The following is a 57101-nucleotide window of genomic DNA, read 5'->3' on the forward strand; positions in this document are numbered from 1 at the left end:
CTTTGGTGACCTCATTTTCCAGCAAGGCATTCGCCAGCATGCGCTTGAGGCGCGCGTTTTCAGCCTCCAACTCCTTCAGACGCTTGGCGTCAGATACATTCATTCCGCCAAATTTGCTGCGCCACAGGTAGAAGCTTGCTTCCGAGAAGCCATGCAGCCGGCACAGCTCCTTCACCGGCAGACCTGCCTCCGCTTCACGCAGGAACCCAATGATCTGCTCTTCTGTATACCGTTTTTTCATGCCCAATCTCCCTCACCACTAGGATTGGACTCTAGACCAGCGTGCTACTCAAATCCGGGGGGACGTCGCACCATACCCGGATTGCGCAGCAAGTCTGGGCCCGACAGAAGCAAAGAAAGCAAGCCATGGAGCAGGTGCTGTCCGACCCTCTGGGGCTCATTGAGGGCCATATGGAGCGACATAGACAGATTGCTGCCTATGAAGCTGCGGGACGCCACTTCGATGCTGGAGCGTTGCGAGTAAGAACCGGGCTGGAAGTGGGAGCAGTTTTTGTAGGGGGGGCGATAAAAGGGGTTGGAGGGCTGAGGAAAACTGATATATTCGAGAGCGGTACTGGGCGAGCTGCAGGTGGAGAGTTTGCTAAGGATGCTCCATATGTGATTCGTTACAACCCAAAAATGCCTGGACGGCCTGATCCACAGTTTTCTGTCGATTCACTAGTATTCAAAAATCCAATTGGTTATAACTCACATGGATTCCCGCGTGATGCAGGAGAGTTCTGATGGCATTGGATTGATAAAAATCCAGCGTCGATTAGCCAGGGCAATAAGTATTTTATTGAAAATTATAATCGATTCAAAGTTTCACCACGAATTGATAAAGCATGGATTGACGCTTTTCCAGAGCATGGGGGATTTATGGGTGATGTGTTGATTCACCATCACGTAAATTTTGGGCAATATACAATTCCAGTTCCAGGGAAAACGCATATTGGCTCTGGTGGCCTGTGGCATATGTGGGAGGGAATGAAATGGCTTTGTTGACAGTTGAAGAAATCAGGAAAGGCCTAGATCAGGAATTTATCCCGCTTGAACCTATGGTAGCAGGACTTCGTTTAATTGATGGGGGGGTTTCAGAGGATGTGTTGGGTATTTTTGAAAATGAAAATAAAATTTCTTTTCCGGATAATTTTAGATGCTTGATAAAAAAAATTGATTTTGGGAACCTTACGATTGGTCCGGTTGTTTTTTGCAATGGTGGTGATTATCTGAAGGAACTTTTTCAGCTTAATGTTGAAATGGCGTGGTGGGGGAGAGGGGGGCGGCCTAAAGATTTATTTGTTATTGCCAATTCGGACCCTTACGTTATTATATTAAATATAAAAACAGGGAACATTTTGGCGGCAGATTTTGAGCTTGGCTGGCAGTGTGCGAAAAAAATAGCCAGTAATTTTGATTTTTACTTGAGAGGTGTCGGTACCACGATGCTACGCCGTAATGAAGTGGGCAATAGATGCGCTTTTGCTAAAACTATCATGAAGGATGTTGGTGGAGCAGATTTGACATACTGGTCTCAACTGGCTGGATAATTTTTTATGAGCGTGCCAGCTTCAAATTGAAAAAGCTGCCAGTCGTCGAAATTTATGGAGGATCAGGTAGTCTAGCACTCTGTGTGTGGGCTGTTCGCCAGCGGTGCTTGGCCACAGCGTCGGCAAGGGCCTGCATGCCGCAGGACTCCGGCAGTCGTTGCTGAGCGGCACCCTCAAGAGCATGGCCTCGGGCGGAGCCCAGTCCCTTGTCCATGGTGTGCGGCCGAACTGGGGCCGGATCGCGGCGGAATCGTTCGGCAACAACGTCGGCCATCAGGTGGTGGGTTCGGCCGTCGAACGGGACCGGGAACAACAGCAACAGCGGCAGCCACAAGCGATCCGGCGGGAAGTGGCCGGCCAGAACGACGCCGTCGGCTATCGGGACGATGGCGGACGGCAGGCACGAGCGGAAACCGCCTGGCGCCAGCAGGAGCGCAGGCGGCAGGTGGCCATTGCCGAGGTGCAGTCGCTGGAGCGGGGGGCTGACGTCTCGCTGAATGGCGAAGCGATGCTGGATGAGATCGTGGTGACGGCATCGCGGCTGCCTCCGGGCGACGAACCGGGAGCCATGCAGCGAGCGCGGGATGCCTACAGCGAAGCGCTGAAGGATGCATTGATTGGCACAGGACAGATCCTGTCGGATCAAATGTATTTCATGGCATCCAGAGCCAGTGGCGGGCTGATAGACGACAGGGGCGCAGCCGCACGCAATGTGGAACTGGTACGCGGCACGATGGATGCCATCGCGGGGATTCCACGGCAGTTTGCTGTCGGAATGTACTATCTGGCTCACCCCGGTGAACTGAATGCGGAGCAGATCGGCCGGGCAATGGGTGGGGCTGCGGCCGGGTATGTGGGGGGGCGGGTTGCTGCTAGGGTGGGGGGGAAAGGAAGCCTTGGCTATGCTGGAGGGGTGGGAGAGAGCATTCCAAATAAAACAGGAAAATATGGAAAGTTCAGCTCAGCAAACGAATTGGCAACTGAAGTATATCTTCGCTATCAACGTCATACAGATGAAGCTTACATAGCAACATTGCGTGCAGTAGAGCGTGGTAGGCTTAATATCCGGGATGGTATGTCTCAGGAAATTATTATAGGACAACGTACTGACGCGATCGCTCGGGCTCGTATGGAAAGATGGTTGAGGAGTGAAGAAATTTCGGAAGGAATAGGGCAGGCTGTTCAGTTAAATAGATGGCTGCGAGATCCATCTGGTAGTGGAGCTTATCGAATACCAGATGTGCGCATTCCAGATGCTAATTTTATTATGGACGGAACCATTGGGTATAAATGGCAAGCAACTCGCCAAATTTCTGATTTTTACAAATTTTCAGAAGGTTCGTATATTACGATTGTACGCCCTGTTGAGTTAGGTGGCTCTTATAGTCTTTTGGTTATTGCTGTTAATTAATAAGGTGCTATAAAATGTGGGTTAATAGTTTTGATGGTCTGCTTGATTTTCTGTCACTTGTAATAGTTTGTGCACCAGATAATTTCCCGGAAGAGGATTTTTTAAGTTCAAATGAGCAATTGACTCTTGATAAATCTTTTGAAGAAATCCAAGTTGGAATGCAATTTGTAAAAAACAAAATTGGGGATGGCGATTTTCTGATTGGGTTGCAGAACATTTTGGATGCATCATTGTCTGCCTACAGGAATGGAGATGATATAAAAGGAGCTCGTCTTCTTCAATGTTTTGAAGGGGAATTAATGAATATTAAGTGATGTATATTTATGCTTCTTTAAGAGGTGCGTGGTGCTTAGTTAATAATAATTATTGTTTGTGACGAAAACCATATCTAAATTTTATGATTCGCTATCAAAAAATGCTTCGCTTTTAGTGTCGGTGGCGTTCGTATTTTTTCGAGTGCTAATATATAAATTTATTTGATGCGGCCGTCGGAGAATGGGGCGCCAGTGCCATGGCCGGCAGTGCGCTGACCCAGGGCGCCTCAAGCGTACTGGGCATCGGTCACTTCAACTGGACCGCCGTCGCTGCAGCCGGTGCGGGTGCGGTGCTTGGCCACAGCGTCGGCAAGGGCCTGCATGCCGCAGGACTCCGGCAGCTCATTGCTGAGTGGAACCCTCAATAGCATGGCCTCGGGCGGAACCCAGTCACTCCTTCATGGCCTGCGGCCGAACTGGGGCCGGATCGCGGCGAAACCTTTCGACAACGGCGCTGGCCGTCAGGTTTTCCGCTGCAGCCCAATCGAATAGCGGGGAAATGGCGGCGGCCTTGTCATGCCCGACAGAACCGGCGCGTCGGCCTGCTCTCCGGAGCATGCCGGCTGACAGCAGAGACGCCCCATTCACAATTTTTTTGAAAAATAGGATCCTTCTGATGGAAATTGGTTTGCACACAGCCGATGATGGTGACAACTGAGATTCTGACAGGCAGGCAAACAGAATGACCGACGAAATGGCTTTGCGACTGGGTACCCAGATGCTGTGGCATGCGTTATTGCTGGCAGGCCCGGTTCTGCTGGCTACGGTTGGAGTGGGCGTTGCCGTCAGCCTGGTTCAGGTCATTACCCAGATACAGGATGCATCATTGGCCTTTGTGCCGAAAATCCTCACGGTCGCCGCCGTGATATGGCTGATGGGGCCATGGATGCTGAAAACACTGCTTGCCTATGCAACCACCCTGATTGGCCAGATTCCCTTGCTGTTTCATTCCTAGCCGTGCCGGATGGCCTGGCCTGGCTGTATACGGTTTTTTTGCTGTCGCTCAGACTGGCACCGGTTTTGTTTCTTACGCCACTGCTGGGTGTTGGTGTTGTACCGGGTGCGGTAAAAAGTTTGCTGGTTATCGGTTTGTCCGGGCTTATGGCCGGCCAGGTTTCTCCATGGATTCCCGTACCCGCTGGCATGGTGATGGTGGTTTTGCAGGCCGGATCGGCATTACTGTCCGGCTGCTTGCTGGCATATGGAATTCAGGTGGCGTTTGCTGCGTTATCCCTTGCCGGGCGAGTGATGGATACACAAATGGGATTTGGTCTGGCGGGTGTGCTTAATCCACTTGTACGACAGTCCACGGCATTGAGTAGCTGGTTATTGACTCTGCTGGCAGTAGCGTATCTGCATGCTACCGGCGGTCAATATGTATTGTTGCGTTTTTTTGTGCTGCTACTGGTGGATTTCCCGCTGGGGAGTGCGGTGCCTCATGCATCGCTGCTGGCAGCAGTCAAACAGTCCGGGCTGGTTTTCGCGCTGGGCGTTGCTTTGGCGGCACCCGTCATGATCGGATTGTTTTTGCTGGATGTGGGTATGGCGCTGATTTCTCGCTCGATGCCGCAATTCAACGCGTTTCTGGTGTCGATTCCCGTAAAGGTGGCGGCCGGGTTGTTGTTTCTTGCCGTGCTGCTGCCGCAACTGGGGCGTTTTTTCGAGCGCTGGTTCACGTCCATCCTGCATTACTGGTCGATGTGGCCGCATGACTGAACCGCAGGCACAAGGATGCAGGAACAGGACCGGTCGGAAGAAGCCACACCGCACAAGCGGCGTGAGGCGCGCAAACAGGGCACGGTGGCGTGGAGCCCGGATGTTTATGCTGCTGCCGCCGTCGGGACGCTGCTTGCGATCCTGGTGATGGGTGGTGCCTCCCTGCATGCGGATCTGGCGGCGCTGTGGCGGGAAATGTGGTTGCCGGGTCGGGCTGAAGCCAGCGGGCCGCAGCAACTTGCCGCATGGAGTGCTGCCGTCGCCTGGCGTGCCGTGCTGGTACTGGCGCCGCTCTGGATCGCGTTATTGCTCGTCAGTCTTGCTGCCGGGATGTTGCAGGTCGGCATGAAATGGACGGCGGCGCCACTGAAGCCGGATTTCAGTCGGCTGAGCCCCGCTAATGGCTTCAAACGCTTGTTCAACCGCCGCGTGTTGTTCGAGGCAGGCAAGTCGGTGGTCAGGTTTCTGGTTTTTTCGGCTGTGTTGTATCACGCGCTGTCGACGTTGTTGCCGGGCTGGCTGCCATTGCCGGTCATGGCAGCGGGCAGGGCGGGCAAGGAGGCGGGGGCAGGGCTGATTCTGGTGCTGCAACGCCTGTTTCTGGCGATGCTCGTATTTGCCATCGTCGATTGGGGGTGGGTCCGTCGTTCCGTCATGAGCAAATTGCGCATGTCAAAAAGGGAATTGCGCGAGGAAATCAAACGGCGAGATGGCGACCCGCGAATCAAATCCAGGTTGCGCGAAATCAGGCTGCTATTCATGAACAAGATCCGTTCCGTCTCACGCGTCAAGGACGCGGATGTCCTGCTGGTCAACCCCCAGCATCTGGCACTGGCCATCCGCTACAAGAAGGACGAAATGGCAGTGCCATTGCTGCTGGCCAAGGGTGAGGGTGAGCTGGCGGAAAGGATGAAGGAAATTGCGCACCATCATCAGGTGCCGATCATGGAAAACCGGGTACTGGCGCAAAAACTCTACAAGGATGCTGAGGCCGGCCAGAATATTCCGGAGCAGCATTTCGAGGATGTGGCCAAGGCCCTGATATGGGCATTCCGGATCAAGGCCGGCAATGTGCCGGTGCCGGGGGTGCGTCAACGATGGACAAGCTAGTCCGTCTGCTCGGGAACAGCCCGGACGTGTGGATCGTCATGCTGACGGTCGGCATCCTGTGCGTGCTGTTCGCGCCGATTCCCTCCTGGCTGCTGGATGGCTTGCTGCTGCTCAACCTGAGTCTGGCGCTGTTTGTGCTGTTGCTGACCTTCCATGTGGGAAAGCCGGTCGAGTTTTCCACTTTCCCCTCGGTATTGCTGATCGCGACACTGTTCCGGTTGGCGCTGAATGTGGCGGCTACCCGGCTGATCCTGACTGATGGCGAGGCTGGCCGCGTGATTGCCGCCATTGGTGCCTATGTGGTCGGAGGCAACTACGTGATTGGCATCATCGTGTTCCTGATTCTGGTCGTCGTGCAGTACGTGGTCGTGACCAGTGGTGCCCAGCGTGTGGCCGAAGTGGCGGCGCGCTTCACGCTGGACAGCATGCCGGGTCAGCAGATGAGCATCGATGCGGACCTGAACATGGGCTTTATCGATCAGGAGACCGCGCAGCGCCGGCGCAAGACGATAGAGCAGGAAGCGGGCTTCTATGGCGCGATGGACGGGGCAAGCAAGTTCGTCAAGGGGGATGCCATCGCCGGCATCGTCATCCTGCTGATCAATCTGGTCGGGGGCTTTGCCATCGGCGTTGCCCAGCATGGGCTGTCATGGCAGGCGTCACTGCAGACCTATTCCCTGCTGACCATCGGTGACGGCATCGTCACCCAGGTTCCGGCGCTGGTGATTGCCGTGGGGACCGGCATCATCATCACCCGTTCGTCATCCGACGACCGGCTGAGCCGGGAAGTGGCGACCCAGTTCTCGGCCTATCCGGACATCATGATCATGGTGGGGGTTGCCTTGCTGCTGCTGGCCTGGCTGCCGGGCTTCCCCGGGACGCTGACCTGCCTGCTGGCCCTGACGCTGCTGGGGCTGGCGCTGTGCCTGAAGCGCATCCGGACGGGGACTGCGCCGGTCCCCGCAGAGACAGCGGTGACCCGGCCGGCGGAGGCCGATGCGCTGTACGACGCCATGCAGGTTGACACGCTGTCTGTCGGGCTGGGGGCGGATCTGGTGCCGCTGATGGGTGAGAACGGCGCGCTGCTGCTGGAGCGCATCGGTCTGCTGCGCCGGCAACTGGCACTGGATCTGGGGCTGATACTGCCTGCCGTTCGCGTCAGCGATGACAGAAGCCTGTCCGGCACCGGCTACCGGATCGTCCTGTGTGGCAGCAGGGTGGGAGAAGGGCGGCTGAGGGTCGGCAAATGGCTGGCCATTCACCCCGGTGGCGACCGGCCTGCGCTGGAGGGAGAGGCAACGACGGATCCGGCCTATCGCCTGCCGGCATTCTGGATCGACGATGCACAGCGGGAACGGGCAAGAGGGCTCAACTACACAGTGGTGGATGCAGCCACGGTGTTCATGACCCACTTTACCGAGCTGGTCCGGCGCTACGCCGCAGAGCTGCTGACCCGTGAAGAAACCGAACGGCTGCTGGAGCATGTCCGCAAGTCACAGCCGGCGCTGGTCAACGAACTGCTGCCGACCGTGCTGTCAGCAGGAGACGTGCAGCGGGTATTGCAGTCTCTGCTGCGGGAGAAGGTCTCGATCCGGCCGCTGCCGCTGATTCTTGAGGTACTGACCGATGCTGCGCGGGACAGCCATGATGTGGATGCACTGACGGCCAGGGTACGGCAGCGGCTTGGCAATGCGATCTGTGAGGGACTGCTTGATCCGGATGGCACGCTGAATGTCATGACGCTCGATGTCGCGGTCGAGCAGACGCTGTACGACGGCCTGCGGCAGGTGGAGGACGGGCAGGCGGGGGCGATTTCGCTGGACCCGCGTTTTGCTGAACGGCTGATCCAGCAACTGATCGGCCAGTCCGAACGCATGGCGGGGTCGAACCGGATGCCGGTGCTGCTGTGTGCGCCGGAGTGTCGGGTCCAGGTTCGCCGGCTGGCGGAACGGATGCTTCCCCACCTGCATGTACTGGCGATGACCGAGGTGCCGTCAGGGGTGAATCTGAAATCGTTTGCTGTCGTGTCGTGCTGATGGAGATCGACATGGATGAGTTGGGCAGCGTGTTGCTGGCGGCCATGCGGGCCGACATGGATCGGGTCGGTGCCATTGCGCACAACGTGGCCAATGTCTCGACCGCCGGTTTCAAGCGGGTATTCAGCATGGCTGGCGGCTCCGGGGAACCGTTGCTGCAGCCGGACCGGCGCCAGGGCGCATTGAGCCGGACCGGTTCGCCGCTGGATGTGGCGATGGAGGGGCGCGGCTTCCTGGCTGTCGAGGGACAAGCCCTGCTGAGTCGGGGCGGTATGTTGCAGCGCGACGACCAGGGACGGCTGGTTTTTGCCGGTTCCGGGCTGCCGGTCGCCGGGGAAGAAGGGGCACTGCTGCTGCAGGCGGGCGCATTCCGGATTGACGCTTCGGGCGCGCTTTTTCAGGGGGAACGCCGGGTCGGGCGGCTCCGGCAGGTACAGCCTGCGCCTGACACGCGGCTGGAAGCGGTCGGCAATGGGCTGTACCGGTTTCACGGCGGGGTGGATGAGGTGGGCCATGAGGGACAAGGGCGGTTCCGGCAGGGATTTCTGGAAATGTCGAACGTGAATGCCAGCACCGAAATGGTGGCGCTGGTCGCGACGACCCGGCATTTCGAGTCCCTGCAAAAAGTGCTGCACGGGCTGGATGCCCTGCATGACCGGACCCTGCGCACACTGGGCGAATTCTGAACGGAGCGTTTCCAATGATGGATGCACTGTATATCGGCTCGACCGGCATGGCTGCCCAGCAGACGGGGCTGGAAACCATCGCCAACAATCTGGCCAACATGAACACCCCGACGTTCAAGCGGGCCCGGGTGGCATTCAGTGATCTGGTTTATCGCGATCGTGGTCTGTCCCATGCCCTGCCGGGGGCTGCGGGCGTTCATGTCGGGTCCGGAGCGCGCGTCGGTGCGGTCGACACGGTGTTCAGCCAGGGCGATCTGCGCAGTACCGATTCAGCATTCGATGTGGCCATTGATGGCGCAGGCCTGATCGAGGTATTGCAGGCGGATGGCAGCGCTGCCTACAGCCGGGGCGGATCACTGCGGGTCAATGCGGACGGTCTGCTGGCCCTGGGCAACGGGCTGCCATTGCAGCCGCCGATCATGGTTCCGTCCGGTGCGGAGGCGTTCCGGATTGAACGGGACGGTACCGTGTCGGTGCACCTGGCCGGCGAGGCGGCACCGGTCGAGGTCGGGCGGATCGAGCTGGCGCTGTTCAATGGCATGGAGGCACTTCGTCCGCTGGGCGAGAACCTGCATGCCGCGACGTCGCTGTCCGGCGAACCCTGGTTTGCACGTCCGGGCGAGGATGGGCGGGGCACGCTGGCACAGCGTTTCCTTGAGGGGGCCAATGTGCGCATGGCGGATGAGCTGTCAGCCTGATGCTGGCGCAGCGTGCCTTCGAGGCCAATGCAAAGATCATCCAGGCTTCGGATGACATGCTGGCCATCAGCAACAACCTGCGGCGAGGCTGACGTGCGTACATCGTTGCCCCGACTCCACGGCCTGCTGTGCGCGATCGCACCGGTCCTTGCCGTCCCGTCCCAGGGGGCCGGTACAACACTGCCGGACGCTGCGCGAGAGGCCCTGGCCGCCACGTTGACCTCTCAATGCGAACACCACCGTACCCGCCTGCTGCGCTACCCGGGCACATCCGGCGGTGCGCTGCCTGCCGGTCACGAATTGCGGGTCCAGCTGACCGGGCCGGGGAGCCGCCGGCGGCAGTCGGTTCGGGTTGATGTGCTGGATGGTGAAACGCTGCATCACCGCGCGACCGTGGTCTTTGCCGTCAACTGCTGGCGGACGGCATACCGGACTCTCCGCGAAATTCCGCGCGGGGAGGCGCTGAGCCAGACCAATACCGAACCATGGCGGGTCAATACGACTGGCTGGCGCATTTCGCGACCCCCGTTATCCGGCGTCGCCGGGCTTGCCGCCAGGCGGACTCTGCCGGCCGGACTGCTGCTGGGCACGGCGGACACGATGCCGGTGCCTCTGGTTCGCCGGCACGACCGGGTCTGGCTGCAGGCCGTCAGCGGTGCCGTGGCTGTTGCCGTGCCGGGCCGGGCGCTGGCCGATGCCGGCCCGGGGGAAAGCGTACTTGTCCGGCCATTGCAGGGTACCGGCCCCGTGCGTGCCCGGGTGACCGGTGCCGGCCGGCTGGAAGCCGGGCGATGAACCGGCTGCCGCGCGGTCGTTGTTTCATGACCACTTGCGTCCTGTCGCTGGTGTTGGCCTGCGGCGGGGCGGTGGCGGGGCAGCGCATCAAGGATCTTGCGCGTTTCGATGGCTGGCGGGACAACCCGCTGATCGGATTCGGACTGGTGACCGGACTGGCGGGCAGCGGGGATTCGTCGCGCAGCCAGATGACCCGGCAGACCCTGGCCAATCTGCTCAATCAGTTCGACGTCCGGCTGGTCAGCGGGCAGATCAGCAGCCGCAATGTCGCAGCCGTCATGGTGGCAGCCACGTTGCCGCCACTGACCGAGCCGGGCAACCGGATGGACGTGACGGTGACGGCCATCGGTGACGCACGCAGTCTGGTTGGCGGCACGCTGTTGCTGACGGCGCTGAAGGGCAGTGACGGCCAGGTGTACTCGCTGGCGCAGGGGTCGGTATCGGTCGGGGGCTATCGCTATGACGGCAACGGCAATGTCGTGCAGAAAAATCACCCCACGGTCGGCCGTGTTGCCGGAGGCGGCATCGTCGAGCGTGCCGTACCAGCCAGCATCGTCAGCGACGAGGGGGTGTTCCTGCTGCTGAACACGCCGGATTTCACCACCTCGAACCGCATTGCCGCGGCAATCAACCGGGGGATTGGCGGGAATCCGGCGACCGCTGTCGGTGCAAACCGGGTGCAGGTCCGGGTTGAGGCGCGGGCGCAGGCAGCCGTCATGGCCCTGCTGTCCCGCATCGAGGGCATCGAGGTCGAACCCGACGAGCGCGCGCGTGTGGTGGTGAACGAGCGAACCGGCACGGTGGTCGCGGGTGGCAACGTGATGCTGTCTCCGGTCACGGTCATGCATGGTGAACTGAAGGTTTCCATCTCCAGCGACTACCAGGCGTCGCCGGTGACAGGCGATGCCTTTCCGTTCCGGCGGCCTGTGGACGCCATCATCGTGCCCCGTACCCGGATTGCCGTCGACGAACGACAGACCGCCGGCGTGACGCTGCCTGGCAAGTCGACGATCGCCGACCTGGTGATGGCACTGAACCGGATTCAGGCCAGCCCCCGTGACGTGATCGCCGTGCTGCAGGCCATTCGCGCGGCGGGGGCGCTGCATGCCGAGCTGCTCGTTCAATGACCGGGGGAGGAACACATGAATGTGGTGATGACGGCCCTTGATGGCCTGGCACTGCGCCAGCAGGTGATCGCCCGCAATCTGGCCCACCGGGACACCCCGGGACACGTGGCGCTGCAGGTGGATTTCGAGCAGGCACTGCGCGACGCACAGGGCGCGGACCGGGGCGATGGCGTGGTCCGGATTCGCAAGGCCGGTCCTGGCGAAGGGGGACTGAACCAGCAGGTGGCGCTGCTCAGCGACACCGTGCTGCGTTACCAGGCGTTGCTGAAGGGGGTGAACCGGCAACTGGCCATGCTGCAACTGGCGATTTCGGACGGGAGACGTTGATGGGGGTATGGCAATCAATGGCAATCAGCGAGAGCGGGATGCGGATCGAACAGCTCAGGGCCGAAACGGCCGCGCGAAATATTGCCCGGGCCAATGTGCCACTGGCTGCTGGCGTCACGCCGCGCGGGCCACTGCGGGTGGTGGCCCGCGCGGACGGCCTGGCATTCGGGTGGCTGCTGCAGGCTGAGCGTCAAGGCATGGCGGCCGGTTTGGTGCGGGGGCAGGTTGTCGAATCGGCGGATCGCGGTCCCCGGCAGGTTCTCGATCCGGGCCACCCGCTGGCGGATGGGCATGGCTTTGTCGCCTATCCGGGTATCCGGACACTGGATGAAATGTTTGTGCTGACACTGGCGACCCGCGCCTACGAAGCCAATGTCGTCGCATTCAATGCGGCACGGACGATGGCGCTCCGGGCGCTGGATATCGGGGGGCGCTGATGGAGTCCGTCGCGGGTGTGACAGGCGGGGCCGCTGTGGCCGGTCCGGGCGCGGTACGGCAAGGCATGGCGCCGACAGGCGGATTTGAACGGGCACTGGCCCGGCTGGAACAGTCCGAGCATCGGGCCGCCGGCCTGCTGTCGAGGATGGCCAGCGGGGAAGGAGGCAACCTGCACCGGGTCATGCTGGAAATGGAAGCCGTGCGCATGCAGTTCGAGTTGCTGATGCAGGTACGCAACCGCTTGCTGGATGCCTATCAGGAAGTCATGCGCATGCAGGTCTGACGCACAGGAATCGCGTCGCAACGAAAACAGGGGATGACGATGACCGGTTTTTTCTCTTTGCACGGGCAGGGTGCGATACGGCTGGCGCTCTACGTGGCCGGGGGGGCGGTACTGCTTGCCGCGCTGTTCTGGTGGATGACCCGCCCCGACTTTCAGGTGCTGTTTACCGAGCTGGAGCCCGCTGACGCGTCGGCGGTGGTTGAGGCGCTGGAGAAACGCAAGGTGCCTTACCAGCTTGCGGATCAGGGACGCAGCGTGCTGGTGGATCGTGACGTGCTGTACCCGATGCGAATGAAGCTGCTGGGTGACGGGCTGGATCTGAAAGGGACGGTCGGGCTGGAGTTGTTCAGCCAGACCGAATACGGAATGACCGAGTTTTCTCAGAAGATCAATTACCTGCGTGCCTTGCAGGGGGAACTGGCCCGGACCGTGATGGGTTTTGACGAGGTGCGTCGTGCCCGCGTTCACCTGGCGCTGACAGACAGCAGCGCACTGCGCCGGCGCGGACCGGGTGCCAAGGCGTCGGTCTGGGTCACGCTGACCGAGGGCCGGGCACTGCAGCGCGAGCAGGTATCAGGCATCCAGCGCCTGGTGGCTTCCGCGGTTCCGGCCCTGTCGCCGTCGGCGGTCACCGTGCTCGATCACCGGGGCGTGGCGCTGTCGTTGCGGGCCAGCGATGACGACGGCGTGGTTGCCGAGGATGTGCGTCTGCAATGGAAAAAGGATATCGAAACCCATCTGGCGCAAAAGGCGGCCGGGATTCTGGATGCCACGCTGGGGCCGGAGCGGGCGACGGTCGCTGTCGACGTGGCGCTGGACCCGTCCGCTGTCCGGCTGACGCGCGAGTCGGTCCTGGGCACTGCCGCCGATGGCGGCGGCCGTGGCGTGCTGGTGCGCAAGCGCGAGCGCCGGCTGGCCGGAGACAATCCCGTCCCCGGGCCGGATGGAGCAAGTGCCGGCGCCTCCCGGTCGAGTGACAGCATCGAGGCCGAATACCTTGCCGGACGCGAAGTCCGGCAGACGGTGCTTGGCAGTGGGGCCATTCGCCGTATCGGTGTGGGAGTGGTACTGCGGGAAGCGCTGCCGGATGACGGACTCGCACGTCTGCGCGACGTCATCAGCCTTGCGGTCGGGCTGGATACGGACCGGGGTGATGGCATTGCCTTCACCCAGGCCGGGACGGCACTGGCGCTTCCGGCCGGGCATGATGAGCCGGCGGCCGTACCACACGACATCCCGCCGCCTGCGCCGCTGTGGCTGCCGGTCTTGCTGCTGCCGGTCGTGGCCTGCGTGCTGGTGTCGCTATGGCGACGGCGTGCCAGGCACCGTCTGCCTCCGGTGTCGCTGAGCGAGCATGAACGCGCGCGCCTGCTGACACAGGTACGACGCTGGCTGTCAGTGGGCGATGAAGGGAAAACCGCGTCATGAATCAGACCGCGGAGACACGACCACTGCGGGCTGCGCTGGCCGTTTCGGCCTTGTCGTCCGGAGACCGCGCCTGGCTGGCCGGGCAACTTACGCCTGACGAGAGGCTGCGGCTGGATGCCGTGCTGGGCGACCTGAAGGGCCAGTCCCTGCCGGCGCTGGCGCAGGTTGTCGATGCCGCGCTCACGCCGGGACAGGAGCGGATCTGGCTGGCGCAACGGCTGCCGGCTCTGGCGGCACGTCTGGCCCTGGCACCGGAAGCACTGTGGCCGCGACTGGGGGCGGTGCTGGGCACGGGACTCCGCCAGCTGGTACTGCAGTATCGCGCATCGGACGGGACCGCGGCGGCGGCCCGACCCGACCCGCTGGCTGCAAGCTGGACTGCCTTGCCCGGCCGGGGGGCGCCGGCCCTCGACCATTTCCTGCTGCAGTCGCTGGTTGACGAGGTCGGACGACACCCGCTCGCCGCGTCGCCGCCGGAAGGCAGGCGGCAAGCATGGTGGCCGTGGCGGCGGAGGGGCTGACATGGGACAGCTGATCCGTTACCCGCTTGCGCAGGACGCCGGGGCTGTGGTCGGCATGCGCCGGGCCGGTTCCGCGCACGATACCGTGTCCCTGCACGACCGGTCGGAGCCGGCGGGACCACCGGCTCCGGACCCTGTCGAACTGGCGGTACGCCGCACCGAAGCGCAGGCCGAGGCAGCACGGCAACTGGCGTTCCATGATGGCTACCGGGCCGGTTTCCTCCAGGGCGAACTGGACGGGGAACGGGAGGGGGCGCCGTTGCGGGCGCGGCTGCAGGACTTGCTGGCCGCGCTGCCCGGGCAACAGCAGCAGGCATGGGACCGGGTCGAGGCACTGGCCGTACCCGTGGTCATGGCGGCTCTGGTCAGGCTGGTCGGCTCGCTGTCGGTGTCGACGGAATTTGTTCGCGCGAGTGTTTGCGAGGCGCTGGCGCAGGTTGGTCGCGACGAGGACTGCGTGCTTCACCTGCATCCGGCGGATCTGGACGTGCTGCAGCGGGCGCTTGGACCGATGCTGGCCGATCAGCCGCGCCTTGGCCTGCAGGCCGATCCCGGCGTGACCGGGGGAGGATGCGTGATTGGCACCGCGCGCGGCGATATCGATGCGCAGTGGACGGTCCAGCTCGCTCGTCTTGGCATGGCACTGGCGGGGAGGGCGGCATGACGGATGTCTCGACGCTTCTGCTCGAACGTGTGGCGGCCGCCCGTCTGACCGAACATGTCGGTCATGTCGTTCGTCAGGTCGGGTTGCTGGTCGAGGCAACCGGGCCTGCCTGCGCCGGTGTCGGTGATCTCTGCCAGATCGGCCTGCCGGGGCGGACATTGCCGGCCGAGGTGGTCGGACTGGATGGGGTCCGCTTGCTGTTGCTGCCATACGGAGAGACCGGTGGCCTCCGTGCCGGCAGCCGGGTGACCGCCTGCGACCGGCCGCTGTCGGTCGACCTGGGGCCAGCCCTGCTGGGCCGGGTGGTTGATGCGTTCTGCCAGCCGCTGGACGGCAAGGGCGATATCGCTGGTGGCGAGCGCCGTCCGATACGCCGCCGGCCTGCCGGTCCGCTGGCCCGCCGGGGCATCGACACCGTCCTGGAAACCCGGGTCCGCGCCATTGATGCCCTGCTGACACTGGGTTACGGACAGCGGATGGCGATCATGGCCGGCAGCGGGGTCGGCAAGAGCACGCTGCTCGGCATGCTGTCCCGCCATTGCGTGGCCGATGTGATCGTCGTTGCATTGATTGGCGAGCGCGGGCGAGAAGTGCTCGAGTTCGTTGAAAACCGCCCGGGTGCGGACGGCATGCGCAATGTGGTGATGGTGGTGGCAACGGCCGACGAGCCGGCGCTGGTGCGCGAGGCGGCTGCCCTGACCGCGATGACCATCGGCGAGTTCTTCAGCGACAGTGGCCAGGCGGTGCTGCTGATTGTCGACTCGCTGACCCGCTACGCGATGGCCCGGCGCGAAATCGGACTGGCCACCGGCGAGCCGGCGACGTCGCGCGGCTATACGCCGTCAGTCTTCTCGTCGCTGGCGTGCCTGCTGGAGCGCTGCGGTGCCTGGGTGGGGGGCGGATCGATGACCGGTCTGTTTACGGTGCTGGTCGAGGGCGACGATGTCGATGACCCGATTGCGGACAGTGTGCGCGGCATTGCCGATGGTCACATCGTGCTGTCGCGCGAGCTGGCGCAGCGCGGGCACTATCCGGCCATTGACGTGCTTGCCAGCGTCAGCCGGCTGGCATCCGGTCTGGTGGATGACGGCGCGCAGGCGCTGATGTGCGCTTGCCGGCAGGCACTGGGCCTGCTGGCGCTGAATCAGGACGTGCTGGCACTGGGGGCCTATCGCGAAGGCAGTCAGCCGGCGCTGGATGCCGCGATCCGGGTCCGGCCGGCCCTGGATCGTTTTCTGCAGCAGGTGACCGGCGAGGTCTGCGCCCGGGATACGGCGCTGGCGGCGCTGGGCGCCGCGCTGGACGGAGGCCGGCCATGAGTCTGACGGGCTATCCGTTCGACGGTTGCCTGATCCGCTGCCGGGTTGCTCGTCAGCAGGCGGGTGTCGCCCTGGCGCAAGCCAGGGCCTGCGTGGAGGCTCTGCAGCGGCAGTCGGCTGCACTGCAGGCGGAGATCCGCGACTGCGAAGCGGCGTGGGCCGGGCCGGGGGGTATCCAGGCATCGGCCCGGCGCTTTGTGACAGAGCGCTGGCAGGCATGGCGGCAGTGTCAGTCCCTGCTGGCCGAGGCGGAAGGCCGGCTGGTGGAGGCCTCCGGGGCCGCTTTCGACGCACACCGGCAGCAACGTCGGTTCGAGATGCACCGGGACCGGTTTCTGGCACAGGCGCACTGGCGGAAATGCCGCGCCGGCTATCGATGCCAGGATGATGCCGCGCTGGAGATCTGGCGACGGAAAGGGGGGAGCCGATGATTGATGTCACGCCGGACCGGCCTTCGCCCTTGCCCGTCAGCCGATACGGCACGGCGTCATCGCGGCTGGCCGGCAGGCAGTGGGCACAGCGTTTTGACGCCGAGCTGGCTGCGGCGACCCGCTGCCGGTCGGTTGGCTCGACCAGTCGCACTGCTGCCGGATTGCTGCCCGAAGCCCGTACAGACCAGAGGCATGCATTGTCGGTGGGGGATGAGCGACCCGGCCTGCGCAAACTGCCGGCAGGGCCCCCCGACCGGGCTCTTCCGCCCGGCACGATCCGGCAGGTCGGGGTTGCCGCAGGCGGGGCGGCGGCCAGCGGCCGGCCGCTGGTGCTGCCCGCCGCTGGCGAATGCCCGGCACGGGCCCACGGCTGCGGGGCATTGCTGGTTGACGGGGCGGGCCGCTGTGGCGGCGGGGGCGCGACCCGACGGTTTCATTCCGTCTTCCGCCCGTTTCAGGTCACGGTATTTGTCCACGACGGGGCCGCGCGGGCCTGGGTCAGGGACAGCCGGCTGGATGGCGCCAGCGCCATGGCTGTTGCCGACGCGCTTGGTGATGCCCTGCGCCGGGATGGCATCGAACTGGTCGGGGTGGTGGTCAACGGGGTAAGGCTGGAGCGGGTGCGGGGCACGACAACCGTGCCCGGTGATATCGACATTCAGGGTCGCGTGGCGTGGCTGGCGTGACGGCAAACCATGGAGCAACTGCTGATGACAAGTGATGGACTGGGCCTGGTGCCGACCGACAGTGCCGGACCGGTGCGTGGGCTGACCCAGGCGGATTTCCTGCGCATTCTTTCCACCCAGCTGACCTTTCAGGACCCGATGAAGCCCATGGACAGCACCCGGTTCATGGCGCAGATGGCGCAGTTCTCGGCGCTGGAGCAAAGCCGTCAGTCCAATGACAGGCTGGATACCCTGCTGGCGTTCCAGTCGGCGCAGCAGTCGCTGGGGCTGATTGGCCGGACGGTGGAAGTGTCGCAGGCCTCGGGCACGCTGACCGGGCAGGTCACGACCCTGTCGTTCGCCGCCGGCCGCCCCGCGCTGACGGTGAAGACTGTCGAGGGCGAGTGGCTGAGCGGTCTGTCCCTGTCACGGATTACCGTGGTGAGGTAACGCCAATGCTGACCACGATTCATACCGGGCTTAGCGGGCTGCGGAGTTTTCAGCGCGGGCTGGCGAATATCGGCCACAACATCGCCAATCTGAACTCGCCGGGCTACAAGAAGACCACGCTGGGCTATGCCGAACTGATGTCACGCCGGGACATGGGCGTCAGCGGCGGCGGCGTCCGGATTGCTGCCGTCGAGAGCCACTTTGGTCAGGGCGAGCTGCGGGCGACTGCCAACCCGCTTGATGTGGCGGTGGAGGGGGACGGTTTCCTGGTGTCGCGGCTGCGCGGCGAGTCACATTACTTCCGGACCGGCGAGCTGGATGTCGATCGTGACGGGCGGCTGATCCGGCGTACCGACCGTTCACAGGTGCAGGGCCTGGATGTGCACGGCCGGCTGGTCGACCTGTCACTGGCCGGGTTGCGTGTCCGGGCCGGCAGACCGACCGGGCTGCTGCGCTTCAGCGGCAATCTGTCGACCGATGCATCAAGCCATCGCATCGAGGTGCCGGTCCATGATCATGCCGGGGCCCGGCGCGAGCTGACCCTTCATTTCCGGCGGGATGGCGCGATGCCGCCGGGTCAGTGGCGGCTGGATATCAGCGAGGGCGCCACCGGTCATGCATCGGGCGGTGGTGATCTGCGCTTCGATGCCGCCGGTTCGCCGCTGGCCGGCTCCGGCGAACTGTCCATTGCGCTGACGGCCGCCAGCGGCGGCGTATCGCGGGTTCGCCTCGACTTTGGTCGCCCCGGGACCTTGTCCGGCGTCACTCACCTGTCCGGTGGCTCGACATCGACGCTGAAACTGGAACAGCAGGACGGTTACCCGCCGGGCAGCCTGACCCGGATGACGGTTGATGCCCGGGGGCGGGTGCAGGCCCATTACACGAATGGCCAGACCGCGGATGGAGGGCAGCTTGCGCTGGCCTGGTTCGAGCGCCCCGCACAGCAGCTGCTGCGTGCCGGCGCCGGAGCCTGGCTGTCGGCCGGGGCGCCGCCAGCCCGTATTGGCGCACCGGCCGGGGACGTGTTTGGCCGCATCGCCGGCGGGATGCTGGAAATGTCCAACGTCGAGCTGGCGACCGAATTCAGCGAGCTGATCGTCAGCCAGCGCGGTTATCAGGCCGCGTCGCAGCTGGTGGCGGCGGCCAATGAAATGCTGCAGCAGGCACTGGAAATACGGGGGCGTCGGTGAGCGGCGTACAGGACTATCGGCTGTATGCCGGGTCCGAGTTGCGTCTGCTGGAACGGTCGCTGGAAACGCCGCTGCAGGCGTGGGGTGACGCGTGGGCAGGTATGCCCGGTGAATTCGCGCTTGCTGCCCGGGCCGTCGGCCGGGGCGAACGCGAAAGCCCGGCCGTGTTCCATCCCTTCACCGGACAGGGCCACGCCGGGACCCTGCACGCCCCTGATGACCCCGCCGGTGTGTGGCTGGCATGGCAGTGTTTCGGCTGCGCGGTGGCGGCGTTGCCTGCAGGCAACTGGCTGGTCGACGCGACGCTGGGCGCCGCGCTGCAGGCCCTGTGCCGTGGACTGGCCGTTACCCCGGACCGCCTGGCGATTGCCGACGTTCAGGATCGGTCCGGGGCCGTGCTGTTGACGATCGACCGGGCAGGGCACTCGCTTGACGTGCTGTTGCCGGCTGCCTGCGTTGCCAGCCATCTGCCGGCCAGGCAGCCGGCAAGCGACGTGTTGCCGCCACTGCTGTTGAGCCAGGCCCGGCTGGCGAATCCGGTGGTGCTGGAAGTGACCGCCCGCTCGGCCTCGTTTTCGGTCGAGGAACTGATGACGGCCAGTGCGGGCGACATATTGCGGCTCGATCACCGGGTCGACGATCCGTTCGACATCCGGCTGGCGGGAGGCGGGGTCGTCGGGCAGGGGCTGCTGGGCCGCAAGCACGACCGGCTGGCAGTCAAATTTCTACCATTACGACAAGAGGCCAGATGAACAAGGACATTCGTCGCTCCGTACTGATGGAGCTGGAGTCGGACGCCGGCAGCGGAGAGTCGCTGCTGGCCGGCCGGCTGGGGCTGCTGGGGGATCTGAAGGTGGATCTGGATGCGCGGGTCGGGTCGGTGCGCCTGAGCCTGTCCGCGCTGGGCGGGTTGAAGGCGGGAGAGGTGGTGACGCTGGACAGCCAGCCGGACGGATCGGTCGACATGCTGCTCAATGGCACGGTGGTCGCCCGCGGACGGCTGGTGGTGGTGAATGACTTTCTGGGAGTCCAGGTTGAAACCCTCTCGTCACTGCGGCCCTGAGCGGGTCGGGCTGGTGCTGCCGTGCGCCGTCCTGGCCGGGCCGTGCTTCGGTGAGCCGTCTGCCGGGCGGGTTCCGGCTGCAGGCATGATGCCGGACCAGCAGGGGCCGTACCTGATTCTGTCGGGGCTGCTGCTGGCAGGGGCTGCGGTGTGCTGGTTCAGGCGACGCCAGCAGCGCTTGCCGGCCGGTGCGGGGCAGGCACTGACCATTACCCACCGTTACCGCCTGTCAGGCAAGGCAACCCTGTACGTGGTCCGCTACCGGACGCGCGAGATGATCATCGTCGAACACGAGCATGGCGTGACGGAGATCGGATGCGGATAAGATCGCTGCCCCTCTGGCTGCTGTGCCAGGCGCTGCCCTGCCATGCGCAGGACAGCCTCGGCGAGGCATTGCCGCTGCTGCTTGGCGGTGAAAACGGTGCGCGCGCGGTGGCGATTGCCGTCGCGCTGGCACTGATGGTGCTGATTCCCGGGCTGCTGCTGGTGATGACCTGCTTTACCCGCATCATCATTGTCCTGTCGATGCTGCGGCATGCGATGGGCATGCCTGACACGCCCCCCAACGGCGTGCTGATCCTGCTGGCCGCCTTTCTGACCCTGCTGTCCATGGGAGATACCTTTGCCCGGCTGGAGCGCGAAGTGGCCGTGCCATTGCTGGCGCAACAGCTCGATACCGCGCAGGCACTGGGACGGGCGGGCGAGGTCATGAAAGACTACATGCTGGCCCGCACCCGCGAGCAGGATCTGGATGCGGTGCTGGCGCTGTCCGGCAAGACGGAACCGCATGCCGCAACGGCATCGCCGGCGCTGGTTCATCTGGCACCGGCCTTTCTGCTCGGAGAGCTGAGGCTGGCTTTCCAGATCGGCTTTGTCGTGTTCCTGCCGTTTCTGCTGGTCGACATCATCATTGCCGGCATCCTGATGTCGCTGGGCATGATGATGGTGCCGCCAGTGATCATTTCGCTGCCGATCAAGGTCCTGATGTTCGTCTCGATCGATGGCTGGCTACTGCTGGTCCGCGTGCTGTTGTCGGACAGCACCTGGTAAGGCATGACTGGCCGGCGGGACGACCGGTCATGGGCGGATGTTCCGGTGGCGCTGTGGACCGGATTTTACGCCAGCGGCGACAGCACGCTGCGGCGTCGACTGGTTGAACACTATCTGCCCTGGGTCCGGATTCTGGCCGCTGGTGCCTATGCCCGCCAGTTCATGCCGTCGCTGGCATTCATGGACTTCTATCAGAGCGGCGTGGCCGGCCTGCTGGAAGCGGTCGATCGTTTCGATCCCGGTCGGGGCGTGGATTTCAAGACCTTTGCCACCCGCCGTATCCACGGCGAAATGGCCAATGCCATCACGCAGGCGACCGAGGCGGACCGGCAGTACCGGGTCCGGCAGCGGTATCTGCAATCACCCGCTGTCATTCCGGACGCAGAGAGGCCGTTTGCGCAACTGATGTCCCGTTCCATCGGCCTGGCCATCGCCTACATGCTGGAAGGGACCGGCATGTATCTGGCCTCCGGGGCGGACGACGAGGCGCGGGCACCACCTGCGGCCTGCCTGCAGCAGCAATGGCGCACGTTGCTGCTGGCTGCCATCGGACGGCTGACACCGCAGCAACAGCGGGTCATTCGCCTGCATTATCTGGGGGGCATGCCGTTTGCCGACATTGCCGTTGCCCTTGATCTTTCCGCCGGCCGCGTGGCCCAGTTGCATCGGCAGGCACTGGCGGTGTTGCGCCAGCACCTGCCGGACATCGGGGACCGCTGAAAGCGTCAGGCCCTGACGAAGATATTGAGCTTGCTGCCGGCGCCTTCCTCGAAGTGGCGAATCAGGCGGATCAGGCGATCGTCGAGTACATAGTCCCGCGCCAGCAGCATCACCCCGTTGACGATCAGATCGTGCGCCAGCGTCATGCCCGGTACCAGATCCCGGGAGTACAGTTCGCGCTCTACCACCTCGGAAGGCTGGGCGGCGAGCACGGCCTGCAATGCATCGAGCACGGCGCCGTCATAGCGCGACTCGCGGCTGGCTTCCAGCTGCTTCAGCGCGGCGCGGGCATCCATGCGCTGCCCGGTGACGATGCCGGCCTGCAGCGCCTGGAAGTCGGCCGCCACGCCGAGGATGCGCGAACCAATGGCAATCTGGTCGCCTTTCAGGCGGTCCGGTACGCCGAGGCCATCCATGCGCTCATGCTGGTTGCGAATCAGCTGGGCCGGGACCTGCAACTGCTCGGATGCCATCAGTGCGGCCTGGCTGTTGACCGGGTACTGCTTGTAGGTTTCGAGTTCGGCCGTGCTCATCAGGCTGATCGGTTTGGCCAGCAGCGTGTCGGGGAAGGCAATCTTGCCGATACTGTGCAGCAGGCCGGCAATGAAGATGTCATGAACTTCGGCTTCCGGCAGCATGAGCTGCCGGGCAATGAGCAGGGCGTGGTTGGCCACATTGCGGGACTGGCCGGCAAGGGTGCCACTGCGCATGTCGATCAGCGCCGAGAACATCTTCACCGAGGTCACGAAGCCTTTTTTCAGCCGCTCGTGCGCAAGCTTTACCTCGCTCATCGCCTTTTCCAGCGCCAGGGTCCGTTCGCGGACCTTGTCTTCCAGCGAGGCGTTCAGCATGGTCAGCGCATCGTTCTGCTCGCGCACCTGCTGATCCAGCCGGGCCTTTTCACGCGACAGGAGCTTGATGGTCAGCGCATCTTCGACGATGCGAAGGATGTCCTGGTCTTCCCACGGCTTGGCGATATAGCGGCTGATGCCGGCAACATTGATCGCCTCGATCATCGACTGCATGTCGGCGTAACCGGTCAGCAGAATGCGGGTGATATCCGGCCAGCGCTGCCGGATCGTGGCCAGCAGTGCCGCACCGCTCATGCCCGGCATGCGCATGTCCGATACCACCAGATCCACGCTTTCGGTTTCCAGCACGGCCAGCGCGGCCTCGCCGCCGTCGGCGGTCAGGATCCGGTAGCCATGGGGGCGGAACAGCCGGCGCAGTGAGGACAGGATATTGGCTTCGTCGTCGACGAACAGCAGGGTAAAGCCCTGGGCAGTATTGCCGGGCGCAAGGGAGTCAGGTGAAGTCGTCAAGATGGCAATCCTGTCGGGGCTGGCAGTGAATGAATTGAGTGGTCAGGGTGCGTCCGGCGGCGGGCTGGACGGGTGTGCACGATGAATCGGCAACCAAATAGTGAATGTAGTGCCTTTGCCTTCCGTGCTGGCGACATAGATCTGTCCGCCCAGCTTCTGGACGATGCCATAGGACACGGACAGACCCAGCCCGGTGCCGGCGCCGACCGGTTTGGTGGTGAAGAACGGATCGAAAATGCGCGGCAGCAGTGCGGCAGGAATGCCCTGACCGTTGTCAGCCACCTGGATCCAGATCCGCTCACCTTCACGGCCGGTCCGGAGGTGAATCTCGCCATGCTCCGGCATGGCCTGGGCGGCATTGACCAGCAGGTTCATGACAACCTGGTTCAACTGTGACGGCAGGCATTCCACGCGCGGCAGATCGCCATATTCCTTGATGACGTCGGCCTTGTATTTGATCTCGTTCCAGACCACGTTCAGCGTGCTGTCGAGGCCGGCATGGATATCGGCCGATTCCCATTCGGCATCGCCGACCCGGGAAAAATCACGCAAGTCCTGGACAATGCGGCGCACGCGCCCCGTGCCATCGATCGATTCGGCGATCAGGGCGCCGACATCTTCCTTCAGGTAGTCGAAGTCGGCCTTGACCTTGGCGTTGTCGATGCGTGCACGCAGCTCGCTGTCGGCAGGGATATGGCTTTCGGCTGCGACGTAGGCATCCAGCAGTTCAAGCAGGTTGTGGAAATAGCCGTTCAGCGTGCTCAGGTTGGAATTGACGAAGCCGATCGGATTGTTGATCTCGTGGGCAACGCCGGCTGCCAGCTGGCCGATCGATGCCAGCCGTTCGGCCTGCACCACCTGGACCTGTGCATCCTCCAGCCTGGCGATCAGCGCGGCCTGCTTGCCATGTTCGTCTTCCAGCATCTGCTGGACCTGTTTTCTCTCCAGGATTTCCTGCTCCATCTTGCCCTGGGTATGCTTGAGCTTGCGGGTGATCCTTTCATTGCTCTGCAAGGCCGTTTCCAGCTCCCGGGTACGGATCTGCACGGCATCGTCGAGCATGACCGCAGTCTGGAAGACGCTGAAGTCGGAGTCGTCGCTGCCCATATTGCGTTCAACGCGCCGCATCAGCGCCTGGATGATCTTGTTCAGCCGGGCGATTTCGGTTTCCAGCTCATGACTGGAACAGGGCCGCGGCAATACGTGACTTTCATACATGGTCTGCCCCCCTGCGACTGCCAATGGCGATGCCGGTAAACGTCTGGTTCACGTGCACCCCGCGGTATTGCTCGCCATAGGTGCTGAAACCGACGGTATGGTTCCGGTTCAGGATGTCGCCGACGGTGGACTTCAGGTCGCGCTGGGTGATTTCCAGATTGCGCAGGATGCAGTCGCAACCGAGTACCAGTTGCGGCGAGCCGATATCCTGTTCCAGTTCGTCGAAGGCCTGCGTCAGGCTGTCGATCAGGTCGAGCCGGTCCGCCAGCCGCAGCACCAGCCCCTCGTCGATTGCGCAGTAGAAGGTCAGCGTGTCATCGGCATTGGCAGTCTGGATCGAGCGCACGTAACCCGTACCATCAATGATGACCAGAACCGGGTGTGCGGCGAAATGGGCCGGGCACAGTTCGGACGCTTCCACGCCGGTCAGCCGGGCATATTCCGAGGCGGCAGGCCGGCCGTTGATTTCCTTGACCACCCGCCTGGCCGTGTCGACCGACGTCACGACCAGGCGCTTGGTGCTGGGCACAAAGTGCTGGGTCTTGAAGGTGGTGACGGCATACGGTGTGGACACCAGCATCATCAGTGCGGCGTTGAGGTGGAAGCGGCCATTGTGGAACAGCGCCGTTTCCCTGAATTTCAGGTCATCCCCGGCCGAGCCGCCGACCAGCGGGATCTTGCCGAGCGCATTCTGCAGAGCACGGGCAACCCACTCTTCGCGCATCGACAGACCGTCGATCAGCAGAAAGGCAAACTGGCTGGGATGGGGGCCCAGCGACGGGCGGGCTTCCAGCCGCTGCATGACGGAAAAGGTCAGCGAACGTCCCTGCTCGAATTCAAAAGACTGCACGTTGTCGATAAAGCCGACTTCGATCGCAAAGCCGGATTTGGGAAAGCTGACACCACTGAGGCCGTGGGTCAGATAGCCGGCCGGTCCGATTTCGCCGGCCGTCGTGCAACCGATCACGCGGACACCGGGGAACAAGTGGTTCATTTCTGCGGCGAGCAGATCGAGGTCGTAGTCGCTGGAGCAGAAAAACAGCACCAGTTCCATATCGTCCTGGCGCACGGCGGCATGAAATTCCCTTGCCGCCTCTACCGGATCGGGTGCGCTGGATTGCGCACAACGGACAAGACTGGTCGACTGCATGCGGAAGCTCCACTCGTTGGATGTCGGGATGGCGGCAGTACCACACCTGAATCAGTATCCATTCAATGCCATTATCCTGCAAGGAATGCGCCAGAGAATGCTGATGGCAGCGATGGCAGCGCTGTGTAGCGCAAGTTTGCGGAGATCAAAAGACCGGCGGATCATAAAGAATCGGGAACGTCAGTTCAAAACCATTCGTCATTAACCGGCTTCGGGGAGCGGTGACAGGCGTATCATCGGGGGGCAGGCAGGACATGCCCGGGTGTGCTTCGTTTCATGACCTGCCTGATACCGGGAAGGCCTTCCGACAACAACAATACAAGTGCGCATCGCCATGATCCTGAACTTCATCCAGAGTGTAGTGCTCATCTTGTTGCTGTGCGGGTTGCAGTTGGTCAACGTTCGCTACTGGCATGGCAGGAGCCTGCCCGCGCAGATTACCTCGGGCTTTCTGTTCGGGATCACGGCCATCGTCAACATGATGGGGCCACTGGTGCTGGCACCGGGATTTTTCATTGATGCGCGGCTGGCCATCCTGAGCATGGCGGCGCTGTTCGGCGGCCCGCTGGTGGGGATGCTGGCGGCTGGCCTGGCGATTGCCTATCGGCTCGGGATCGGGGGCGGGGGCGCCTATTTCGGTGCGGCAAGCATGTTGTTCGCCGTGGTGTTTGGCCTGGGCTATCGCCATGCGTCGACTCGTGGCTGGATACGGAAGGGCATTCCGCAGCTGACCGGCTTCAGCTTTCTGGTCCATGCCTGCGCGCTGCTGCTGCTGGTGCGGATTCCCGAACTGCGGGAAACGCCGCTGGATCTGGCCATTATCACCATGGCGATCACCATGCCGGCGACCACGCTGATGCTGGGGCTGCTGCTGGAAGATCTGCAGCGGCGCAGCAGCGTCCAGCATGAACTGGCGCAGAGTGAAGCCCGGATGCATGCCATTACCCGTGCCATCCCCGACCTGTTGCTGGTGCTGGACGAAGACGGCCGTTATCTGGAGATCGTGTCGCCCAACCAGCAGCGTCACCTGCTGTACGACGAAGCGGTCAGGCTGCAGGGCAAGCGCATGCACGATGTGCTGCCGGCGCTGAAGGCTGACCGGTTGCTGGCTTTTGTCCGTGAGGCTATTGCCACCAATGAGCCACAGGAAATCGAATACACGCTGAAGATCGGTGCCGAGCACCGGACCTTCGAAGGCCGGGCGCAGGCGCTGGATCTGGATCTGGATGGCAAGCGGGCGGTGGTGATGGTCACGCGCGACATTTCGGCGCGCAAGGCCGCCGAGGCGGAAATCCAGCAACTGGCGTTCTTCGATGCGCTGACCGATCTGCCGAACCGGCGGCGCCTGCTCGACCGGCTGCAGCATGTGCAGGCGCATTGCGCGAAAACCGGCAAGTCCGGCGCCCTGCTGTGCATCGATCTCGACGATTTTCGCAATATCAATGACCTGTACGGCAATCCGCATGGCGACCAGATCCTGCAGCAGGTGGCCAGGCGGCTGGAAGAGCTGATGTGGGAGTACGGCATGGTGGCCCGGCTGGGTGGCGACGAGTTCGCCGTGCTGCTGGAAGGATTGCCTGCCGCCCAGGACGAGGCGGCGGAGCAGGCGGCCCAGGCCGGGCAGCGGCTGCTGGACGGCCTGCGCGAACCGTACCGGCTGGGCGACAGCCTGCAGTCCTGCACCGGCAGCATCGGCATCATCCTGTTTGGCGCGGCCGAGCCCGAACAGGACCTGCTGCACAAGGCGGACCTTGCGTTGTCGGCGGCCAAGGAGAGCGGCAAGAACGGACTGCATTTCTTCGACCCGGCCATCCAGGACGAGGTCAGCGCCCGGCTGCGGCTGGAAAATGAAATCCGGCTGGGGCTGCAGAATGGCGAGTTCATCGTGTACTACCAGCCGCAGATCGATGCCCAGGGCAATCTGCGCGGTGCCGAAGCGCTGGTGCGCTGGCAGCACCCGCAGCGCGGCCTGCTGGCGCCCGGCTTCTTCCTGCCGGCGGCGGAGCGGGCGGGTCTGCTGCAGCAGATGGACCGTCAGGTGTTCGATACCGCATGCCGGCAACTGGCGCACTGGGCCTCTCATCCGCAGCTGAACCGGATGTCGGTGTCGGTCAATATCAGTGCGGTGCAATTGCACCAGGCCGACTTCGTGCAGCAGATTCTGGACGGGCTGGCGCGGCATGATGCGCCGGCCTCCATGCTGATGCTGGAGCTGACCGAGTCGCTGCTGGTGGGGGATCTGGCCAAGGCCCGTTCGCACATGAAAGAGATCAAGCAGCACGGCGTGCGCTTTGCGCTGGACGACTTCGGTACCGGCTATTCGTCGCTGTCCTATCTGCCGCAGCTGCCGCTGGATGAACTGAAAATCGACCAGTCCTTCGTCCGCAGCCTGCCGGCCGACAACGGCAATCTGGCCATCATCCACGCCATTACCGCGCTGGCGGCATCCTTCGGCTTTGAGGTGGTTGCCGAAGGGGTCGAGACCGAGGCCCAGCTGGCGATACTGGCGGGTTGCGGTTGCCTGCGCTACCAGGGCTACCTGTTCGCCAAACCGATGTCGGCCGAAGCGCTGGAGCAGTTCGCTGCCGACCGCCAGCCGCATCCGCTGCTGAGCCAGCTGATTCTGCAATGAGCTGCCATTATTCCGGCACCGGCAGCCGGCTCGACGACTTGATTTCGCGCAGGGCCAGGCTTGAGTGGATCGAGTGGATGCCATCCATCTTGCGCAGCACGTTTTCGACGAAGGCGCTGTAGGCGTCGAGGCTTTCCGCCACGACCTGCAACAGGTAGTCGGCATTGCCGGTGATCTTGTGGCAGGACAGGACTTCCGGATGCTCGTGGATCGCCGCCTCGAAACGGTTAGGCGCTTCGTCGCCATGGGCGCCGAAGCCCAGACTGACAAAAGCCAGTACGTCGTAGCCGAGTTTGCGCCGGTCCAGATTGGCCTGGTAGTCCCTGATATAGCCTTCGTCCTCAAGCCGTTTCAGCCGCCGCCAGCATGGCGTCACGCTCAGTGACAGATGGCCGGCCAGCTTCGGATTCGACAGGGTGCCGTCCTGTTGCAACAGACGCAAAATAGTCCGATCCGTGTCATCCAGCTGGTGGTGGAGTCTGTTTGTGCTCATTTATGCCATCCTGTGAGTCTGTCTTGCTCCTATCGTAGCGACCGACGGGTCGCGAAAGCAAAGTAAATCCTGCGGGTCCACCCCATACTGGTTCCCGTCATCCACCTGCTTTCCCGACCGCCATGCTTACCGTGTACAGCACCGCCCACCGGCTTCACCATGCGACCGAACTGAAGGACGGTGTGCTGAAGCCCTGCTTCGAGATGCCCAGTCGCGCCGATACCATTCGTGCCCGGGTGCAGGCGGTCGGCCTGGGTGACGTGATTGCGCCGCGTGCCTTCGATCCGTCCCGCTATGCCCGCGTCCACAGCGAACGCTATGTCCGCTTTCTCGAACAGGCGTGGGGCGAGTGGCGCGAACTGGGGCGCGAACACGATGCGCTGCCGCTGATCTGGCCGGTCCGCGATCTGCGCAGCGATATCGAGCCGGAACATATCGACGGCAAGCTTGGCTTCTATGCCATGGACGCCGGTGTGGCGATCACCGCCGGCACCTGGGAAGCGGTACGTACCAGCGCCGATCTGGCACTGACCGGCATGGCCGTGCTGGAGGCCGGCGAGCGCAGTGCCTTTGCGCTGTGCCGGCCGCCGGGCCACCACGCCGCTGCCGAGTACATGGGCGGCTACTGCTATCTGAACAATGCGGCCATTGCCGCCCAGGCCGGTCTCGATGGCGGTGCCCGCCGCGTGGCAGTGCTTGATATCGACTTCCACCATGGCAATGGCACCCAGAGCATTTTCTATGCACGCGACGATGTGCTGTTTGTCTCGCTGCACGGCGATCCGAAGCAGTCGTATCCGTATTTCCTTGGGCATCGCGACGAGACCGGCGCCGGTGCCGGTCTTGGCTTCAACCACAACTACCCGCTGGCGCACGGTACCGACTGGAACGGTTATGGCGCGGCGCTGGCCGATGCCTGCCGCCGGGTGGCAGCCCATGCACCGGATGTGCTGGTGGTGTCGCTGGGGGTGGACACGTTCAAGGGCGATCCGATCAGTCATTTCCGGCTGGAAAGCGAAGACTTTCTGCGTATCGGCGCCACCATTGCCGGGATCGGCTGTCCAACATTGTTCGTGATGGAGGGCGGGTATATGGTCGACGACATCGGCGTCAATGCGGTCAATGTGCTGTGCGGTTTCGAAGGCCGGTCCTGACCGCGGGAACGCCCCCACCCGGAATGAACCAAGGAGGCTGAAATGACCCGCTACATCGATGTCAACGATCTGAAACGACTGCTTGCCAGCACCGGCGTCGAGCCATTCATGCTGGGCCTGGTCGACTATATCGAATCCGATTACCGACGCTGGGACGAGTTCCAGAAATCCGCCCGCGTGGCCAATCACTCCCCGGACGGCGTGATCGAGCTGATGCCGGCGGCGGACCGGCAGCTGTATGGCTTCAAGTACGTGAACGGCCACCCGAAAAACACCGCGCAGAACCTGCTGACGGTGATGGCCTTCGGTGTGCTGGCCGATGTCGATACCGGCTTTCCGCTGCTGCTCAGCGAATTCACCATCGCCACTGCACTGCGCACCGCCGCCACCTCGGCGCTGGTGGCCCGGGCGCTGGCCCGGCCCGATGCCCGGACGATGGCGGTGATCGGCAACGGGGCGCAGAGTGAATTCCAGATTCTGGCGTTCCGCGCGCTGCTCGGCATCAACGAGGTCCGCGTATTCGATACCGATCCGGCGGCGACGGCCAAGCTGATCCGCAATCTGTCCGGCGTGCCCGGCCTGCACCTGACACCGGCGGCATCGACTGCCGATGCGGTTCGCGGCGCCGACATCGTGACTACGGCAACGGCCGACAAGGCGCTGGCGACCATCCTGACTCCCGACATGATCGAGCCGGGCATGCACATCAATGCCGTGGGGGGCGACTGCCCGGGCAAGACCGAACTGCATCCGGACATTCTGGCCCGGGCCCGGGTCGTGGTCGAGTTCGAGCCGCAGACGCGGATCGAGGGCGATATCCAGCAGATGCCGGTCGATTTCCCGGTGGTCGAGCTGTGGCAGGTGCTGACCGGTGCCGTGCCCGGACGCGAAAACGCGGAGCAGGTCACGGTGTTCGACTCGGTCGGGTTTGCGCTGGAAGATTTTTCCATGCTGCGCTACCTGCATGACCTGGCGCGGGAAAGAAACATCGGCTCGGTCATCGACCTGGTGCCGGCCCCGGACGATCCGAAAGATCTGTACGGTTTCATGCAAACGGCTGCGGCCGGATAAGCAGTACCGGGATCAACGAGACCGTGTCCGCCGGCCGGACATCTGTCCGGCCGGCGGACACACGGCGGGATCCCACCGACAACAAGGAGAACACGATGAGAGAAATGGCGAAACTGGGGACCGTGGTGGCGGCGGTGCTGCTTGCTGGCGGGTGCGGAAAGCAGGCGCAGCCGGCGGCCGGCGCGGCGGGGAACGACGGGACCGAGGTCGTTCGCATTGGCCAGGCTTCGCCGCTGACCGGCCCGATTGCGCATCTGGGCAAGGATGTCGAGCAGGGGGCCCGGCTGGCGATCGACGACATCAATGCCGCCGGGGTGGAAATCGGCGGCCGGAAAGTCCGTTTCGAGCTGGTATCGGAAGATGACCAGGGCGACCCGAAAATGGGCGCCCAGGTTGCCCAGCGGCTGGTCGATGCCGGCGTGGTTGGCGTGATCGGCCACCTGAACTCCGGCACCACCATGCCGGCGTCACGCCTGTATGCCGATGCCGGTCTGCCCCAGCTGTCGCCGTCGGCGACCAATCCCGACTTTACCCGTCAGGGATTCAGGACCACTTACCGGCTGATTGCCAACGATGTCCAGCAGGGTATCGCGCTGGGCCGCTTTGCCGTCGACGTGCTGAAGGCCAGAACCGTGGCCGTCGTCGATGACCGGACCGCGTATGGCCAGGGCCTGGCCGACGAGTTCGAGAAGGCGGTCAGGAGCCAGGGGGCCACCGTGGTCAAGCGCGAGTTCACCACCAACAATGCCACCGACTTCGGCGCCATTCTGACCTCGATCAAGGCTGCGCAGCCTGACGTGGTGTTCTACGGCGGGATGGATGCACAGGCTGGCCCGATGGCGCGGCAGATGAAGCGGCTCGGCATCCATGCCCGCCTGCTGGGTGGTGACAGCGTGCAGACACCGGAGTTCATCCGCCTGGCGGGCGATGCGGCCGACGGGGTGTATTCGTCCGCCTGTGGCGTACCGCGCGACCGGATGCCGGGTTTTACCGATTTCAATACCCGTTACAAGGCCCGTTTCAATACCGAGGTCCAGGTTTATTCGCCATACGAGTACGACGCGGTTCATGTGCTGGTCGATGCGATGAAACGCGCCGGTTCGACCGATCCGAAGGTGTTCCTGCCCGAGATCGCCAAAACCGACTATCACGGCGTGACCGGCCGGGTCGCCTTTGACAAGCAGGGCGATATCCGCGATGGCGCTGTGACTTTCTATTAGGTCAGGAATGGCAAATGGGAAGTCGTATCTTCTGTCGGCGGAGCCAAAGCCACCTGAGATTACCGGCAGTTTCCCCTGTCAGTATTGGCCGGCACGATGCTGGCCTTTTTTTCGGACAAATAAAAGCTGCAGACACGGTGACCGTCGGCGCTCACCCTGCATGCCGTCGATCAGAACGGCATGCGCCCCTTGACTGACGCGGTCTGGTTGATGAAGTCACTGCGGTCTTCGGCGTCATGGCGGGCGGTGATCTCGGCACCGCCGGCGCTGGCGCCCGTTGCGACGCTAATGGTCGTATTGCCCTGTGCATGGACTTCGCCTGTCTCCGTGACCGCGACGCTTCCCCCATTGCGCAGGACGCATTCGCTGGCAAAGGGCATCGGGGTCGAGAGGCTGGCTGAGCAAATCTGAGAAAACGGCGGAATATATATAACGTAAGTCTGCTTGCCGCGAAAATGAAAAAATCATGACATATAAACAGTGCGGAACACGCTGATCTACGAAATTTGGACTATATCCTCGTAGCAAATATTGCATATACACTATGCCAAGGTAGTAGTGCCGCCGGGGGGAGGCACCACGCTGAGGGGGCGGATGGTCCGGCGGAAAGCCGTGAAGCAGCGAATGGCAGGCGCCTGCGGTTTTCGGAGAACCGGATGCGGGGTCCGCCCCCGATGCCGCCCTGGCGCGGCAATTCATGCCATGGCCGGGGAAGGGCCTGGCGGCGCCCCTGCCACTCAGGCCGGCAGGACATGTGAAATTTTCATGATGTCCACTTTACCAAAAAATGTTCGACACTCAGGCCGATGACAATCGGTCCGGATGTCGTGTTCCCGATGTGCAAGCAGAGGCCGTCATGAATATGAAACCGTCCCACCACCCGGCCCCTGCTGTGGCAAGCCGGCCCCGCAGCAAACGTGGCCTTCTGATGCTGGCACTGGAGCCGCGGCTGATGTTCGATGGCGCGGTCGTCGCCACGGCCGCCGTGGCCGATACCCATGTCGATGCGACACGCGATACGTCGGCGACCCGGTCCGATGCCGCAGCGCCCGCGACACCCGCTGCCGCCGAGCGCCCGGTGGCCGAACAGTCCGCAGCCGTCTCCGGCCGGCAGGTGGTGTTTATCGACTCCGGCGTGCGCGATTACCAGTCGCTGGTGTCGCAGATGCCGCCGGGCACCGAGGTGGTGATGCTGGACGGCCGGGGCGACGGGCTGGCACAGATCGCCCGGTGGGCGCAGTCGCACAGCGGCTACAGTGCCATTCACATCCTGTCGCACGGTACCGAGGGCAATCTGCTGCTGGGCACGCAGACGCTCAACGGTGCCAATATGGCCAGCCATCAGGCGGAGCTGTCGACCATCGGCCAGGCATTGAGCGCCAATGGCGACATCCTGCTGTACGGCTGCAATATCGCGGCCGGCCAGGCCGGTGCCACCTTTGTTGACAGCCTGGCCCGTTATACCCAGGCCGATGTGGCGGCGTCCACCGACATGACCGGTGCCAGCAGCCTGGGCGGCGACTGGGTGCTGGAGCGCAGCAGCGGCCATATTGATGTGACCGGGCTGCGGCCGGCCTACAGCTATCTGCTGGCACAGCCGGTGAATGGCACGACGAGTTTCGACAATGTGAGCAACGGTCCGTATCTCGCCATTGGTGGTTCGTACGGCGTCGGCCTGACCGCGAGCAATGTGGAGGGCTGGGATGTGCTGCTGAAATCGGCGGCTGCAACCAATTGCTATATCAGTGCCGAGGCGATGACCGGGCAGACCCTCATGATCAGTGGGGGCAGTAATGATGGCATGCCATTGGCTTACATGTCGCTCAGTGCGAACAACGGCTACCTGTTCGATCTGGCCCGGGTCGATGTGGCCATTGCCGGCCCGTCAGTCGGCAGTTCCGGGGTAGTCCGGCTGGTGGGTTACCGGGATGGTGTGGCGGTCAGTGGTGCGATATTGAGCCTGATGCTGACCGACACCAATCTCGGCGGGCTGCTGATAAGCTTCAACGTCTCCGGCAATGATGCGTTCAAGGGCATCGATTCGTTCCGTATCCAGGCGGATGGCTCATACCAGGTTACCGGTGCTTTCGGTGTCGACAATGTCACGGCCACCAACTTCCGCGCACCGACCGTTGCGCCAGTACTGACCCCAAGTGGTGGCAGCAGTGCCTACAGTGGCGGCACCGGCAATGCGGTGACGGTCGACAGTGGCATGATCGTGACTGATACCGACAGCGCCACCCAGGCCAGCGCCACGGTGGCGATTACCGGCAACTTCCGCAGCGGGGAAGACCTGCTGGCGTTCAGCAACAGCAACAGCGTCACCTTCGGCAACATCAGCGCCAGCTACAACAGCAGCACCGGCATCCTGACCATGACCTCCAGCGGGGCGACCGCCACCCTGGCGCAATGGCAGGCGGCGCTGCGCGCGGTCACCTACCAGGACACCTCGCTGTCACCGAATACGGCTACCCGTACCATCAGCTTTACCGTCAATGACGGGGGCAACGACAGTACGACCGTGACCCGGAACGTCACGGTTGCCGCCAATATTGCCCCGGTGATCGGCAATCTGAATGGTGACAACCCGACCTTTACCGAAAAGGGCGGGGCGGTAAAACTGGATACCGGCAGTGCCGTGACCGTGACCGACAGTGATTCGCCCGATTTTACCGGCGGCAATGTGACGGTGCGCATTACCGCCAACGGGCAGAGCCAGGATGCGCTGGGCATCGATACCAGTGGCACGGTGGCGCTGAGCAGCGGCACCAGCGTGGGCAGTGTGGTGACTGTGGGTGGTGTCGCCATTGGTGTCATCGCCGGCGACGGGGTGAGTGGCCATGACCTGGTCATCACTTTCAACAGCAATGCGACGCCGGCCCGGGTCAGCATCCTGGTCGCTGCGCTGACCTTCAACAATGGCAGCAGTGATCCCGGCACGGCCAGCCGTACGGTCAATGTCAGCGTCAACGACGGGCATGGCGCCAGCAGCTCGGGCAATGTCGCGGTGTCGGTCGCAGCTGTCAATGATGCGCCGACGGCCACCGCCACCGGCAGGAATCCGGCCTTTACCATCGGCGATGCCGCCGTGCAGGTCTTCAGTGGCGCCAGCTTCAGCACGGTTGAGGCTGGCCAGAGCCTGCTCCAGCTGACGCTGACCGTCTCCGGGCTGCATGATGGCAGCAGCGAAATCCTGACGATCGACGGCAGCAGCGTGGCGCTGACCAATGGCAATACATTGACCAGTGCCGGCAACGGGCTGAGCATTTCCGTATCGGTATCGGGGGGCGTGGCCACCGTTACCCTCGTCAGCAGCGGCATGTCCGGTGCCACGGCCAGCAGCGTGGTCAACGGCATAACCTATCGCGACAGCAGCAGCAGCGCCATTGGCGGCAGCCGCGTGGTGACGCTGACGTCGGTCCGGGACAGCGGTGGCACCGGCAATGGCGGTGTTGATACCACCAGCCTGGCCGTGGCGTCCTCGATCATGGTGGGTGTCGTGCCGGTGGTGAGCGTCAGCGGCGGCAGCAGCGCTTTTACTGCCGGCGACAACATGGCATCCACCCCGGTGGCCGTTGACAGCGGCATGACCGTGACCGATACCGCCAGCAGTACGCTGGCCAGCGCCACGGTGTCGATCACCGGCAATTTCCACGCCGGCGAGGACATCCTTGCATTCAGCAATGGCAACAGCAGCCTCTACGGCAATATCGTTGCCAGCTACAACAACGGCACCGGGGTGCTGACGATGACTTCCAGCGGCGCGACGGCGACGCTGGCGCAATGGCAGGCGGCACTGCGGGCGGTGACCTACACCGACAGCGCGGTGACGCCGAACACGGCCACCCGCACCATCAGCTTCCAGGTCAACGACGGCAGTGCCAGCAGCACGACGGTCAGCCGGGCGCTGACCGTCACGGCGGTCGACCAGACCCCGGTTGCCACGGGCAGCGGCGGCAGTGCCGCCTTTGCCGCCGGCGACAATACGGTATCCACCCCGGTGGTGGTGGACAGCGGCATTACGGTGTCGGATCTGGACAACAGCACCCTGGCCAGCGCCACGGTGTCGATCACCGGCAACTTCCACAGCGGCGAAGACATACTGGCATTCAGCAATACCAGCGCGATCGCCTTCGGCAATATCGTCGCCAGCTACAACAGCGGCACCGGGGTGCTGACGATGACCTCCAGCGGCGCGACGGCGACGCTGGCGCAATGGCAGGCAGCCTTGCGGGCAGTGACCTACACCGACAGCGCGGTGACGCCAAACAGCGCGACCCGCACCATCAGCTTCAGCGTCAGCGACGGCAGCAAGAGCAGTGCCGTGGTCAGCCGCAGCGTGACCGTGGCTGCGGTCGACCAGACCCCGGTCACCACGACCAGCGGCGGCAGTGCGGCCTTTGCCGCCGGCGACAACACGGCATCCACCCCGGTGGTGGTCGACAGCGGCATCACGGTCTCGGACCTGGACAACAGCACCCTGGCCAGTGCCACGGTGTCGATTACCGGCAACTTCCACAGCGGCGAAGACATACTGGCATTCAGCAATACCAGCGCGATCGCCTTCGGCAATATCGTCGCCAGCTACAACAGCGGCACCGGGGTGCTGACGCTGACCTCCAGCGGGGCGACGGCGACGCTGGCGCAGTGGCAGGCGGCCTTGCGGGCCGTGACCTACACCGACAGCGCGGTAACGCCGAACACGGCCACCCGCACCATCAGCTTTGCCGTCAATGACGGCAGCAAGGACAGCGCGGCGGTCAGCCGGACGGTAACGGTGGCCGCCACCGACCAGACGCCGATCGCCACGGCCACGGCCGGCAGCGGCAGTTATCCGGTCGGCGGTACGCCGACGCCGGTGGTGGTCGACAGCGGCATCACGCTGTCGGACCGGGACAGCAGCACGCTGGCCAGTGCCACGGTGGCGATCACCGGCAATTTCCACAGCGATCAGGATCTGCTGGCGTTCAGCAATGGTAATGCCAGCCTCTACGGCAATATCAGCGCCAGCTACAACAGCAGTACCGGGGTGCTGACCCTGACGTCCGGCGGCGGTACCGCGACGCTGGCGCAATGGCAGGCAGCGCTGCAGGCCGTGACCTACAACAACAGCTCGACCTCGCCGGACACCGCGTCCCGTACCGTCAGCATCAGGGTCAATGACGGCAGCAAGGACAGCGCAGCGGTGACCCGCGTCATCGCGATGCAACTGCTGGTGCCGACGGTAGACGGACTGACGGTCGGCAGCGACACCGGCCGCAGCCAGAGTGACGGCGTGACCAGCAACAACATGCCGACCCTGAGCGGAACGGCCATTCCGAACAGTCTGGTCACCATCTATGTGGATGGCGTGCAGGTGGACGGCACCGTGGCGGATAGTGCCGGCGTCTGGCACTACAGCTTTGTCTCCAGCCTGGCCGACGGCGTGCATGACATCACGGCCATGACCAGCAGCGGCGCGGTCAGCAGCGGCCTGTCCCCTGCCTGTCGGGTGACTATCGACACCAGCGCGCCATCCGCGCCGTCCGGCGTTGCACTGAGTACGGCGACCGACAGCGGCAGCAGCCACAGCGACGGCGTGACCCGTATCAACCAGCCGACCCTTGTCGGCACGGCGGAAGCCGGCAGCACCGTGGCGGTGTACGTGGACGGTGTGCAGGTCGGCACGACGACGGCGGATGGCAGCGGCGCGTGGCGCTATGCGCTGACCAGCGCCCTGGCCGACGGTGACCACAGCGTGCGGGCGACCGGAACCGATGCCGCCGGCAATACCGGAGCGCTGTCGTCCGCGCTCACCCTGACCATCGACACCGTGACCCCGGCCGTGCAGCAAGTCGCCTTGCTGGATGCCCAGCCGGTCAGCGGTAACCGGGCTGCCTACAGCGTGGCGTTTTCCAAACCGGTGGACATGCTGACCAGCGCGGATCTCTCCATCCTGACCTCGGGCACCGCCCACGGCAGCATCCTGAGCATTACCCGCAGCAGCCCGACCACCTTTATCGTCCAGCTGGGAGACGTGGGCGGCAACGGCAACCTGTCGCTGGTCATCAAGTCCGGTGCGGCGGCGGACCTTGCCGGCAACGCCCTGTCGCAGCCGGTCACGGCGCCGGCCTACCAGGTCAGCACGCCGTCCACGGACCTGGCGCCGATCATGCCGTCCTCGCCGCCGACGCGGCCGGGCGGGGACGGCCACCCGGCGCCGGCCGTGGTCGTGGCACCGATTACACCGAATATCGTACTGGCCACGACGGCCGGCGGCACCAGTGCGGGCAGCCTGCCGTCCATCGCTTCGTGGGATGCGCCGGTCCAGGATGCCGGCGGTTACCGGGCGTTTGGCCAGTCCAGACAATTCGGCCTCGACCATTTCGCCATGCCCGCGCTGACCGGGGACGGGGAGAGAACCGGCGGGCGGAGCGGGCTGTCCGGCTTCGTCAGCACCGGTCTGGATGCCCGGGCGCCGGTTCTCCGGATCGTGCCGGACCTTGGCGTGCTGTCGGTCCAGGCCGACCAGAGTTTCAGCGTCCAGCTGCCGGCCGGCACGGTCGTTGCTCGCGATCCCGGCGGGCTGACGATCCAGGTGCGGCAGAGCAATGGCCAGCCGCTGCCGCCGTGGCTGCACTTCGACCCGGCCACCGGCACTTTCAGCGGCAAGCCGCCGGCGGGCTGGAACCGGACGCTGTCGCTTGAAGTCAGCGTCTTCGACAAGGACGGTCACCGCGGTCAGGCCCGTCTCCAGTTGCAGTTCGGTCAGCGCCTGGCCTCCGCGGAGGCGCCGGCCGCCGAGCCGGCTGCACGCGGCAAGCCGGCGCTGAGCGAGCAGTTTGCGCGGGCGCGGGTCGCCACGGCGCCGGACTGGCAGGCGCCGGCGACCCTGCCGGAACCGGCCTGAGGCACGGCGGACACCGGCCGGAGCCGGATATCAATTTCAAAGTATTTCAGAAGGGATGTTATGCGAGTCTTGCAACAAGCGCTGCCGCAAGCCGGGGGCTTGCGGTTGCTGTCCATGGCCGTGGTGCTGGCCCTGACCGGCTGCGCCGTCAGCCCGAAGCCGATCAGCGTTCAGGAGCGGCAGGCGACGCTGGAAGCGGATCGCCAGGCCATGTTTGGCAGCCAGGAGGCGCTGAGCGGGCCGGTGACCCTGCAGGAGGCGATGGCACGGGCGCTGAAGTACAACCTCGATTACCGGGTCAAGCTGATGGAAGAGGCGATGGCGCAGCGCCAGCTCGACCTGTCCAGCCTGGACATGCTGCCGCGGCTGGCGGCGGGGGCCGGTTTCACCTCGCGCAACAAGGACAATGCCTCGTCATCACAGAACGTGGAAACCGGCCAGCAATCGCTGGTGCCGTCGGTGTCCACCGAGCGCCAGCAGCGCACCGCTGACCTGAGCCTGAGCTGGAACGTGCTCGATTTCGGCGTCAGCTACTACACGTCGCAGCAGCAGTCCGACCGGCTGCTGATCCTGCAGCAGCGCAAGCGCAAGGTCGCCCAGCAGATGATGCAGCAGGTGCGCGAAGCCTGGTGGCAGGCGGTGGCGGCCCAGCAGCTGCAGACCCGCATCGACAGCCTGCTGAAGGAAGCCGAAGCCGCCATGGAGGATGCGCGCCAGGTTGAAGTGCAGAAGCTGCGCTCGCCACTGGAAGCGCTGACCTATCGCCGCCAGCTGCTCGATGTGATCCGCCAGATGGGCATCATCCGCAATGCCCTGTCGCAGGCCAAGCCGCGGCTGGCCGCAATCATGAACGTGCCGCCCGGCCAGCGCTTCGACGTGGCGGTGCCGGCCGAGCTGACCCTGCCGCCGCTGACGCTCGGCATCGACAGAATGGAAGAAATGGCGCTGCTGAACCGGCCGGAACTGGCCGAGGCACGCTACAACGAGCGCATCGGCACGGCGGAAACGCGCAAGGCCATCGCCAAACTGCTGCCGGGCCTTGAGTTCAGCGTCGGCGAGCATTACGACAGCAACAAATTCCTGGTCAACAATGCCTGGGGCGATGCCGGCCTGCGCATCAGCTGGAATCTGCTGAACCTGTTCAATGCCGGCCCGATCACCCGTGCCGCCAACGCACAGCTGGAAGTTGCCAAGGCACAGCGCATGGCACTGAGCATGGCGGTGCTGACCCAGGTCCACGTCGCCTATCTCGACTTCCAGGGCCGCTCTCGCCAGTTCGGGCTCGAGAAGGAACTCAACGGCGTCGAGCAGCGCATCTACGAGCAGAACCGCAATGCCAGCAACAGCGGCGCGCAGGGCCGTCTGCCGTCGATCCTGGCCAATGCGAACTCGGTATTCTCGTCGCTGCGCCTGTACCAGAGTTATGGCGACCTGCAGAACGCCTATGGCCAGATGGGCGCCAGTCTGGGCCTCGATCCGTTGCCGAGCGCCGCCGCCGGCCACGACCTGCCGGCGCTGGTCGCCGCGTTCAAGGGGGCCGAGCAGCAGTGGCAGGGCTCGATCGCGGGGGAACAACAGTGAAAACGGGACTTCGCCTGGCCGTGCTGGCCGTTCTGCTGGGCCACGGTGTCGGGGCGCTGGCCGCCCCGGCCAGCGATGGCCGCATTCGCGTGCAGTTGATGGCGCGCCATGCCGTGACCCTGTCCGGCGAAATTGCCGCCAAGATTGCCCGGCTGCCGGTGCAGGAAGGCGGCAGCTTCAAGCGCGGCGACCTGCTGGTCAGCTTCGATTGCGGCAGCTACCGCGCCCAACTGCGCAAGGCGCAGGCCTCGCTGGAAGCGGCCAGCCAGCTGGTCAAGGTCAATGACCAGCTGGCCAGGCTGAATTCGGCCGGTGCGCTCGAACTGGCGCAGTCGCGGGGCAAGGCCAAGGAAGCCGCGGCGGATACCAGCTATATGCAGACCGTCGTGTCCAAGTGCTCGATTACCGCGCCGTTCGACGGCCGGGTGGCGCGGCGCATTGCCGCCGTGCACCAGTACGTCAGCCCGGGCAATCCGGTGCTGGACATCGTCGATTCCGGCCAGCTGGAACTGCGCATGATTGTGCCGTCCAAGTGGCTGGCCCGCGTGACGCCAGGCAGCCGCTTCACCGTGGTGGTGGACGAACTCGGCACCCGTTTCCCGGCGCATGTCGAACGCCGCGGGGCGCAGATCGATCCGGTCAGCCAGTCCATCCCGGTGGTGGGGGTGATCGATGGTGATGCCGCCAGCCTGCTGCCCGGCATGAGCGGCTGGGCCAGTTTCAAGTAAGGCCGCAATGAATCCTGTCGATCACACCCGCGAACTCGCGGGGCTGCTGCAGTTGCTGCGGCGTGCCCGCGAGGCGGAAAGTGCTGCGCAACTGGGTTTCATCATGGTCAATGAAACCCGGCAACTGCTGGACTACCGCCAGGCCGCGCTGTGGCATGAAGGGCCGCACGGGCATGTTGGCGCCCTGTCCGGACTGGTCGAGCTCGATCCCACGGCCCCGTATCTGCAATGGCTGGACCGGCTGTTCAGCCATCTCCGCCAGCAGGACGGCGGTCCGTGCCGGCAGCTGGGCGCGGCCGACGTGCCGCCGGCACTGGCCGACGAGTGGGCAACCTGGCTGCCGGCGCATGCGCTCTGGCTGCGGCTGGATGGTGCCGGCGCGTTGCTGCTGGCGCACGAGCAGGGCTGGGGCGAGTACGAGCTGAAGCTGGCGGCCGAACTGGCCCATGGCTACAGCCATGCCTGGCGCCAGTTCGCGCCGCGCCACAACTGGCGTGACCGGGTGCGCTCCTGGCTGGCGGTGGGCAGGCATCGCCGCCGCGTGCTGCTGCTGGTCGTGGTGCTGGCCTGCCTGCCGATCCGCCTCAGCGTGCTGGCGCGTGCCGAAGTCGTGCCGCAGAATCCGCGGCTGCTGCGCGCACCGGTGACCGGCGTGATTGCCGACGTCAGGGTGCAACCGAACCAGCGCGTGGCCCAGGGAACAGCCCTGTTCTCGCTGGACGCCACGGCGCTGTCCGGCCAGTTCGAGCTGGCCAGCCGCGAGCGCGATGCGGCACAGGAGAGCTTCCGCGCCAGTGCCCAGCTGGCGGTGACCGACGACAAGGCCAGGCAGGCCATGGCGCAGGAACATGCGCGCATGGAAGAAAAAACCATCACGGCCGACTATACCGGCCGCGAGCTGCAGCGGCTGCATGTCGCCGCGCCGGCCGCTGGTGTCGTGGTGTTCTCGGACCGCAGTGACTGGCTGGGACGTGCGGTGACGGCGGGCGAGAAGGTCATGACCCTTGCCGATCCGGCCCGGGTCGAACTGACCGCCTGGCTGCCGGCCGGCGAGGCGATCGCCATCGAGCCGGGCAGTGACATCACCCTGTATCCGAATGCGGCGCCGACCGAATCCTACGATGCGGAAGTCAGCCGCGTGGCCTACCGCGCCGAAGTCAGCGAGGGCGGGCAGCTTGCCTACCGGCTCCAGGCCCGGTTCAAGTCCGGCGAGAAGCCGCGTCTTGGCCAGATGGGCACGGCTCGGGTCTACGGCGACTGGGTACCGATGTGCTATTACCTGCTGCGTCGTCCGCTGACCGCCGCCCGGCAATGGCTGGGCTGGTAGCATGAGCCAGTCCTCCCTGCCGCGGCTCCGCCAGGAACTGAGCCTGCACGCCGGACCGACCCAACCCGACGGCTCGCCGAGCTGGCTGCTGCACGATCCGGCCGCCAATCGCTTCTACCAGCTGGACTGGGCCAGCTTTGAAATTCTGGCGCGCTGGTCGCTGGGCGAAATCGGCGCCGTGCGCGATGCCGTCAATTGCGAGACGGCGCTGCACGTTGATAATGATGACGTGCTGGCGGTATCCGCTTTCCTGTCCCGCCACCAGCTTGTGCAAGCCGACAGCAGCGAGAGAAACCAGTGGCTGTGGCAGCTGTATCAGGGCAGCCGGCCGTCGCGCGCCATGTGGCTGCTGAAGAATTACCTGTTTTTCCGCATTCCGCTGATCCGGCCCGAGGCACTGCTGGCGCGGCTGGCACCGCTGTTCGCCTGGGTTTTCACACCGGGCTTCTGGTGGGGGCTGGGTGGGCTTGCGCTACTGGGTCTGACCCTGGTCTCGCGCCGCTGGGATGAATTCACGCACACCTTTTCCGCCTACACCGGCGTCAGCGCGATGCTGGGGATCGGCCTGTCGCTCGGCTTCGCCAAAGTCCTGCACGAAATGGGGCATGCGCTGACCGCATACCGCTTCGGCTGTCGCGTGCCGGCGATGGGTGTGGCTTTTCTGGTGCTGATGCCGGTGCTCTACACCGATACCAATGATGCGTGGAAGCTGCCCTCACGACGGCAGCGGCTGCTGATTGGCGCGGCCGGCATGCTGGCCGAACTGATGCTAGCCGCCGTCGCCACCCTGCTGTGGGCGCTGCTGCCGGACGGACCGCTGCGCGCCGGCTCCTTCCTGCTGGCGACCACAACCTGGCTTGCAACGCTGGCCATCAATGCCAGCCCCTTCATGCGCTTCGACGGCTACTTCCTGCTGGTGGACTGGCTGGGCATGCCGAATCTGCACCAGCGCGCCTTTGCGCTGGCACGGTGGCAGATGCGTCGCCTGCTGCTGGGACTGGACGATCCGGTGCCGGAGCACTTTCCGCCGTCACGCCAGCGCGGGCTGATCCTGTTCGCCTGGGCAACCTGGCTGTACCGGCTGGTGCTGTTCCTGTCGATCGCCTTGCTGGTTTACCACCTGTTCTTCAAGGCGCTGGGCCTGTTCATGCTGGCGGTGGAGCTGGGCTGGTTTATCGTGCGGCCGATCGCCGGCGAGCTGAAAGTCTGGTGGCAGCGCCGTGCCGAACTGCGCTGGCAGCGTGAAACGCGGCGCAGTGCGGCACTGCTGGCGGCGCTGGCACTGTTCGTCGCCGTGCCGTGGCAATCCGATATCGCCAGCCCGGCCGTGCTGACCGCCCTGCATTCCCAGGGGCTGTATGCGCCGGCGCCGTCCGTGGTGCAGCAGGTGATGGTCAGACCCGGCCAGCAGGTCAGGGCCGGCCAGCCGCTGCTGCGGCTGCAGTCCAGTGCGCTGGAGGCCCAGCTGACGCTGGCCGACGCGCGCGAACAGGCACTGGCCCAGCAACTGGCCCAGCAGCCGTTCCACCCCGAGTTGCAACAGCTGGGGCCGGTGCTGTTCAAGCAGTGGCAGGCTGCGGCACAGCAGGTGGAGGGTCTGCGCCGTCAGGCCAATCGCTTGCTGCTGACCGCGCCGTTTGACGGCCGGGTGGCGGATGTCGACGAGTCGGTGGTGGCCGGCACGGTGATCGCCGAGGGCGAGCGGCTGCTCGATGTGATCGGACCGGACGGCGTCAAGGGCGAAGCCTTTGTCGACGAGGCCGCGCTGGCGGGACTGGCGAGCGGCGACGAGGCGCGTTTCGTGCCGGACAGTGGCGAACGCTGGGCGGTGCACTGCCGACTGGGCCAGATCGACCGGCTGAACCTGCCGACGCTGGACCAGCCGCTGCTGGCTTCCGTGTACGGCGGGCCGATCGCGACCGAGCAGCGTCAGCAGGCGCTGGTACCGCTGGAAGCGGTATTCCGGGTGCGGCTGGAGCGCTGCGAGCGCCAGTCGGCGCCAACGCGAGAACTGGCCGGTGTGGCCCGCCTGCAGGGACCGTGGCGCAGCTGGCTGCAGCGCGGCGTGCGCCGGGCACTGGTGCTGTTCCAGCGCGAGGCCGGGTTGTAAGCCGGGGGCGTCCCGGCGCCGTGGTGTTCAGCCTGCCGTACTTCTTGCGCCAGGTACCGACATGCCCGGCGTCGCCTGTTTGAGGACGAGGGCGATCTGCGCTTCCGCAAAGCGGCTCTTTTTCATGGCAGGAGCGGGCTTATCTGGCCGGAAATTTCTGCTTCTGGATGGACCGGAGTCGTGGAAAAGGGCCATATCCGCCGCTTCTTATTGACTTGAAGTTGACTTCAACTTTTATCATGACTTTGGTTCCCGATGAATCTTTCATGAGGTTTGATATGAAGACTGGTGAGATCCGCTTTCACGATGGGGCTGCGTATGAGCGCTATATGGGAAGGTGGAGCCAGCTTGCGGGCGAAACATTCCTCCACTGGCTTGATCCTGCATCGGGCCAGCAATGGCTGGACGTGGGCTGTGGCAACGGCGCCTTTACCGGGATGCTTGTCGGGCGCTGCGATCCGGCTTCGGTGCATGGCGTGGACCCCTCGGAGGAACAGCTTGCCTACGCCCGCGCACGGCCCGAACTGTGCTCTGCGCAATTTCGGCAGGGGGATGCGATGGCGATGCCTTATCCCGACAGCGCGTTCGATGCCGCAGTGATGCCGCTGGTCATCTTCTTCGTTGCCGATCCGGCCAGGGGGGTTGCCGAAATGGGACGGGTAGTGCGTCCTGGTGGCATCGTTGCCGCTTACGCATGGGACATGGCAGGCGGTGGCTTTCCCTACGAGACGCTGCTGGCGGAAATGCGCGGGCTTGGCATCACGGTGCCGGCGCCCCCTAGCCCCGATGCATCGCGCATCGACATGATGCGGGACTTGTGGGCTGGCGCAGCCCTGGATGCGATTGAAACGCGGGAGATCGTTGTGCACCGCACATTCGCCGATTTCGACGACTTCTGGGCGACGGCGCTAGGCGCACCGAGTGTCGGGATGATACTTGCATCGATGGCGGTGGAGGACCTCGCGCATCTCAAGGCCCGGGTACGTGGCCGCCTGCCGGCGCAGCGATCAGGTCATATCACTTGTGATGCCCGCGCCAATGCCGTGAAAGGCCGTGTCCCGAAGTAGCCGGTGCCAGTGGAAGCCAGACCAGGATGGCATACTGGAAAACGCGAAATGCGAAAAAGCCCTGAATAATCAGGGCTTTTTCGCTGTGCTCTGGCGGAGAGGGTGGGATTCGAACCCACGGTAGGTTATGCACCTACGCCTGATTTCGAGTCAGGTACATTCGACCACTCTGCCACCTCTCCTTGTTTAGCGTCGCGAACGGCGCTGAACAGGAGGCGAATATTAAAGAACTTTTTCCGGTTTGAAAAGGGCTTTTTGCAAAATAATCGACAGCCGCTGCCATGGAACGGAAAAGTGGCTGATTGCAAAGTTATTTTCCATTTCGCATGAAACCCGCATTGCGCACAGGGTTGAGTCTGGTGGGGAAGCAGGGGACAATAACTGAGTAAATTACTCAGGTAATGGAGAGAGGACCGATGGCCGCCCCCGCCGAAGAGAAGTACACCGTCGAACACATGCTGTCCGTTCATCGCTGGACCGATACCCTGCTCAGCTTCCGCATGAGCCGCCCGGCCGGATTCCGCTTCACTCCGGGCCAGTTCGCCCGCCTTGGCCTGCCGTCCGGGCAGGGTTTCGTCTGGCGCGCGTACTCGATGGTCAACGCGGTGTGGGACGACGAGCTGGAGTTCCTGTCCATTGTCGTGCCCGATGGCGAGTTCACCTCGCGGCTGAGCCGGCTGTCAGCCGGTGACGACATCCTGCTGGACAAGCGCGCCAACGGTTTCTTCACCCTCGACCGCTTTGTCGACGGTCAGGATCTGTGGTTGCTGGGTACCGGGACCGGGCTGGCACCGTACCTGTCCATACTCCGGGAGCCGTCGGTCTGGTCCCGGTTTGACACCCTGACCCTGGTTCACAGCGTGCGGACAGCCGCCGAGCTGGCCTATCGTGACGAGATCGCGGCGCTGCGGGACCATCCGCTGTGGGCCGAGCACGGTCACAAGCTGCATTATCAGCCGGTGGTCACGCGCGAGTCGCATCCGGGCTGCCTGTCGGCGCGTCTGCCGGTGCTGCTGGCCAATGGCGAACTGGAGCAGGCGACCGGTCGCCTGCTGACGCCGGAGCGGGCCAGGATTATGATCTGTGGCAACCCGCAGATGGTGGAGGACACCCATCGCCAGCTGATCAGTATGGGTTACCGGCTCAGCCGGCTGACTGCACCGGGGCAACTGGCACTGGAAAACGGTTTCTGATTCTCGGGAAAGGAAAACCCCCGGCAGTGGCATTGCCGGGGGTTTTCGTTTTCCCGCCGAGTGCGGGGTGGAGGCTTAGAGCTGGACCGTGGCATCAGACTGCTTTGCCTGGGCGCTGACGGCTTTCTTCAGGCTCTTGTACAGATCGGGGTGGGTCTGCTTCAGGTACTCGATGATTTCGAAGTCCTCGTGCTTGACCCGTGCCAGATCGATATGCTCGACGTGGACCAGGCGCAGCAGTTCGCGCACCGGCTTGGGCATGTTGCGACCGGATTCATAGCGCGAGCCGCCGGACTGGGTGACGCCGATCTTGCTCCAGAAATCCTGCTGGTTCAGGCCGAGCTTGCGGCGGATCTCACGCGGATTGGGAATCTTGCTGAACAGTTGCATAGTGAATCACCTCGATGAACATGATTGATGATGGAGTATCTGGGGCACATTATGAAACTATCAATTAGTATTTTCTGTTACTCACAATGCATTTTTGTAAACATTTGTATCACGGCTGGCGGTGAACACAAAATGCAGGCCGGCTGATCGCGGCGTAGCGTGGGCATTCCGTTGCGCTGAACGGCAGATCAGGCCCGGCACAAACGGAATGTGGATCAGCCCGGATAGGAGCGATGCCGGATGGAAGAAGTTCCACCGTTCGTCGCTTGGGCGATTGCCATGACTCTTCCGATCGGCACATGACGCCGGCGAGCCACCCGGTCAGGTGGCTTGCGTGGCGGAGCCGGAAGCCGGCTTGAATCAGTGCGGAGCCGGGGAGGCGCTCAGCAGCGGACCGATAATGCGGGTCGAATCGATGGTTTCATCCTGGCTGTAGCCGGTGTCGGTGCTGGGATGCGGGTAGGCGTAGAGGACGCGGGAGATGCCGCTGCAGAGAATGGCGGCGACGCACAGCGCGTTGGGCTGGCAGTTGGTGTACAGGGTCAAGGCCTTGCGGGGCAGGCTGTCCAGTTGCTTCAGCAGACGGATCAGATTGATCTCTGCATGGGCCGTGGGGTCTCCGGAAGTGGATTCGGTGTTGTGCGCTTCGGCGACGACGCGTCCGCGCGGGTCCGCCAGCAGGGCGGCGTAAGGCTTGTTGCCGCGCGAGACGGCGATATCGGAGAGATCGACGGTCCGTCGCAGCAGATCGAGGTCGGAAGGAGTCGGTTGTGTAGTCGACACGGTAGTCTTCAGGGTAGTCAGGGAAAGCGTTTCGGGTAGTCGTCTCCAGACAGGAATGCCACCCGTATTTGACGCTATTGTCCCTTCCTCGGCGCGCCGGCATCTGACCTTGGTCAAGTCGGAAGCAGGCGGGGCAGGCGGCGGCTGCCGGGGCCGCCCATGCAGGTCAGTCCAATTGACTGACATTCACACCGGACTGCGAATCGCTATTAAAACCTGGCTGCGTCATTCAGGTATTGCCGTTCCGGCCATATTAAGGTCGGCAGTGCCGGGGAGAGGGAAAGCCCGGCTCGGCTCAGGGAGAGGATTGGTGAGAATGTGTTTCGGGAGACGTTGATTCATTAACCTGCACTGGCTGGCACCATGCTGGCTGACTGCTGGAACGGTTTTTTTCGTCAGGATTGCCGCCGTGTCAGCTCTTGGATTCGGGTATTGAACGGGGGAATGGCATGCTGGGCGGCTCCTGGCGGGCCGTGATGCGGTTGTAAAGCATCGCCATGCGATTCGCTTCCTTTTCCATGACATAGGTGCCGGGCAGGGTGATTCCCCGGGGCGAAATGACGACCCAGCAACGCTGTTCTAGGCCGCTTTGAATTTGCATGATGGTATAGGCCGACATGGCGCTCTCCGCATGGGACAGGATCAGACAGGTATCTGCACGTGCAGAAGATATTACAGACTGTACGTAAATGTCGATGATTTTGTTGTTTGACAATGCGCATATCGGCCAGCATAAAATATTTCAAGTTTTCCATATTGAAATGTTATTTTCAGGCTGTTATGTCGGCATAGATTCTATTGAATACTCAATGTGGGAGCATGAAATATCAGGTAATGACGTTAAGATTAAATGAAACAAGGATATGCAAAAAGAAATATTAGGGTCGCGTTAGTCAAAATGGACTAGGTTGCCGCCGGCAAAAGAAAACGCCCCGCCAGGGCGGAGCGTTTTCTGATCGGAGTGCGCCGGGTCAGGCGAGCACTTCGCCTTCGCGGGCAATTTGCCACTTGGTGGTGTCAAAGCCCTGACGCAGCAACGCGCGTCGGACATTGCTGTGCTTGGCGTTGGACGGCACGCGCAGTGCCGGTACGAACTGGCCGCCGGCAAGCGGGCGGGCATGGATGATCAGAAAGTCGTTATGGATCGAGTTCATGATGGTGGTTTTCCTTATAGTTGTTGTACCTGCCGTCATTTGGCAGGGGTCATGCAGTCGGCCTGGGCCGGATAGTCGAAAAGCGATATAGGTGTCATGGCAAGCTCCTTGCCGTTGGCGTCGAAACGCGTCGGGCGGTCTGCGGCGGCAGAAAATCTGCGCTGCTGACGAATAGTAGGCTTGCGATTGTTACGGGAAATCGCCTGGACTGCAGCGTTGTGTAACCGTCGGTCTGGAATGGACCCGAATCAGGTATCGCCCTGTCGGGTCCATGCGCTGCTACAAGCAGCATAGACGGTGACAGGGTGGATGCAAGGCCGACGGGAAGGACTGGCAGGCATCGCCGGACTTGTGTGCTCAATAAGACACAAGTGCAACCTTGCTGCTTGGGTGCAGTGGTTGCCTGTGGCCGAAAGCAATCGGCCCGCGTAGGCGATGACTTGCAAGTCGCTGAATCTTCATGAGAAGCTACAGCGTCCTTGCACCCTAACATGATTTTTGCTGGCGTGCAACATTTTGTGCTGCGTTCAGGCCCAGTGGCGGTCAAGCATGCGGGTGTCGCCCGCCGCCAGTCCGTCGAGGGCGAGAGTGCCGCTGACCCTGCCATGGGCCAGCAGACCACCGTCGCCAAGGCGGCTGGCGATAAACAGCCCGGACACGTCGGCGGGCGCATGTTCGCGCAGCAGCCGGGCCTGTTCGAGCAGGATGATGCCCTGTGCCAGCCGCCTTGCGTGCGCCTCCTGCACGTCGGCTGGCTGGGCCAGCAGCGCCTGCAGGGTGTGCAGGCAGCCGCTCAGCAGCGAGTCGTCGCGGAAGGCGGCTGACCAGTCGGCCAGCAGCAGGGCGGCACCGTCCGGGTCGCGCTGGAGGGCGCGCAGCACGTCCAGGCACATGACATTGCCCGACCCCTCCCAGATCGAGTTCACCGGTGCCTCGCGGAACAGGCGCGCCAGTGGCGCGTCCTCGACATAGCCGTTGCCGCCCCAGATCTCCATGGCCTCACCGGTCAGTTCGATGGCCCGCTTGCAGATCCAGAATTTCGCGGCCGGTGTCACGATGCGGCGGTAGGCCCGTGCCAGCGGATCGGGCTCCGGGGCGGCGGCCTGCTCGAACGCAGCGGCGAGCCGGATCATCAGCCGCGTGGCCGCCTCGCTTTCCAGCGCCATGTCGATCAGTACATTGCGCATCAGCGGCTGTTCCCGCAGCGGGCGGCCAAAGGCCGAACGATGGCGGGTGTGGTGCAGCACTTCGACCAGAGCCCGGCGGATCAGTGCGGCGCTGCCGATTACGCAGTCGAGGCGGGTATGGGTGGCCATCTCCAGCAGGATCGGGATACCGCGCCCGGCTTCGCCGACCGGCATGGCCCACGCATCGTGAAACTCGACTTCACTGCTGGCGTTGGAGCGGTTGCCGAGCTTGTCCTTCAGCCGCTGGATATGGACGGCATTGCGACTGCCGTCAGGTCGCCAGCGCGGGACAAAAAAGCAGGACAGCGGGCCGTCGCGCGGATTGTCCTCGCGGGCGACCACCAGGTGCGCGTCGCACATCGGAGCGGAAAAGAACCACTTGTGGCCGTTCAGCCGCCAGGCGCCGCGGCGCCCGCCGGCGGTGGACGGCACCGCCCACGAGCGGTTGCTGCGCACATCGGAGCCGCCCTGCTTCTCGGTCAGGCCCATGCCGATCAGGGCGGCGTACTTCTGTTCCCAGGGCAGATCGCGCGGGTCGTGCTCGCGGCTCAGCAGCAGCGGGCCGAGGCGGGAGAACAGCCCGGGGTCCTGCTGCAGGACCGGGATGGCGGCGAAGGTCATCGTGGCCGGGCACAGCGTGCCGGACTCGACCTGGCCCTGCAGAAAGTAGCCCGCCGCACGGGCGGCCCAGACGCCCGGACGCGGGTCTGTCCACGGCAGCGCATGCAGGCCTTCGCCGCGCAGCAGCGTCAGCAGGGTGTGCCATGACGGATCGAAGGTGACGGTGTCGATGCGCTCGCCAAGCCGGTCGAACACCTGCAGGGTCGGCGGATGGCGATTGGCCCGGTCGCCGAGTGCCAGGATGTCGGCGGCGCCGAGCGTGGCGCCGATGCGGCGCAGGGTTTGATCAAAGTCGCTGGCGCCGGCGCGGCGGACTGCGTCGCGCAGCACCGGATCGCTGGCATACAGGTTGTAGCCGCAGAGATCGGGGACCTGATTGTCGTGGGGGCGTGACGGGCTCATGGGGGAAATCCGCGCAGGAGACGCTTCACAGCGTAGTGCATGCGCGGTCCCGTTGCCGGTTGCTGTCAGCGCTGGTGTTTCTCGGCGGCGGCGATCACCTTGCCGGCAATATCGGCCGGCACCCATAACTTGACCTGTTCCGGGTAGCGGACAATGTAGGCGCGTGCCAGCGTGCGCCAGTCCTGCTTTTGCGTCGATTGCCGTGCCAGCGTTTCGTTCAGGCGGTCGATCGGCACCGAGAAACGCTGCAGGACCGAGACCAGGACCGGGTCGGCGGCGTGGAAGGCGCGCGATGCGCCGGCCTGGATCACCGCGTCCGGCGAGGCGGATGCGCATGGCGCCGGATTGTCCTTGTCGGCCAGGGTCTTGAAGCAGGCTTCGTTGTATGCCGGTTCCTGCAGCTTGATGAAGCGGTATTTGCCCATCAGCGCGGTCGGTGTCCAGTAGTAGAACAGCACCGGCTTGCCTCGGCGGTAGGCCGAGGCCACCTCGGCATCAAGTGCCGGACCGGTGCCGGGCCGGAAATTGGTATAGCTGGTGGTCAGCCGGTAGGCTTTCAGTTTCTGCGAGTTGACGCCTTCGCAGGTCCAGCCGGTCGGGCAGTTCAGGAAGCGTCCCTTGTCCGGGGATTCCGGGTCCCGGAACAGGGCGGCGTAGCGCGGCAGGTCGGCTACCGATTTCAGCGCCGGGGCTGCGGCGGCAATGCCGCGCTTGCGATCGCCGTTGACCAGATAGTCCGGCACGTACCAGCCTTCGCTGGCGCCGGTAAGGGTCTTGCCGAGGCCGACCACCTTGCCGGCGGCAGCGGCCTGGTTCCAGGCGTCGCTGCGACCGATCCACTCCTCGGCGATGACCTGGATGTCGTTGTTGGCCAGTGCGTTTTCCATGGTGACGGTATTGCCGGGCAGGGCATCGGTCGTGCAGCCGTAGCCGGACTCGAACACCTCGCGCAGCAGCTCGGTCAGAAACGACGCGCTTTCCCAGTTCAGACCGGCGAATCTGACCGGCTTGCCGGCGGCGCACCAGGTCGACGGCGGGCTGGCCGCCTGCGCCGCAGTGGACACGGCCAGCAACAGGGTGGAGGCAAGGATTGTGGTTTTCATCATGGCTGTTTTTTTCTCCGTGAGAAAGCCCGCACGGGCCGCCGCTGCCTGCATGGCGGCGGCCCGCCTGGTCCGGGCCGGTGAGGCTCAGGCCGCAGCCAGCAGTTCGCGCAGCACGTACGGCAGGATGCCGCCGTGACGGTAGTACTCGACCTCGATCGGGGTGTCGATGCGCGATGTGACCGCGTGGCGTTCGACTGTGCCGTCGGCACGGTGGATGACCAGCGTCATGTCCTGTTGCGGCACCAGCTCGCCATCGACACCATCGATGTCGAAGGTTTCGCTGCCGTTCAGCCCCAGCGTGCCGATGCTGTCGCCATCCTTGAATTGCAGCGGCAGTACGCCCATGCCGACCAGGTTCGAGCGGTGGATGCGCTCGAAGCTGCGGGCGATGACCGCCCTGACTCCGAGCAGCATGGTGCCCTTGGCCGCCCAGTCGCGCGACGAACCGGTGCCGTATTCCTCGCCGGCCAGCACCACGGTCGGAATGCCCTGCTGCAGGTACGACTGGGCCGCGTCGTAGACCGTGGTCTGACGGCCGTCATACAGCGTGAAACCGCCCTCGACCGGGCTGCCGTCCGGATTCGGCGGCAGCATCAGGTTCTTGACCCGCACATTGGCGAAGGTGCCGCGGATCATGATGTCGTGGTTGCCGCGCCGGCTGCCGTAGCTGTTGAAATCGCGCTTCTGCACGCCGTGCTCGACCAGATAGCGGCCGGCCGGGGTGCTGTCCTTGAACGAACCGGCCGGGCTGATATGGTCAGTGGTCACCGAGTCGCCGAGCAGCAGCAGCGGTTTGGCGCCGCGAATGGCACCGACCGCATCATGCTGCATGCCGAAGCGGTCGAAGAACGGCGGCCTGGCGATATAGGTCGACTGCGGCCAGTTGTAGACCTGGCCGGTCGGGGCCGGAATGGCATTCCACAGATCGTGGTCGCGGGTGAAGTCGCTGTACTTCTCGCGGAAGACCGCCGGGTCCATCGCGATCGGCATCAGCCTGGCGATTTCATCCGAGTTCGGCCAGATATCGCGCAGATAGACCGGATGGCCGTCGTTGCCGATGCCGAGCGGCTCGGTTTCCATGTCGATATTGACCCGGCCGACAATGGCGAAGGCAACCACCAGCGGCGGGCTGGCAAGGAAGTTGGCGCGCAGGTTCGGGTGAATGCGCGCCTCGAAGTTGCGGTTGCCGGACAGAACGGCGGCGCAGACCAGATCGTGCTCGACAATTGCCTGGTTCAGCTCCGGCGTGATGTCACCGGCGTTGCCGATACAGGTGGTGCAGCCGAAAGCGGCGACATCGAAGCCGAGCGCTTCCAGCGATGGCATCAGCCCGGCGGCCGTCAGGTACTCCGGCACCACGCGCGAACCGGGGCCGAAACTGGTCTTGACCCGCGGATGAACGCTGAGTCCTTTCTCGACCGCCTTTTTCGCCAGCAGGCCGGCGGCGAGCAGCACGCCGGGGTTCGAGGTATTGGTGCAGCTGGTGATGGCGGCGATCAGCACATCGCCATGGCCGACATCCTCGGCATCACCGGCGACGACATGGCGCTCGCCGAGTTCCGCCGTCGGCCGGTTGAAACCGCTGGCGGCGGTTGGCGCAGACAGCAGATGCTCGAAGGTTTCGCGCATTTTCGGCAGGGCGATGCGGTCCTGCGGCCGTTTCGGGCCCGCCAGCGACGGCGTGATGGTGTTCAGGTCGAGGGTCAGCGTCTTGCTGTAGTCGATGTCGCCGGCCTGCGGGATGCCGAACAGGCCCTGGGCCTTGAAATACGCCTCGAACAGTTCGATTTCCGCATCCAGGCGGCCGGTGCCGCGCAGGTAGTCGAGGGTCTTGTCGTCGACCGGGAAGAAGCCCATGGTCGCGCCGTATTCCGGCGCCATGTTGGCGATGGTCGCGCGGTCGGTCACGGTCAGGCTGGCCGTGCCCTCGCCGAAGAATTCGACGAACTTGCCGACCACCTTCTCGCGTCGCAGCAGTTCGGTCACCGTCAGTACCAGGTCGGTCGCGGTCACGCCCTCGCGCAGCTTGCCGGTCATCTCGACACCGACCACGTCCGGCGTCAGGAAATAGACCGGTTGTCCGAGCATGGCGGCCTCGGCCTCGATGCCGCCGACCCCCCAGCCGACCACGCCGACGCCATTGATCATCGTCGTGTGGCTGTCGGTGCCGACCAGGGTGTCCGGGTAGACCACGCCGTCCTTGACCCGGACGCCGCGGAACAGATACTCGAGGTTCACCTGGTGGACGATGCCGATGCCGGGCGGGACCACCTTGAAGGTGTCGAACGCCTGCATTCCCCATTTCATGAACTGGTAGCGCTCGCGGTTGCGCTGGAATTCCAGCTCCATGTTCTGCCGCAGCGATTCGGGCGTGCCGTAGTGGTCGATCATCACCGAGTGGTCAACCACCAGGTCGACCGGCACCAGCGGTTCGATGGTCTTCGGGTCCTTGCCCAGTCCGTCCGCCACATTGCGCATGGCGGCCAGGTCGCAGAGCAGCGGTACGCCGGTGAAATCCTGCAGCACCACGCGCGCGACCGTGAACGGGATCTCGTCGGTTCGTGCCGCGTTGGGCTGCCAGTTGGCCAGCTGGCGCACGTGCTCCGGGCTGACCTTGATGCCGTCACAATGACGGTAGACCGATTCCAGCACCAAGCGGATCGACACCGGCAGGCGGGATACGGGGCCGACCCCGGCCGCCTCCAGCGCAGGCAGGCTCGCATAGCGCAGCGACTGGCCGGCGGCCTGCAGGGTGGCGAGGGCAGGGAAGAGAGACTCACTCATGGCAACACTCCTGTTTCTGGCATCACAGTGTTACAGCATGGAACCGTCCGGCGGCGAACTCAAGCATCCTGACATGTCTTTGCTGCGGATGCCGGCCAAAGAGTGCATTCGGCTTCAGTGCTGGCCCGGCGCCTGCTGCAGCGCATTGGCGCAGCTTTCCAGCCACTGGCAGAACGCGGCGATGGCCGGATCGTTGACCATGGCGCGCGGCACGATCCAGCAATAGCCGCGTACCGGCACCACCGGCCGCGGCAGCGGTGCGACCAGGGTGCCGGCATCGATTTCGGTCTGCATCATCGGCAGCGGGCCGAGGGTCACGCCCAGCCCGTCCATGGCTGCCTGCAGGGCCAGATAGAAGTGGTCGAAATGCTGGGTCGAGGCCGGCTTGAGATCCGGCACGCCGGCCAGCGTCAGCCAGCGCTGCCATGCGGTCGGTCGCGTGTCCGCATACAGCAGGGTGTGACGGGCCAGATCGCCCGGCTGCCGGATCGGCAGCCGTTCCAGCAGTTCGGGGCTCAGCAGCGGCTGTTCCCATTCGTCGAGGAACGGCTTGGTCATGTAGCCGGGCCAGTCGCCGGGGCCGCGGCGGATGGCGACATCGAACGGTACGGTCAGGCGGCTGATGTCGCGGTCCGAGGTCATCATCCGCAATTCCACTTCCGGGTACTGGCGCTGGAACTGCGACAGCTGCGGCAGCAGCCAGTGCATGGCCAGTGTCGGCGTGGAATTGATCGTCAGCCGGCGCGGGCGGTCCGGCTGCATCAGCTGCGCGGTCGCATTGGCGATGATGTCGAGCCCGTCCTGGACCTGCACCAGATAGCGCCAGCCGACATCGGTCAGCTTGACCCGGCCGCCGGCGCGTTCGAACAGCCTGACACCGAGCCATTCCTCCAGTTGCTTGATCTGCTTGCTCACAGCACCATGCGTGACGTACAGCTCGTTGGCAGCGGCGGAAAAGCTTGCCAGCCTTGCTGCTGCCTCGAAGGCACGCAGGGCGTTCAGCGGTGGGAGATGTGTGCTCATGGTGTGAGTTTATCTCACAAGCGTTGTGGCGATTACTCGTTTGTGCGCCGGCGACGATTCAGCGTACTCTGTCGCACAAGATAAAAGGGTCCCGCGCCAACCGGATGCCGGACGACCCGGACCAGGATACGCAGCATGCCGCCGACGCCCGGTTCCTGCAGGAACCGGACCAAAGACGCCGCGCCGGCATGCGGGCAAAACGCAACCGCAACTGCAAAGGTCAACGCCATGCTTGAAGCCTACCGCAAACACGTCGCCGAACGTGCCGCCCTCGGCATTCCGCCGCTCCCCCTCACCGCACAGCAAGTGTCCGAACTGGTTGATCTGCTGAAGAACCCGCCGGCTGGCGAGGAAGCCTTCCTGGTCGATCTGATCACTCATCGCGTGCCGCCGGGCGTGGACAATGCCGCCAAGGTCAAGGCCGCGTTCCTGGCCGCGCTGGCGCAGGGCAGCGACAGCTGTAGCCTCATCAGCCGTGCCAAGGCGACCGAACTGCTGGGCACG

The 57101-nt window shown here is 64.0% G+C and carries 56 protein-coding genes and 1 tRNA gene (1 of these 57 running past the window's edge); 42 read left to right on the plus strand and 15 right to left on the minus strand.

Annotated elements, in window-relative coordinates:
* A partial coding sequence (locus Q352_RS0109085; protein ID WP_028499079.1) for a transposase occupies positions 1–241 on the minus strand: 241 nt, incomplete at its 3' end.
* 125 nt (positions 242–366) lie between these two features.
* Here Q352_RS0109085 and Q352_RS23330 point away from each other — a divergent pair.
* From Q352_RS23330 to Q352_RS0109220, 30 genes are all read left to right on the plus strand, one after another.
* On the plus strand, positions 367–744 hold the full coding sequence (locus Q352_RS23330; protein ID WP_156952509.1) for a hypothetical protein: 378 nt from the start codon (positions 367–369) through the stop codon (positions 742–744).
* A 9-nt stretch (positions 745–753) separates the two neighbouring features.
* A complete protein-coding gene (locus Q352_RS24435) occupies positions 754–1005 on the plus strand; it encodes a hypothetical protein (protein WP_084300009.1) in 252 nt (83 codons plus the stop codon).
* Entirely contained in the window at positions 993–1550 is a 558-nt protein-coding gene (locus Q352_RS23335; protein WP_156952510.1) for an SMI1/KNR4 family protein, read from the plus strand. Before Q352_RS24435 ends, Q352_RS23335 begins: the two co-directional genes overlap by 13 nt.
* 157 nt (positions 1551–1707) lie before the next feature.
* Entirely contained in the window at positions 1708–2961 is a 1254-nt protein-coding gene (locus Q352_RS23340; RefSeq protein ID WP_156952511.1) for a hypothetical protein, read from the plus strand.
* A 14-nt stretch (positions 2962–2975) separates the two neighbouring features.
* Complete coding sequence (locus Q352_RS23345; protein WP_146745146.1) at positions 2976–3275, plus strand: hypothetical protein; 300 nt, start codon at positions 2976–2978, stop codon at positions 3273–3275.
* Between the two features lie 682 nt (positions 3276–3957).
* Positions 3958–4230 (plus strand): flagellar biosynthetic protein FliQ, encoded by a 273-nt coding sequence (locus tag Q352_RS0109105; RefSeq protein ID WP_028499081.1) that lies wholly within the window; start codon positions 3958–3960, stop codon positions 4228–4230.
* Positions 4158–4991, plus strand: coding sequence for a flagellar biosynthetic protein FliR (locus tag Q352_RS0109110; RefSeq protein WP_169735639.1), 834 nt, complete (start codon positions 4158–4160; stop codon positions 4989–4991). The genes Q352_RS0109105 and Q352_RS0109110 overlap by 73 nt, the downstream gene beginning before the upstream one ends.
* A 15-nt stretch (positions 4992–5006) precedes the next feature.
* Entirely contained in the window at positions 5007–6101 is a 1095-nt protein-coding gene (locus tag Q352_RS0109115) for an EscU/YscU/HrcU family type III secretion system export apparatus switch protein (protein ID WP_028499083.1), read from the plus strand.
* Positions 6089–8137, plus strand: a complete 2049-nt coding sequence (locus tag Q352_RS0109120; RefSeq protein ID WP_028499084.1) for a flagellar biosynthesis protein FlhA — start codon at positions 6089–6091, stop codon at positions 8135–8137. The genes Q352_RS0109115 and Q352_RS0109120 overlap by 13 nt, the downstream gene beginning before the upstream one ends.
* An 11-nt stretch (positions 8138–8148) precedes the next feature.
* Positions 8149–8823, plus strand: coding sequence for a flagellar hook-basal body protein (locus Q352_RS20430; protein WP_169735640.1), 675 nt, complete (start codon positions 8149–8151; stop codon positions 8821–8823).
* A 14-nt stretch (positions 8824–8837) separates the two neighbouring features.
* Positions 8838–9521, plus strand: coding sequence for a flagellar hook-basal body protein (locus Q352_RS20435; RefSeq protein ID WP_051528810.1), 684 nt, complete (start codon positions 8838–8840; stop codon positions 9519–9521).
* Complete coding sequence (locus Q352_RS22810) at positions 9521–9613, plus strand: flagellar basal body rod C-terminal domain-containing protein (RefSeq protein WP_084300013.1); 93 nt, start codon at positions 9521–9523, stop codon at positions 9611–9613. The genes Q352_RS20435 and Q352_RS22810 overlap by 1 nt, the downstream gene beginning before the upstream one ends.
* Before the next feature lies 1 nt (position 9614).
* Complete coding sequence (gene flgA / locus Q352_RS22275; RefSeq protein WP_169735641.1) at positions 9615–10316, plus strand: flagellar basal body P-ring formation chaperone FlgA; 702 nt, start codon at positions 9615–9617, stop codon at positions 10314–10316.
* A gap of 26 nt (positions 10317–10342) precedes the next feature.
* On the plus strand, positions 10343–11443 hold the full coding sequence (locus Q352_RS0109140; protein ID WP_051528834.1) for a flagellar basal body P-ring protein FlgI: 1101 nt from the start codon (positions 10343–10345) through the stop codon (positions 11441–11443).
* 27 nt (positions 11444–11470) lie between these two features.
* Positions 11471–11770: a flagellar basal body rod protein FlgB gene (locus Q352_RS20445; RefSeq protein ID WP_156952512.1), complete on the plus strand. Its 300-nt coding sequence runs from the start codon at positions 11471–11473 to the stop codon at positions 11768–11770.
* Between the two features lie 17 nt (positions 11771–11787).
* Positions 11788–12207, plus strand: coding sequence for a flagellar basal body rod protein FlgC (locus tag Q352_RS0109150; RefSeq protein WP_051528812.1), 420 nt, complete (start codon positions 11788–11790; stop codon positions 12205–12207).
* A 65-nt stretch (positions 12208–12272) separates the two neighbouring features.
* Entirely contained in the window at positions 12273–12491 is a 219-nt protein-coding gene (gene fliE, locus Q352_RS20450; protein WP_051528813.1) for a flagellar hook-basal body complex protein FliE, read from the plus strand.
* Positions 12492–12530: 39 nt separating this feature from the next.
* Positions 12531–13919, plus strand: coding sequence for a flagellar basal-body MS-ring/collar protein FliF (fliF, locus tag Q352_RS20455; protein ID WP_169735642.1), 1389 nt, complete (start codon positions 12531–12533; stop codon positions 13917–13919).
* The gene (locus tag Q352_RS23730; RefSeq protein WP_028499087.1) at positions 13916–14440 is read left to right on the plus strand and encodes a hypothetical protein; all 525 of its coding nucleotides are present in this window, start codon (positions 13916–13918) and stop codon (positions 14438–14440) included. Before fliF ends, Q352_RS23730 begins: the two co-directional genes overlap by 4 nt.
* 1 nt (position 14441) lies before the next feature.
* Positions 14442–15104: a FliH/SctL family protein gene (locus Q352_RS0109170; RefSeq protein ID WP_028499088.1), complete on the plus strand. Its 663-nt coding sequence runs from the start codon at positions 14442–14444 to the stop codon at positions 15102–15104.
* Positions 15101–16423, plus strand: coding sequence for a FliI/YscN family ATPase (locus tag Q352_RS20460; RefSeq protein ID WP_036385843.1), 1323 nt, complete (start codon positions 15101–15103; stop codon positions 16421–16423). The genes Q352_RS0109170 and Q352_RS20460 overlap by 4 nt, the downstream gene beginning before the upstream one ends.
* Positions 16420–16854 carry a hypothetical protein gene (locus Q352_RS0109180; RefSeq protein WP_028499089.1) on the plus strand — a complete coding sequence of 145 codons (435 nt, stop codon included), beginning with the start codon at positions 16420–16422 and terminating at the stop codon, positions 16852–16854. The genes Q352_RS20460 and Q352_RS0109180 overlap by 4 nt, the downstream gene beginning before the upstream one ends.
* 29 nt (positions 16855–16883) lie before the next feature.
* Positions 16884–17540, plus strand: a complete 657-nt coding sequence (locus Q352_RS0109185; RefSeq protein ID WP_211249612.1) for a hypothetical protein — start codon at positions 16884–16886, stop codon at positions 17538–17540.
* A 24-nt stretch (positions 17541–17564) separates the two neighbouring features.
* Positions 17565–17969, plus strand: coding sequence for a flagellar hook assembly protein FlgD (locus Q352_RS0109190; RefSeq protein WP_028499091.1), 405 nt, complete (start codon positions 17565–17567; stop codon positions 17967–17969).
* A 5-nt stretch (positions 17970–17974) separates the two neighbouring features.
* Positions 17975–19159, plus strand: coding sequence for a flagellar hook-basal body complex protein (locus tag Q352_RS0109195; RefSeq protein ID WP_028499092.1), 1185 nt, complete (start codon positions 17975–17977; stop codon positions 19157–19159).
* Positions 19156–19911, plus strand: coding sequence for a FliM/FliN family flagellar motor switch protein (locus Q352_RS0109200; protein ID WP_028499093.1), 756 nt, complete (start codon positions 19156–19158; stop codon positions 19909–19911). Before Q352_RS0109195 ends, Q352_RS0109200 begins: the two co-directional genes overlap by 4 nt.
* Positions 19908–20222, plus strand: a complete 315-nt coding sequence (locus Q352_RS20465) for a FliM/FliN family flagellar motor switch protein (protein ID WP_051528815.1) — start codon at positions 19908–19910, stop codon at positions 20220–20222. The genes Q352_RS0109200 and Q352_RS20465 overlap by 4 nt, the downstream gene beginning before the upstream one ends.
* Positions 20194–20547: a hypothetical protein gene (locus tag Q352_RS0109210; protein WP_156952514.1), complete on the plus strand. Its 354-nt coding sequence runs from the start codon at positions 20194–20196 to the stop codon at positions 20545–20547. The genes Q352_RS20465 and Q352_RS0109210 overlap by 29 nt, the downstream gene beginning before the upstream one ends.
* Complete coding sequence (locus Q352_RS0109215) at positions 20538–21272, plus strand: flagellar type III secretion system pore protein FliP (RefSeq protein WP_051528816.1); 735 nt, start codon at positions 20538–20540, stop codon at positions 21270–21272. The genes Q352_RS0109210 and Q352_RS0109215 overlap by 10 nt, the downstream gene beginning before the upstream one ends.
* Positions 21273–21317: 45 nt before the next feature.
* Positions 21318–21992, plus strand: coding sequence for a sigma-70 family RNA polymerase sigma factor (locus Q352_RS0109220; RefSeq protein ID WP_169735644.1), 675 nt, complete (start codon positions 21318–21320; stop codon positions 21990–21992).
* Between the two features lie 5 nt (positions 21993–21997).
* On the opposite strand, the gene nosR is transcribed toward Q352_RS0109220, so the two are convergent.
* The 3 genes from nosR to nosP are packed head-to-tail and all read right to left on the minus strand — an operon-like array spanning position 21998 to position 25682.
* Positions 21998–23314, minus strand: a complete 1317-nt coding sequence (gene nosR / locus Q352_RS0109225; RefSeq protein ID WP_028499097.1) for a response regulator c-di-GMP phosphodiesterase, NosR family — start codon at positions 23312–23314, stop codon at positions 21998–22000.
* Positions 23315–23356: 42 nt separating this feature from the next.
* Positions 23357–24532 (minus strand): ATP-binding protein, encoded by a 1176-nt coding sequence (locus Q352_RS20470; RefSeq protein WP_051528817.1) that lies wholly within the window; start codon positions 24530–24532, stop codon positions 23357–23359.
* Positions 24525–25682 (minus strand): nitric oxide-sensing protein NosP, encoded by a 1158-nt coding sequence (nosP, locus tag Q352_RS0109235; RefSeq protein WP_028499098.1) that lies wholly within the window; start codon positions 25680–25682, stop codon positions 24525–24527. The genes Q352_RS20470 and nosP overlap by 8 nt, the downstream gene beginning before the upstream one ends.
* Before the next feature lie 361 nt (positions 25683–26043).
* Here nosP and Q352_RS20475 point away from each other — a divergent pair, with 361 nt between their 5' ends.
* Positions 26044–28314, plus strand: a complete 2271-nt coding sequence (locus tag Q352_RS20475) for a putative bifunctional diguanylate cyclase/phosphodiesterase (RefSeq protein WP_158537445.1) — start codon at positions 26044–26046, stop codon at positions 28312–28314.
* 7 nt (positions 28315–28321) lie between these two features.
* Here the strand turns inward: Q352_RS20475 and Q352_RS0109245 are convergent, their stop codons facing one another.
* Entirely contained in the window at positions 28322–28807 is a 486-nt protein-coding gene (locus Q352_RS0109245; RefSeq protein ID WP_028499099.1) for an Lrp/AsnC family transcriptional regulator, read from the minus strand.
* 122 nt (positions 28808–28929) lie between these two features.
* Here Q352_RS0109245 and Q352_RS0109250 point away from each other — a divergent pair, with 122 nt between their 5' ends.
* From Q352_RS0109250 to Q352_RS20480, 3 genes are all read left to right on the plus strand, one after another.
* Entirely contained in the window at positions 28930–29961 is a 1032-nt protein-coding gene (locus Q352_RS0109250; protein ID WP_028499100.1) for a histone deacetylase family protein, read from the plus strand.
* Between the two features lie 42 nt (positions 29962–30003).
* Positions 30004–31032: an ornithine cyclodeaminase gene (gene ocd, locus Q352_RS0109255; protein ID WP_028499101.1), complete on the plus strand. Its 1029-nt coding sequence runs from the start codon at positions 30004–30006 to the stop codon at positions 31030–31032.
* A 95-nt stretch (positions 31033–31127) separates the two neighbouring features.
* Positions 31128–32252, plus strand: coding sequence for a branched-chain amino acid ABC transporter substrate-binding protein (locus Q352_RS20480; RefSeq protein ID WP_051528819.1), 1125 nt, complete (start codon positions 31128–31130; stop codon positions 32250–32252).
* Between the two features lie 170 nt (positions 32253–32422).
* On the opposite strand, the gene Q352_RS0109265 is transcribed toward Q352_RS20480, so the two are convergent.
* Complete coding sequence (locus Q352_RS0109265; RefSeq protein WP_028499102.1) at positions 32423–32632, minus strand: hypothetical protein; 210 nt, start codon at positions 32630–32632, stop codon at positions 32423–32425.
* Between the two features lie 548 nt (positions 32633–33180).
* Between Q352_RS0109265 and Q352_RS20485 the strand changes: the two genes are divergently transcribed.
* From Q352_RS20485 to Q352_RS0109295, 6 genes are all read left to right on the plus strand, one after another.
* Positions 33181–39141, plus strand: coding sequence for a DUF4347 domain-containing protein (locus Q352_RS20485; RefSeq protein ID WP_051528820.1), 5961 nt, complete (start codon positions 33181–33183; stop codon positions 39139–39141).
* A 60-nt stretch (positions 39142–39201) separates the two neighbouring features.
* The gene (locus tag Q352_RS0109275; protein WP_028499103.1) at positions 39202–40722 is read left to right on the plus strand and encodes a TolC family protein; all 1521 of its coding nucleotides are present in this window, start codon (positions 39202–39204) and stop codon (positions 40720–40722) included.
* Positions 40719–41450, plus strand: a complete 732-nt coding sequence (locus Q352_RS0109280; RefSeq protein WP_234412957.1) for an efflux RND transporter periplasmic adaptor subunit — start codon at positions 40719–40721, stop codon at positions 41448–41450. Before Q352_RS0109275 ends, Q352_RS0109280 begins: the two co-directional genes overlap by 4 nt.
* A gap of 7 nt (positions 41451–41457) precedes the next feature.
* Positions 41458–42777, plus strand: a complete 1320-nt coding sequence (locus Q352_RS0109285) for an efflux RND transporter periplasmic adaptor subunit (protein WP_028499105.1) — start codon at positions 41458–41460, stop codon at positions 42775–42777.
* Between the two features lies 1 nt (position 42778).
* Entirely contained in the window at positions 42779–44887 is a 2109-nt protein-coding gene (locus Q352_RS0109290) for a site-2 protease family protein (RefSeq protein WP_028499106.1), read from the plus strand.
* Between the two features lie 239 nt (positions 44888–45126).
* Positions 45127–45954 carry a class I SAM-dependent methyltransferase gene (locus Q352_RS0109295; protein ID WP_211249613.1) on the plus strand — a complete coding sequence of 276 codons (828 nt, stop codon included), beginning with the start codon at positions 45127–45129 and terminating at the stop codon, positions 45952–45954.
* Between the two features lie 91 nt (positions 45955–46045).
* Here the strand turns inward: Q352_RS0109295 and Q352_RS0109300 are convergent.
* Positions 46046–46136 (minus strand) — tRNA-Ser (locus tag Q352_RS0109300).
* Positions 46137–46370: 234 nt separating this feature from the next.
* On the opposite strand from Q352_RS0109300, the gene Q352_RS0109305 reads away from it, so the two are divergent.
* Entirely contained in the window at positions 46371–47147 is a 777-nt protein-coding gene (locus Q352_RS0109305; protein ID WP_028499108.1) for a ferredoxin--NADP reductase, read from the plus strand.
* Positions 47148–47222: 75 nt separating this feature from the next.
* Here Q352_RS0109305 and Q352_RS0109310 read toward each other — a convergent pair whose 3' ends face one another.
* The 8 genes from Q352_RS0109310 to gcvA all read right to left on the minus strand — a co-directional run bounded on the left by Q352_RS0109310 (position 47223) and on the right by gcvA (position 56597).
* Positions 47223–47537, minus strand: coding sequence for a helix-turn-helix domain-containing protein (locus Q352_RS0109310; RefSeq protein WP_028499109.1), 315 nt, complete (start codon positions 47535–47537; stop codon positions 47223–47225).
* 360 nt (positions 47538–47897) lie between these two features.
* Positions 47898–48320, minus strand: a complete 423-nt coding sequence (locus tag Q352_RS20490; RefSeq protein WP_051528821.1) for a nucleoside deaminase — start codon at positions 48318–48320, stop codon at positions 47898–47900.
* 412 nt (positions 48321–48732) lie between these two features.
* The gene (locus Q352_RS0109320; RefSeq protein WP_028499110.1) at positions 48733–48939 is read right to left on the minus strand and encodes a hypothetical protein; all 207 of its coding nucleotides are present in this window, start codon (positions 48937–48939) and stop codon (positions 48733–48735) included.
* A 352-nt stretch (positions 48940–49291) separates the two neighbouring features.
* The gene (locus Q352_RS0109325) at positions 49292–49474 is read right to left on the minus strand and encodes a hypothetical protein (protein WP_028499111.1); all 183 of its coding nucleotides are present in this window, start codon (positions 49472–49474) and stop codon (positions 49292–49294) included.
* Positions 49475–50001: 527 nt separating this feature from the next.
* A complete protein-coding gene (locus Q352_RS0109330) occupies positions 50002–51684 on the minus strand; it encodes an acyl-CoA dehydrogenase family protein (RefSeq protein ID WP_028499112.1) in 1683 nt (560 codons plus the stop codon).
* A 65-nt stretch (positions 51685–51749) separates the two neighbouring features.
* Positions 51750–52790, minus strand: a complete 1041-nt coding sequence (locus Q352_RS0109335) for an ABC transporter substrate-binding protein (protein ID WP_028499113.1) — start codon at positions 52788–52790, stop codon at positions 51750–51752.
* Positions 52791–52874: 84 nt separating this feature from the next.
* On the minus strand, positions 52875–55574 hold the full coding sequence (acnA, locus tag Q352_RS0109340) for an aconitate hydratase AcnA (protein ID WP_028499114.1): 2700 nt from the start codon (positions 55572–55574) through the stop codon (positions 52875–52877).
* A 114-nt stretch (positions 55575–55688) separates the two neighbouring features.
* Positions 55689–56597 carry a transcriptional regulator GcvA gene (gene gcvA, locus Q352_RS0109345; protein WP_028499115.1) on the minus strand — a complete coding sequence of 303 codons (909 nt, stop codon included), beginning with the start codon at positions 56595–56597 and terminating at the stop codon, positions 55689–55691.
* A gap of 228 nt (positions 56598–56825) precedes the next feature.
* Here gcvA and acnB point away from each other — a divergent pair, with 228 nt between their 5' ends.
* Positions 56826–57101, plus strand: partial view of a bifunctional aconitate hydratase 2/2-methylisocitrate dehydratase gene (gene acnB, locus Q352_RS0109355; protein WP_028499116.1) — the 5' portion only. Its footprint extends 2310 nt past the window's final position; only the first 276 of its 2586 coding nucleotides appear in the window; its start codon is at positions 56826–56828; the stop codon falls past the right edge of the window.

Origin of the sequence: Microvirgula aerodenitrificans DSM 15089, from assembly GCF_000620105.1 — a bacterium.
Classification (GTDB): Bacteria; Pseudomonadota; Gammaproteobacteria; order Burkholderiales; family Aquaspirillaceae; genus Microvirgula; species Microvirgula aerodenitrificans.

Excerpts from the sequence above, each read along its gene's own strand:
- Q352_RS23330 (WP_156952509.1), top strand. The coding sequence starts at position 367 with ATGGAGCAGGTGCTGTCCGACCCTCTGGGGCTCATTGAGGGCCATATG.
- Q352_RS23335 (WP_156952510.1), top strand. The coding sequence starts at position 993 with ATGGCTTTGTTGACAGTTGAAGAAATCAGGAAAGGCCTAGATCAGGAA.
- Q352_RS23345 (WP_146745146.1), top strand. The coding sequence starts at position 2,976 with ATGTGGGTTAATAGTTTTGATGGTCTGCTTGATTTTCTGTCACTTGTA.
- Q352_RS0109105 (WP_028499081.1), top strand. The coding sequence starts at position 3,958 with ATGACCGACGAAATGGCTTTGCGACTGGGTACCCAGATGCTGTGGCAT.
- Q352_RS0109110 (WP_169735639.1), top strand. The coding sequence starts at position 4,158 with ATGGATGCTGAAAACACTGCTTGCCTATGCAACCACCCTGATTGGCCA.
- Q352_RS0109115 (WP_028499083.1), top strand. The coding sequence starts at position 5,007 with ATGCAGGAACAGGACCGGTCGGAAGAAGCCACACCGCACAAGCGGCGT.
- Q352_RS0109120 (WP_028499084.1), top strand. The coding sequence starts at position 6,089 with ATGGACAAGCTAGTCCGTCTGCTCGGGAACAGCCCGGACGTGTGGATC.
- Q352_RS20430 (WP_169735640.1), top strand. The coding sequence starts at position 8,149 with ATGGATGAGTTGGGCAGCGTGTTGCTGGCGGCCATGCGGGCCGACATG.
- Q352_RS20435 (WP_051528810.1), top strand. The coding sequence starts at position 8,838 with ATGATGGATGCACTGTATATCGGCTCGACCGGCATGGCTGCCCAGCAG.
- Q352_RS22810 (WP_084300013.1), top strand. The coding sequence starts at position 9,521 with ATGCTGGCGCAGCGTGCCTTCGAGGCCAATGCAAAGATCATCCAGGCT.
- Q352_RS0109140 (WP_051528834.1), top strand. The coding sequence starts at position 10,343 with ATGACCACTTGCGTCCTGTCGCTGGTGTTGGCCTGCGGCGGGGCGGTG.
- Q352_RS20445 (WP_156952512.1), top strand. The coding sequence starts at position 11,471 with ATGACGGCCCTTGATGGCCTGGCACTGCGCCAGCAGGTGATCGCCCGC.
- Q352_RS0109150 (WP_051528812.1), top strand. The coding sequence starts at position 11,788 with ATGGCAATCAGCGAGAGCGGGATGCGGATCGAACAGCTCAGGGCCGAA.
- fliE (WP_051528813.1), top strand. The coding sequence starts at position 12,273 with ATGGCGCCGACAGGCGGATTTGAACGGGCACTGGCCCGGCTGGAACAG.
- fliF (WP_169735642.1), top strand. The coding sequence starts at position 12,531 with ATGACCGGTTTTTTCTCTTTGCACGGGCAGGGTGCGATACGGCTGGCG.
- Q352_RS23730 (WP_028499087.1), top strand. The coding sequence starts at position 13,916 with ATGAATCAGACCGCGGAGACACGACCACTGCGGGCTGCGCTGGCCGTT.
- Q352_RS0109170 (WP_028499088.1), top strand. The coding sequence starts at position 14,442 with ATGGGACAGCTGATCCGTTACCCGCTTGCGCAGGACGCCGGGGCTGTG.
- Q352_RS20460 (WP_036385843.1), top strand. The coding sequence starts at position 15,101 with ATGACGGATGTCTCGACGCTTCTGCTCGAACGTGTGGCGGCCGCCCGT.
- Q352_RS0109180 (WP_028499089.1), top strand. The coding sequence starts at position 16,420 with ATGAGTCTGACGGGCTATCCGTTCGACGGTTGCCTGATCCGCTGCCGG.
- Q352_RS0109190 (WP_028499091.1), top strand. The coding sequence starts at position 17,565 with ATGACAAGTGATGGACTGGGCCTGGTGCCGACCGACAGTGCCGGACCG.
- Q352_RS0109195 (WP_028499092.1), top strand. The coding sequence starts at position 17,975 with ATGCTGACCACGATTCATACCGGGCTTAGCGGGCTGCGGAGTTTTCAG.
- Q352_RS20465 (WP_051528815.1), top strand. The coding sequence starts at position 19,908 with ATGAACAAGGACATTCGTCGCTCCGTACTGATGGAGCTGGAGTCGGAC.
- Q352_RS0109215 (WP_051528816.1), top strand. The coding sequence starts at position 20,538 with ATGCGGATAAGATCGCTGCCCCTCTGGCTGCTGTGCCAGGCGCTGCCC.
- Q352_RS20470 (WP_051528817.1), bottom strand. The coding sequence starts at position 24,532 with ATGTATGAAAGTCACGTATTGCCGCGGCCCTGTTCCAGTCATGAGCTG.
- nosP (WP_028499098.1), bottom strand. The coding sequence starts at position 25,682 with ATGCAGTCGACCAGTCTTGTCCGTTGTGCGCAATCCAGCGCACCCGAT.
- Q352_RS0109245 (WP_028499099.1), bottom strand. The coding sequence starts at position 28,807 with ATGAGCACAAACAGACTCCACCACCAGCTGGATGACACGGATCGGACT.
- Q352_RS0109250 (WP_028499100.1), top strand. The coding sequence starts at position 28,930 with ATGCTTACCGTGTACAGCACCGCCCACCGGCTTCACCATGCGACCGAA.
- ocd (WP_028499101.1), top strand. The coding sequence starts at position 30,004 with ATGACCCGCTACATCGATGTCAACGATCTGAAACGACTGCTTGCCAGC.
- Q352_RS20480 (WP_051528819.1), top strand. The coding sequence starts at position 31,128 with ATGAGAGAAATGGCGAAACTGGGGACCGTGGTGGCGGCGGTGCTGCTT.
- Q352_RS0109265 (WP_028499102.1), bottom strand. The coding sequence starts at position 32,632 with ATGCCCTTTGCCAGCGAATGCGTCCTGCGCAATGGGGGAAGCGTCGCG.
- Q352_RS20485 (WP_051528820.1), top strand. The coding sequence starts at position 33,181 with ATGCTGGCACTGGAGCCGCGGCTGATGTTCGATGGCGCGGTCGTCGCC.
- Q352_RS0109275 (WP_028499103.1), top strand. The coding sequence starts at position 39,202 with ATGCGAGTCTTGCAACAAGCGCTGCCGCAAGCCGGGGGCTTGCGGTTG.
- Q352_RS0109285 (WP_028499105.1), top strand. The coding sequence starts at position 41,458 with ATGAATCCTGTCGATCACACCCGCGAACTCGCGGGGCTGCTGCAGTTG.
- Q352_RS0109290 (WP_028499106.1), top strand. The coding sequence starts at position 42,779 with ATGAGCCAGTCCTCCCTGCCGCGGCTCCGCCAGGAACTGAGCCTGCAC.
- Q352_RS0109295 (WP_211249613.1), top strand. The coding sequence starts at position 45,127 with ATGACTTTGGTTCCCGATGAATCTTTCATGAGGTTTGATATGAAGACT.
- Q352_RS0109305 (WP_028499108.1), top strand. The coding sequence starts at position 46,371 with ATGGCCGCCCCCGCCGAAGAGAAGTACACCGTCGAACACATGCTGTCC.
- Q352_RS0109310 (WP_028499109.1), bottom strand. The coding sequence starts at position 47,537 with ATGCAACTGTTCAGCAAGATTCCCAATCCGCGTGAGATCCGCCGCAAG.
- Q352_RS0109320 (WP_028499110.1), bottom strand. The coding sequence starts at position 48,939 with ATGTCGGCCTATACCATCATGCAAATTCAAAGCGGCCTAGAACAGCGT.
- Q352_RS0109325 (WP_028499111.1), bottom strand. The coding sequence starts at position 49,474 with ATGAACTCGATCCATAACGACTTTCTGATCATCCATGCCCGCCCGCTT.
- Q352_RS0109330 (WP_028499112.1), bottom strand. The coding sequence starts at position 51,684 with ATGAGCCCGTCACGCCCCCACGACAATCAGGTCCCCGATCTCTGCGGC.
- Q352_RS0109335 (WP_028499113.1), bottom strand. The coding sequence starts at position 52,790 with ATGATGAAAACCACAATCCTTGCCTCCACCCTGTTGCTGGCCGTGTCC.
- acnA (WP_028499114.1), bottom strand. The coding sequence starts at position 55,574 with ATGAGTGAGTCTCTCTTCCCTGCCCTCGCCACCCTGCAGGCCGCCGGC.
- gcvA (WP_028499115.1), bottom strand. The coding sequence starts at position 56,597 with ATGAGCACACATCTCCCACCGCTGAACGCCCTGCGTGCCTTCGAGGCA.